48 protein-coding genes and 1 pseudogene (1 of these 49 running past the window's edge) are annotated in these 57,671 nt (G+C 62.2%); 26 read left to right on the top strand and 23 right to left on the bottom strand.

All coding sequences use genetic code 11. The annotated features are described in order from the left end of the window. The 4 genes from CXR00_RS14715 to CXR00_RS14700 form a co-directional block, all read left to right on the top strand. On the top strand, positions 1 to 253 hold the 3' portion of the coding sequence (locus CXR00_RS14715) for an acyl-CoA carboxylase subunit epsilon (protein WP_258060504.1). The gene continues 8 nt to the left of window position 1, outside the view; 253 of the gene's 261 nt are visible here — the last part of the coding sequence; its start codon lies beyond the left edge, outside the window; the stop codon is at positions 251 to 253. 112 nt (positions 254 to 365) lie between these two features. Beyond that, a complete protein-coding gene (locus CXR00_RS14710) occupies positions 366 to 2,060 on the top strand; it encodes a DUF885 domain-containing protein (protein ID WP_104055550.1) in 1,695 nt (564 codons plus the stop codon). A gap of 182 nt (positions 2,061 to 2,242) precedes the next feature. Next, positions 2,243 to 3,670, top strand: coding sequence for a dicarboxylate/amino acid:cation symporter (locus CXR00_RS14705; protein WP_258060503.1), 1,428 nt, complete (start codon positions 2,243 to 2,245; stop codon positions 3,668 to 3,670). 95 nt (positions 3,671 to 3,765) lie between these two features. After that, complete coding sequence (locus tag CXR00_RS14700) at positions 3,766 to 4,401, top strand: nucleoside triphosphate pyrophosphatase (RefSeq protein WP_104055276.1); 636 nt, start codon at positions 3,766 to 3,768, stop codon at positions 4,399 to 4,401. Between the two features lie 469 nt (positions 4,402 to 4,870). On the opposite strand, the gene CXR00_RS14695 is transcribed toward CXR00_RS14700, so the two are convergent. Beyond that, the gene (locus CXR00_RS14695; RefSeq protein ID WP_258060502.1) at positions 4,871 to 5,659 is read right to left on the bottom strand and encodes an endonuclease domain-containing protein; all 789 of its coding nucleotides are present in this window, start codon (positions 5,657 to 5,659) and stop codon (positions 4,871 to 4,873) included. 403 nt (positions 5,660 to 6,062) lie between these two features. On the opposite strand from CXR00_RS14695, the gene CXR00_RS14690 reads away from it, so the two are divergent. After that, positions 6,063 to 7,952 carry an acetyl/propionyl/methylcrotonyl-CoA carboxylase subunit alpha gene (locus CXR00_RS14690; protein WP_104055275.1) on the top strand — a complete coding sequence of 630 codons (1,890 nt, stop codon included), beginning with the start codon at positions 6,063 to 6,065 and terminating at the stop codon, positions 7,950 to 7,952. A gap of 79 nt (positions 7,953 to 8,031) precedes the next feature. Here the strand turns inward: CXR00_RS14690 and CXR00_RS14685 are convergent, their stop codons facing one another. After that, positions 8,032 to 9,444, bottom strand: coding sequence for an MFS transporter (locus CXR00_RS14685; RefSeq protein WP_104055274.1), 1,413 nt, complete (start codon positions 9,442 to 9,444; stop codon positions 8,032 to 8,034). A 492-nt stretch (positions 9,445 to 9,936) separates the two neighbouring features. Further along, entirely contained in the window at positions 9,937 to 11,340 is a 1,404-nt protein-coding gene (locus CXR00_RS14680) for an NAD(P)H-quinone dehydrogenase (RefSeq protein WP_104055273.1), read from the bottom strand. Between the two features lie 105 nt (positions 11,341 to 11,445). On the opposite strand from CXR00_RS14680, the gene CXR00_RS14675 reads away from it, so the two are divergent. Together CXR00_RS14675 and CXR00_RS14670 are read left to right on the top strand one after the other, a co-directional pair. After that, positions 11,446 to 12,246 carry a purine-nucleoside phosphorylase gene (locus CXR00_RS14675; RefSeq protein WP_104055272.1) on the top strand — a complete coding sequence of 267 codons (801 nt, stop codon included), beginning with the start codon at positions 11,446 to 11,448 and terminating at the stop codon, positions 12,244 to 12,246. 43 nt (positions 12,247 to 12,289) lie between these two features. Then, the gene (locus tag CXR00_RS14670; RefSeq protein ID WP_104055271.1) at positions 12,290 to 14,050 is read left to right on the top strand and encodes a phospho-sugar mutase; all 1,761 of its coding nucleotides are present in this window, start codon (positions 12,290 to 12,292) and stop codon (positions 14,048 to 14,050) included. 12 nt (positions 14,051 to 14,062) lie between these two features. Here CXR00_RS14670 and CXR00_RS14665 read toward each other — a convergent pair whose 3' ends face one another. From CXR00_RS14665 to CXR00_RS14655, 3 genes are all read right to left on the bottom strand, one after another. After that, entirely contained in the window at positions 14,063 to 15,685 is a 1,623-nt protein-coding gene (locus CXR00_RS14665; RefSeq protein ID WP_308470504.1) for an EAL domain-containing protein, read from the bottom strand. Then, on the bottom strand, positions 15,678 to 16,157 hold the full coding sequence (locus CXR00_RS14660) for an STAS/SEC14 domain-containing protein (protein ID WP_146068524.1): 480 nt from the start codon (positions 16,155 to 16,157) through the stop codon (positions 15,678 to 15,680). Before CXR00_RS14660 ends, CXR00_RS14665 begins: the two co-directional genes overlap by 8 nt. Positions 16,158 to 16,266: 109 nt before the next feature. Next, positions 16,267 to 17,310: a hypothetical protein gene (locus CXR00_RS14655; protein ID WP_146068523.1), complete on the bottom strand. Its 1,044-nt coding sequence runs from the start codon at positions 17,308 to 17,310 to the stop codon at positions 16,267 to 16,269. Positions 17,311 to 17,755: 445 nt separating this feature from the next. Here CXR00_RS14655 and deoC point away from each other — a divergent pair, with 445 nt between their 5' ends. The 3 genes from deoC (at position 17,756) to CXR00_RS18325 (ending at position 19,052) form a co-directional block, all read left to right on the top strand. Beyond that, the gene (deoC, locus tag CXR00_RS14650; RefSeq protein ID WP_258060500.1) at positions 17,756 to 18,430 is read left to right on the top strand and encodes a deoxyribose-phosphate aldolase; all 675 of its coding nucleotides are present in this window, start codon (positions 17,756 to 17,758) and stop codon (positions 18,428 to 18,430) included. Positions 18,431 to 18,469: 39 nt separating this feature from the next. Continuing rightward, positions 18,470 to 18,721, top strand: a complete 252-nt coding sequence (locus CXR00_RS14645; RefSeq protein ID WP_104055267.1) for a hypothetical protein — start codon at positions 18,470 to 18,472, stop codon at positions 18,719 to 18,721. Between the two features lie 187 nt (positions 18,722 to 18,908). Then, positions 18,909 to 19,052 (top strand): hypothetical protein, encoded by a 144-nt coding sequence (locus CXR00_RS18325; protein WP_181032373.1) that lies wholly within the window; start codon positions 18,909 to 18,911, stop codon positions 19,050 to 19,052. Positions 19,053 to 19,097: 45 nt separating this feature from the next. On the opposite strand, the gene mfd is transcribed toward CXR00_RS18325, so the two are convergent. Further along, positions 19,098 to 22,715 carry a transcription-repair coupling factor gene (gene mfd / locus CXR00_RS14640; RefSeq protein ID WP_104055266.1) on the bottom strand — a complete coding sequence of 1,206 codons (3,618 nt, stop codon included), beginning with the start codon at positions 22,713 to 22,715 and terminating at the stop codon, positions 19,098 to 19,100. 211 nt (positions 22,716 to 22,926) lie between these two features. Beyond that, positions 22,927 to 24,606, bottom strand: a complete 1,680-nt coding sequence (locus CXR00_RS14635; RefSeq protein ID WP_104055265.1) for a M20/M25/M40 family metallo-hydrolase — start codon at positions 24,604 to 24,606, stop codon at positions 22,927 to 22,929. A gap of 368 nt (positions 24,607 to 24,974) precedes the next feature. Between CXR00_RS14635 and CXR00_RS14630 the strand changes: the two genes are divergently transcribed. The 4 genes from CXR00_RS14630 to nhaA all read left to right on the top strand — a co-directional run bounded on the left by CXR00_RS14630 (position 24,975) and on the right by nhaA (position 28,023). Then, positions 24,975 to 25,682, top strand: a complete 708-nt coding sequence (locus CXR00_RS14630; protein WP_104055264.1) for a hypothetical protein — start codon at positions 24,975 to 24,977, stop codon at positions 25,680 to 25,682. Between the two features lie 121 nt (positions 25,683 to 25,803). Beyond that, positions 25,804 to 26,301: a DUF2505 domain-containing protein gene (locus tag CXR00_RS14625; RefSeq protein ID WP_104055263.1), complete on the top strand. Its 498-nt coding sequence runs from the start codon at positions 25,804 to 25,806 to the stop codon at positions 26,299 to 26,301. 12 nt (positions 26,302 to 26,313) lie between these two features. Next, the gene (locus tag CXR00_RS14620; RefSeq protein WP_307859344.1) at positions 26,314 to 26,547 is read left to right on the top strand and encodes an SCO4848 family membrane protein; all 234 of its coding nucleotides are present in this window, start codon (positions 26,314 to 26,316) and stop codon (positions 26,545 to 26,547) included. 84 nt (positions 26,548 to 26,631) lie between these two features. Further along, positions 26,632 to 28,023 (top strand): Na+/H+ antiporter NhaA, encoded by a 1,392-nt coding sequence (gene nhaA, locus CXR00_RS14615; RefSeq protein ID WP_104055262.1) that lies wholly within the window; start codon positions 26,632 to 26,634, stop codon positions 28,021 to 28,023. 12 nt (positions 28,024 to 28,035) lie between these two features. Here the strand turns inward: nhaA and CXR00_RS14610 are convergent, their stop codons facing one another. From CXR00_RS14610 to CXR00_RS14595, 4 genes are all read right to left on the bottom strand, one after another. After that, positions 28,036 to 28,647 carry a hypothetical protein gene (locus CXR00_RS14610; RefSeq protein ID WP_104055261.1) on the bottom strand — a complete coding sequence of 204 codons (612 nt, stop codon included), beginning with the start codon at positions 28,645 to 28,647 and terminating at the stop codon, positions 28,036 to 28,038. Between the two features lie 909 nt (positions 28,648 to 29,556). Continuing rightward, the gene (locus CXR00_RS14605; RefSeq protein ID WP_104055260.1) at positions 29,557 to 30,309 is read right to left on the bottom strand and encodes a signal peptidase I; all 753 of its coding nucleotides are present in this window, start codon (positions 30,307 to 30,309) and stop codon (positions 29,557 to 29,559) included. 20 nt (positions 30,310 to 30,329) lie between these two features. Next, positions 30,330 to 30,845: a hypothetical protein gene (locus CXR00_RS14600; RefSeq protein WP_104055259.1), complete on the bottom strand. Its 516-nt coding sequence runs from the start codon at positions 30,843 to 30,845 to the stop codon at positions 30,330 to 30,332. Positions 30,846 to 30,930: 85 nt separating this feature from the next. Next, positions 30,931 to 31,473, bottom strand: coding sequence for an alternate-type signal peptide domain-containing protein (locus CXR00_RS14595; RefSeq protein ID WP_258060499.1), 543 nt, complete (start codon positions 31,471 to 31,473; stop codon positions 30,931 to 30,933). Between the two features lie 285 nt (positions 31,474 to 31,758). On the opposite strand from CXR00_RS14595, the gene CXR00_RS14590 reads away from it, so the two are divergent. The 6 genes from CXR00_RS14590 to CXR00_RS14570 all read left to right on the top strand — a co-directional run bounded on the left by CXR00_RS14590 (position 31,759) and on the right by CXR00_RS14570 (position 37,064). Continuing rightward, on the top strand, positions 31,759 to 32,334 hold the full coding sequence (locus CXR00_RS14590) for a low molecular weight phosphatase family protein (protein WP_104055257.1): 576 nt from the start codon (positions 31,759 to 31,761) through the stop codon (positions 32,332 to 32,334). Between the two features lie 65 nt (positions 32,335 to 32,399). Beyond that, positions 32,400 to 32,855 carry a VanZ family protein gene (locus CXR00_RS14585; RefSeq protein WP_104055256.1) on the top strand — a complete coding sequence of 152 codons (456 nt, stop codon included), beginning with the start codon at positions 32,400 to 32,402 and terminating at the stop codon, positions 32,853 to 32,855. Positions 32,856 to 33,096: 241 nt separating this feature from the next. After that, the gene (locus tag CXR00_RS18320) at positions 33,097 to 33,459 is read left to right on the top strand and encodes a hypothetical protein (RefSeq protein WP_181032369.1); all 363 of its coding nucleotides are present in this window, start codon (positions 33,097 to 33,099) and stop codon (positions 33,457 to 33,459) included. An 86-nt stretch (positions 33,460 to 33,545) separates the two neighbouring features. Then, positions 33,546 to 35,303 (top strand): cell wall metabolism sensor histidine kinase WalK, encoded by a 1,758-nt coding sequence (locus CXR00_RS14580; protein WP_181032578.1) that lies wholly within the window; start codon positions 33,546 to 33,548, stop codon positions 35,301 to 35,303. Positions 35,304 to 35,363: 60 nt separating this feature from the next. Continuing rightward, positions 35,364 to 35,771 carry a YciI family protein gene (locus CXR00_RS14575; protein WP_104055254.1) on the top strand — a complete coding sequence of 136 codons (408 nt, stop codon included), beginning with the start codon at positions 35,364 to 35,366 and terminating at the stop codon, positions 35,769 to 35,771. A gap of 114 nt (positions 35,772 to 35,885) precedes the next feature. Then, positions 35,886 to 37,064, top strand: coding sequence for a DUF6596 domain-containing protein (locus tag CXR00_RS14570; protein WP_258060497.1), 1,179 nt, complete (start codon positions 35,886 to 35,888; stop codon positions 37,062 to 37,064). Here CXR00_RS14570 and CXR00_RS14565 read toward each other — a convergent pair. The 8 genes from CXR00_RS14565 to CXR00_RS18105 form a co-directional block, all read right to left on the bottom strand. Then, positions 37,047 to 37,580, bottom strand: coding sequence for a hypothetical protein (locus CXR00_RS14565; protein ID WP_219816026.1), 534 nt, complete (start codon positions 37,578 to 37,580; stop codon positions 37,047 to 37,049). The two genes, CXR00_RS14570 and CXR00_RS14565, sit on opposite strands and share 18 nt — an antisense overlap. A 615-nt stretch (positions 37,581 to 38,195) precedes the next feature. Beyond that, entirely contained in the window at positions 38,196 to 40,364 is a 2,169-nt protein-coding gene (locus CXR00_RS14560; protein WP_181032577.1) for an acyltransferase family protein, read from the bottom strand. Between the two features lie 291 nt (positions 40,365 to 40,655). Continuing rightward, entirely contained in the window at positions 40,656 to 41,474 is an 819-nt protein-coding gene (locus tag CXR00_RS14555) for a response regulator transcription factor (protein ID WP_104055252.1), read from the bottom strand. Between the two features lie 522 nt (positions 41,475 to 41,996). Continuing rightward, positions 41,997 to 43,043 (bottom strand): acyltransferase family protein, encoded by a 1,047-nt coding sequence (locus tag CXR00_RS14550; RefSeq protein WP_104055251.1) that lies wholly within the window; start codon positions 43,041 to 43,043, stop codon positions 41,997 to 41,999. An 85-nt stretch (positions 43,044 to 43,128) separates the two neighbouring features. Beyond that, positions 43,129 to 44,355 (bottom strand): hypothetical protein, encoded by a 1,227-nt coding sequence (locus CXR00_RS18110; RefSeq protein WP_146068522.1) that lies wholly within the window; start codon positions 44,353 to 44,355, stop codon positions 43,129 to 43,131. 16 nt (positions 44,356 to 44,371) lie between these two features. Beyond that, positions 44,372 to 45,463: a glycosyltransferase gene (locus tag CXR00_RS14540; protein WP_258060538.1), complete on the bottom strand. Its 1,092-nt coding sequence runs from the start codon at positions 45,461 to 45,463 to the stop codon at positions 44,372 to 44,374. Positions 45,464 to 45,505: 42 nt separating this feature from the next. Further along, on the bottom strand, positions 45,506 to 46,549 hold the full coding sequence (locus CXR00_RS14535; protein WP_104055248.1) for a glycosyltransferase: 1,044 nt from the start codon (positions 46,547 to 46,549) through the stop codon (positions 45,506 to 45,508). After that, complete coding sequence (locus CXR00_RS18105; protein WP_146068520.1) at positions 46,533 to 47,663, bottom strand: hypothetical protein; 1,131 nt, start codon at positions 47,661 to 47,663, stop codon at positions 46,533 to 46,535. Before CXR00_RS18105 ends, CXR00_RS14535 begins: the two co-directional genes overlap by 17 nt. A 425-nt stretch (positions 47,664 to 48,088) precedes the next feature. On the opposite strand from CXR00_RS18105, the gene CXR00_RS14530 reads away from it, so the two are divergent. From CXR00_RS14530 to CXR00_RS14510, 5 genes are all read left to right on the top strand, one after another. Next, on the top strand, positions 48,089 to 49,564 hold the full coding sequence (locus CXR00_RS14530; protein ID WP_104055247.1) for a polysaccharide biosynthesis tyrosine autokinase: 1,476 nt from the start codon (positions 48,089 to 48,091) through the stop codon (positions 49,562 to 49,564). Positions 49,565 to 49,598: 34 nt separating this feature from the next. Continuing rightward, positions 49,599 to 51,044, top strand: coding sequence for a sugar transferase (locus CXR00_RS14525; protein WP_104055246.1), 1,446 nt, complete (start codon positions 49,599 to 49,601; stop codon positions 51,042 to 51,044). Between the two features lie 39 nt (positions 51,045 to 51,083). Next, on the top strand, positions 51,084 to 52,973 hold the full coding sequence (locus CXR00_RS18670) for a DUF4012 domain-containing protein (protein ID WP_258060495.1): 1,890 nt from the start codon (positions 51,084 to 51,086) through the stop codon (positions 52,971 to 52,973). Between the two features lie 232 nt (positions 52,974 to 53,205). Further along, the gene (locus CXR00_RS14515; protein ID WP_104055245.1) at positions 53,206 to 53,766 is read left to right on the top strand and encodes a peptidase; all 561 of its coding nucleotides are present in this window, start codon (positions 53,206 to 53,208) and stop codon (positions 53,764 to 53,766) included. A gap of 355 nt (positions 53,767 to 54,121) precedes the next feature. Continuing rightward, entirely contained in the window at positions 54,122 to 54,433 is a 312-nt protein-coding gene (locus CXR00_RS14510; protein ID WP_104055244.1) for a hypothetical protein, read from the top strand. A gap of 300 nt (positions 54,434 to 54,733) precedes the next feature. Here the strand turns inward: CXR00_RS14510 and CXR00_RS14500 are convergent, their stop codons facing one another. Further along, positions 54,734 to 55,192, bottom strand: a complete 459-nt coding sequence (locus CXR00_RS14500) for a hypothetical protein (RefSeq protein WP_104055242.1) — start codon at positions 55,190 to 55,192, stop codon at positions 54,734 to 54,736. 412 nt (positions 55,193 to 55,604) lie between these two features. Between CXR00_RS14500 and CXR00_RS14495 the strand changes: the two are divergent. After that, positions 55,605 to 56,815, top strand: a pseudogene (locus tag CXR00_RS14495) (IS110 family transposase). Between the two features lie 154 nt (positions 56,816 to 56,969). Here the strand turns inward: CXR00_RS14495 and CXR00_RS18315 are convergent. Then, positions 56,970 to 57,107 (bottom strand): hypothetical protein, encoded by a 138-nt coding sequence (locus CXR00_RS18315; RefSeq protein WP_181032576.1) that lies wholly within the window; start codon positions 57,105 to 57,107, stop codon positions 56,970 to 56,972. Between the two features lie 78 nt (positions 57,108 to 57,185). Next, positions 57,186 to 57,659, bottom strand: a complete 474-nt coding sequence (sufU, locus tag CXR00_RS14490) for a Fe-S cluster assembly sulfur transfer protein SufU (protein WP_104055241.1) — start codon at positions 57,657 to 57,659, stop codon at positions 57,186 to 57,188. Positions 57,660 to 57,671 lie beyond the last annotated feature (12 nt).

The following is a 57,671-nucleotide window of genomic DNA, read 5'->3' as shown; positions in this document are numbered from 1 at the left end:
CTGGGATATGCCGGACACCTGGGGCCGGGAACCGCAGAGCGCACCGCCGCAGCCTCCCCTGTTCTCCGTGCTGTCGGGAAACCCGTCCGAGGAGGAACTCGCGGCGCTGGCCGCCGTCGTGATGGGCCTGAGCGCAGACGACGGCGCGGCGCGCCCCGCGCCGGAGTCCGCCCGCCGCACGTGGCACCGGCGGCGGATGCTCAGCCTGGCACCCAAGCCCGGCCCCGGCTCCTGGCGGCGCAGCTTCCGCTAACCGGCGGCCCGGGGCAACTGTTTGCGTTACGTTGTGATTTCATTCATCCGGGGATGTCCGAGGGACCGGTTAGGCTTCACCTGTGACCCAACAGACTCCTTCATCAGATCCCCTGTCCTTCGCTGGCTCGCGCACCCGCCAGCCGACCGCCATCGACGCCGTTGCCGATGCCTTCACCGAGACGCTGCTGCAGCTGGATCCGTCCCTGGCCACGTCGCTGGGAATCCCCGGCCGCGAAACCGAATACGCGGACTATTCCCCTGCCGGCCTGGAATCCGTGGCCGAAGCCATCCGGGAGACGCTGGAACGCCTCGACGGCCTGCAGCCCAGCGACGACGTTGACCGGGTAACCCTCGACGCCATGCATGAGCGCCTGGGCCTGGAACTGGAAATCCATGAGTCCGGATGGAACCTCTCGGACCTGAACAACATCGCGTCCCCGGCCCAGGAAATCCGGTCGATCTTCGACCTCATGCCCGCTGCCACCGTTGAGGACTGGCAGCACATTGCCGGCCGCCTGCACAACGTTGCCGACGCTGTCTCCGGCTACATCACCTCCCTGCGTGCCGGGAGCGAGCGCGGCCTGCTGCCGGCCCGCCGCCAGGTGCTGATTGTCATGGAACAGACCACCAAGTACGCCGAAGACGGCGGCTTCTTTGACAGTTACGTCACCGGTGCCGCACTGGCCGACGGCGGCGACCTTCCCGAGAGCCTCACCGCTGCTCTGCGCACCGGTGCCGACTCCGCCCGCGCCGCCTACCGCAACCTGGCCGCGTTCCTGGAAAACGAACTGCTGCCCAAGGCTCCGGAAAAGGACGCCGTCGGCCGGGAGCGCTACGCGCTGATGTCCCGCCGCTTCCTGGGCTCCGCCGTTGATTTGGAAGAAACCTACGCGTGGGGCGTGGCCGAACTGGACCGCATCATTGCCGAGCAGGAAGCCGTGGCCGAGCAGATTAAACCCGGCGCCACCGTCGAAGAAGCCATGCGCCTGCTGGACGAGGATCCCGAGCGGCAGCTGCACGGCACCGATGAACTGCAGGCCTGGATGCAGGGCCTGGCGGACCGCGCCGTACAGGACCTCGCCGGCACCCACTTCCAGATTGACGGACCCATGCGCGAGATCGAGTGCATGATTGCCCCCACCCAGGAAGGCGGCATCTACTACACCGGTCCCAGCGACGACTTTTCCCGCCCGGGCCGCATGTGGTGGTCCGTCCCCGCCGGTGAAGACACCTTCACCACGTGGAAGGAAACCACCACGGTCTACCACGAGGGTGTGCCGGGCCATCACCTCCAGATCGCGACGGCGACGGCGGCCCGCGGCCTGCTGAACAACTGGCGCCGGAACATCTGCTGGGTCTCCGGACACGGTGAGGGCTGGGCCCTGTACGCCGAACGGCTCATGGACGAGCTGGGCTACCTCAGCGATCCCGGCGACAAGATGGGCATGTTGGACGCCCAGCGCATGCGGGCCGCCCGCGTGGTCTTCGACATCGGCGTGCACCTGGAACTGGAAATCCCCGAACGCTGGGGCTCCGGAACCTGGACCTCCGAAAAGGGATACGAGTTCCTGAAGCAGAACATCGCCATCTCCGAGGGACAGCTGAACTTCGAGTTCACCCGCTACCTCGGCTGGCCCGGACAGGCCCCCGCCTACAAGCTGGGCCAGCGGCTCTGGGAGCAAATCCGCGACGAGGTGCGCAGCCGGGAAGGCGAGGACTTCGACCAGAAGCGCTTCCACACCCGCGCCCTGGAGCTCGGGTCGGTGGGACTGGACACGCTGCGCCGGGCACTGCTGGAGGCGTAATCCCCGCCTCTTTCAGAGCGACATTCATCACACCAAGAGCCGGAATATCCCCCGGGATGGGCAGTACACCGCCACGTCCCGGGGGTTTTCCCTTTATCCGCCGCGGAGCGTTCCGATTCTGTGGCGTAACATTTCGCAACGAGCAATCTCCTCTGATAAAGACTGCCTACTAGCATCTTTAGGTGACCACACAGACCCCCTCCCCCAAGACTTCCTCCGGCCGCAGGCTGCCCCGCTGGATGACTGCGTTCGGACCGCAGATCATCATCGCCCTCATTGCGGGCCTGCTGCTGGGCCTGCTGGCCAAGAACATGGGCACCGTCGGCGACGGCGAGCCCAACTGGCTGACGACCACGCTGACCACCATCGGCACGAGTTACGTCTCGCTGCTGAAGGCCGCCGTCGTCCCCCTGATCTTCACCGCCGTCGTCAGTTCCATTGCGAACCTGCGCGAGGTGTCCAACGCCGCCCGCCTGGCCTGGCAGACGCTGCTCTGGTTCGCCATCACGGCACTTATCGCCGTGGTGATCGGCATCCTGCTGGGCGTGATCATGCAGCCCGGCGCCAACGCCGACGCCGAGCCGCCCGCCGAATACCAGGGCGGCACCGGAAGCTGGATGGGCTTCCTGACCGGCCTGATTCCGGCCAACTTCCTGGGCCTGACCGCCAGCACCTCGATCGCCGAGTCCGGTGCTGCGTCCACCGCCATGAACTTCAACGTGCTGCAGGTGCTGGTCATCGCGATCGCCGTCGGCATTGCCGCGCTGAAGGTCGGCAAGCCCGCTGCCCCGTTCCTGGCACTGAACGCCTCGGCGCTGGCCGTCATCCAGAAGGTCCTGTGGTGGATCATCCGATTGGCTCCGCTGGGCACCGTGGGTCTGATCGGCCGCGCCGTGGCCACCTACGGCTGGGACACCATCGGTTCACTGGGCATGTTCGCCATTGCCATCTACGTTGGCCTGGCCATCGTGCTGTTCGTGGTTTACCCCGTGCTCATCAAGGCCCACGGCCTGTCCATCCGCCAGTGGTTCTCCGGCGCCTGGCCCGCTATCCAGCTGGCCTTCGTTTCCCGCTCCTCCGTGGGCACCCTGCCGCTGACCCAGCGTGTCACCGAGCGGAACCTCGGCGTACCCCGGGCCTACGCATCCTTCGCCGTGCCGCTGGGCGCCACCACCAAGATGGACGGCTGCGCCTCGATCTACCCGGCCATCTCCGCGATCTTCGTGGCGCAGTTCTTCGGCATTGATCTGGGCTTCACCGACTACCTGCTGATCGCCCTGGTGTCCGTGCTGGGTTCTGCCGCGACCGCCGGAACCACCGGCGCCGTCGTCATGCTGACCCTGACCCTGTCCACCCTGGGCCTGCCGCTGGCCGGCGTTGGCCTGCTGCTGGCCATCGACCCGATCCTGGACATGGGCCGCACCGCCGTGAACGTGGCCGGGCAGACCGTGGTTCCCGCGATCGTCGCCAAGCGCAACGGCCTGCTGGACCTTCCGATGTACAACGCCAAGCGCAACGGTGATCCGTTTGCCGACGACTCCGAAGAGGTTGCCGCCGAGGTGACCGACGCCGTCGAGGCCACGGTGCCCGCCAGCGCCCAGGTGCGTTGATGTACTGATTGTTGTCGCCGTGAGGGCCGTCCCGGATTTCCGGGGCGGCCTTCTTGCGTTCCGGCCGCCGGCACCGACCCCGTTAGGCTTGAGGGGTGACTGACCTGAACCTGATCCTCGCTTCCGCCTCTCCCGCCCGCACCAAGCTGCTGACCAACGCAGGAATTGCCCATTCCGTGCTCGTGTCCGACGTCGACGAAGACGCCGTCACCGCCCGCTACGGCACACCGGACCCGCACGACACCGCGCTGCTGCTCGCCCGCGCCAAAGCCGAAGCCGTTGCTGCCCTGCCCGAGGCCGAGGGATCCCTGGTGATCGGCTGCGACTCGGTCTTCGAGTTCGAGGGCGAAGCGCACGGCAAGCCCTGGGAACCCGAAGTGGCCCGCGAGCGCATCCGCCGGATGAGCGGCAAAGTCGGCGTGCTGCACACCGGACACTGGCTCGTGGATTGCCGCGACACGGACGACGACGACGGCTCCGGTGCTACGCTCGGCGGCGTCAGCTCCGCCTCGGTGTACTTCGCCAAGCTCACCGACGAGGAGATCGACGCCTACGTCGCCACGGGCGAGCCCCTGCAGGTGGCCGGGTCCTTCACGATCGACTCCCTGGGCGGAGCGTTCATCGAGAAGGTCGACGGCGATCCGCATGCCGTCGTCGGCCTTTCCGTCTCGATGCTGCGCGAGCTGCTCGCCAGCGCCGGCGTGAAGATCACGGACCTCTGGGACCGGTAGGGTTCTTTCCCTGCTTCGGCGGGTTCCTGACTGTCCGTTGTACAGGGTCCCTGGAATCCTTCGTGCAGATCACGGGCTCATTCCGGGTTCCCGCCCGCCCGTAGAACAGATAACGGTCTCATCCCGGGTCCCCGCCCGTCCGTAGAACAGATAACGGTCTCATCCCGGGTTCCCGCCCGCCCGTAGAGCAGATAACGGTCTCATTCCGGGTCCGGAAGCCCGTTACCTGTTCTACGGATGACCCGTGATGGATGACCGGTTCACGAAGGGCGCCAACAGGCCGGGGATATCCGAGGCCCTGCCCGTCGGTAGAGCAGATAACGGGCTCATCCTCAGTTCCGACCCATCCCTAGAACACATAACGGTCTCCTCCCGGGTCCTGAGCCCGTCGGTAGAACAGATAACGGGCTCATTCCGGGTCCGGAAGCCCGTTACCTGTTCTACGAATGACCCGTGACGGATGACCGGTTCACGAAGGGCGCCAACCGGCCAAGGCCAATCCGCGGCGCACCTTTGCCCAGACGTAGCGCTGGCCCCGGGCTAGATCCGTTTTGCTGATTTTGACCTGCACCCAACCGAGTTCAGCCGTCTTTAGGTCGCGGTAATGGTCGCGGGCTTGCTGCTCAGGGGCGAGGTGGTGCGCGCCGTCGTACTCGAGACAGGTCCGGAATTCCCGGCAGCCGAGGTCGGCCCAAACGTGCGGCTCACCGCTGTCATCGCAGATAGCCACGTTGGGTACAAACTCGGGCATTTGTGGATCGTTCGACAGCATGAGCCGCAGCACGGTTTCGGGCGGTGAATCCACACCAACACGAAGTCGTTCCAGCGCGGAGCGGCACTTGCGAACGTGCGCAACACGGTGCTTGGCCTCAATAAACGCCCGCAGTTCTTGCAAGGGAACGAGCGGCAGCCGTGGCGGACCAAAGTTCCGATGATGCTCGCTCACAATCTGGTCCCCCATCACAATGAGCTCTTCCAACGAAAGCAGCCCCGCAACGTCCAACCAGGTTCGGGCTATGCCGGTCACAGCCAAGCCCGAAATGATGCTCTTTTCCTCGGGGCTCAGCTCCAGACGGTGTCCCACAACATTTCGCCGCCGTGATTGTCCCTTGCCGAAGCCGCGGCTCAGGTGCAGCACATGTTCTTCCGCCAGCCGCCGCGGCAGCACCAGACCGTGAAGCCTTGCAGCCGTGGCATGGCTGATAACGGCATCGGGCAACAGATCAAGGTACGGCCTGCAGCTGTTGACCAGATTCATCGCCGAGCCTCGCGGAACCCGAATGGAGCGGCTGGGAGTGCGGAGGTCAGCGGCACGCAGCCGTTCGGTTCCCACCCCCAGCAATTTGGCTTCGACGACGGTAAAAGGCTGACCCTCCAGCGGTCGAGGGAGCGGCTTCGGCAGTCTCATATAATCCATCAATCATGCCGGGCCGGACTTGCGGCATCTGGTGGACGGCACTGGGTACAGCCGCGGGGCTGCTTCCCGCTGTGCAGGGAAACAGGCAGCAGTTAGCCCTGCCCCGCCCGCCCGACGAACGGCACTGGATTGTAGGGTCCCCACAACGAAACCCGGTGTCCCACGCAGAAACAGCACGCAATATGGCTGGAAACCACAAAATCGCGCTAGGCTCCGAACAGATCAAAAGGAGCCAGTGCATTCAATGAGCCAGTTCAACCCCGCACCCGCCGGCAGCCTGCAGGAAACCCCGCAGGGCACCCTGCAGGACCCGCAGGACGCCACCCAGACCACGCAGATCAGCACCCGCAGCATCACCAAGATCCTGATCGCCAACCGCGGCGAAATCGCCGTCCGGGTCATCCGGGCCGCCCGCGATGAAGGCCTGGCTTCGGTTGCCGTCTACGCCGACCCCGACCGGGACGCCCTGCATGTCCGCCTCGCCGATGAGGCCTACTCCCTGGGCGGCAGCACCGCCGCGGAGTCCTACCTGGATATGGGCAAGATCCTCGACGCCGCCCGCAAGTCGGGTGCCGACGCCATCCACCCCGGGTACGGCTTCCTCTCCGAAAACGCCGAGTTTGCCCAGCGCGTCATCGACGCCGGACTGACCTGGATCGGTCCCTCCCCGCACGCCATCTCCCAGCTCGGCGACAAGGTCCAGGCCCGCCACATCGCGGCCAAGGTTGGCGCCCCGCTCGTGCCGGGCACCGCCGATCCGGTGAAGAACGCACAGGAAGTCCTGGACTTCGCCGACGAACACGGACTGCCGCTGGCCATCAAGGCAGCCTTTGGCGGCGGCGGCCGCGGCATCAAGGTGGCCCGCACCCGCGAAGAAATCCCCGAAATGTTCGACTCCGCCGTCCGTGAAGCCACCGCAGCGTTCGGCCGCGGCGAGTGCTTCATCGAGCGCTTCCTGGACGCCCCGCGCCACGTGGAAACCCAGTGCCTGGCCGATGCGCACGGCAACGTCGTCGTCGTCTCCACGCGCGACTGCTCGCTGCAGCGCCGCAACCAGAAACTGGTCGAGGAAGCACCCGCCCCGTTCCTGACCGAAGAGCAGAACCAGCGACTGTACAACGCTTCCAAGGCCATCCTGCGCGAGGCCGGCTACCAGGGCGCCGGCACCTGCGAGTTCCTGGTCGGCACCGACGGCACCATTTCCTTCCTCGAGGTCAACACGCGCCTGCAGGTGGAGCACCCGGTGTCCGAGGAAGTCACCGGCCTGGACCTGGTCCGCGAGCAGTTCCGGCTGGCCCGCGGCGAGGAGCTCGGCTACGGCGATCCCGAGATCCGTGGCCACGCCTTCGAATTCCGCATCAACGGCGAAGATCCGGGCCGCAGCTTCATGCCGGCTCCGGGCACCGTGGACACGCTCAAGCTGCCCACCGGCCCCGGCGTGCGCGTGGATTCGGGCATCGAAGCCGGCGAAACCGTGAGCGGCAACTTCGACTCCATGCTCGCCAAGCTGGTCATCACCGGCGCCACCCGCGAGCAGGCCCTCCAGCGCGCCCGCCGTGCCCTGGCGGAAATGGAAATCACCGGCATGCCCACCGTGCTGCCGTTCCACGCCGCCGTGGTTGCACATCCGGATTTCGCCCCGGCGGCCGGCCCGTTCAAGGTCCACACCCGCTGGATCGAGACGGACTTCGTCAACAACATCCCCTCGTGGTCCGGTGAGCAAAATTCACGGAACGACGACGGCGGCCGGCAGCGCGTCACGGTGGAGGTCGGCGGCAAGCGGCTCGACGTCGTGCTCCCGGCAGGACTCGGCGGCAACGGCAGCGCTTCCAACGGCACGGGCAACCGCGGAGCCGGCGCCAACGGCAAGGCCCGCAAGTCCTCGCGCAGCCGCGGCGGAGCCAACCCGGCCGCCACCGGCGACGACCTGACGTCCCCCATGCAGGGCACCATCGTGAAGGTGGCCGTCGAGGACGGTACGGTGGTCGCTGAAGGTGATCTCGTCGTCGTACTCGAAGCCATGAAGATGGAGCAGCCGCTCACCGCGCACAAGTCCGGCACCGTGTCGGGGCTGAGCGCACTGCCCGGTGCGACGGTGTCCGCCGGTGCTGTGATCGCGTCGATCCTGGACTAACCCCCGGCAACAACGGCAACAACAAAACGGCTCGGCCCCCTTCACCGGGGACCGAGCCGTTGTCGTTAACGCTGCGGGGTTAGCTGGAGTGGTTCGTGTAGTCCACGTCCTTGGTGTCCTTGGTGACGAACAGCGCGATCAGCGTCAGCACGGCCATCGAGGACAGGTAGACACCTACCAGCCACGGACTGCCGTCGGCTGCCTGCCACAGTGCCACCGCGATGAACGGAGCCACTGCCGCGCCCAGGATGGAGGAGACGTTGTACGCGATCGCCGACCCGGTGTACCGCACGTTTGTGGGGAACAGTTCGGGCAGCATGGCGCCCATCGGCCCGAACGTCAGACCCATCAGCGTGAAGCCGATGATCAGCAGGGCCATGACACCGACGGTTCCGCCGCCCAGCAGCGGGGAGAAGGTGAACCCGAAGAGCAGGATTCCCGTGGTCACCACCAACAGCGTCTTGCGGCGGCCGAACTTCTCGGCCAGCGGACCGGAGACGAGCGTGAAGATTCCAAAGAACACGACGCCGATGATCAGCATGATCAGGAAGTCATTGCGGGCGTAGCCCAGGCCGGCGGCGAAGGTGTCCGGATCGAAGGCCTTACCTGCCTTCTCAGCGGTGGCGCGGGCAGCCTCCTCGCTCTTGGCGGCGGTGCCGTAGGAGAGCGTGAAGGTGGTCATCAGGTAGAACAGCACGTACGTGGCCAGCATGATGAACGTGCCGGCAATCATCTCGCGCCAGCTGTACTTGAACGCGCGGCTCAGCGGCATCTTGCTCACTTCACCGGAGTCGACAACCTTCTGGAAGGCCGGGGTCTCCACCAGTTTCAGCCGGACATACAGGCCGATGATCACCATGACGGCGCTGGCGAGGAAGGGAACGCGCCAGCCCCAGTCGTCGAACTGGTCGCTGGTCAGCTGGAAGCTCAGCAGCAGGAACAGGCCGTTGGCCAGGATGAAGCCGATCGGAGCGCCGAGCTGCGGGAAGGTTCCCCACACGGCACGCTTGTCGGCCGGTGCGTTCTCCGTAGCCAGCAGTGCGGCTCCGGACCATTCGCCGCCGAGGGCCAGGCCCTGGGCGAAACGCAGGACCACCAGCAGTGCCGGGCCCAAGATGGTCCAGCCCGGCGTGAGGGCCGTGGGCAGGCAGCCGATCAGGAAAGTGGCGATACCCATGGTCAGCAGCGAGGCCACCAGGGTTCCCTTGCGTCCCACCTTGTCGCCGAAGTGGCCGAAAACAATGGATCCCAACGGGCGGGCGATGAAGGCCACGCCGAAGACCGCGAACGAACTCAGCAGGGCCGTCACGCCCTCCGCATTCGGAAAGAACAGGCGCGGGAAGACGAGGACCGCAGCGGTCGCGTAGACGTAGAAGTCATAAAACTCGATGGACGTTCCGACGAGGCTGGCGACAATCACCCGGCCCTTGGTGTTGGCCTTTGCCGGCGCCGGTGCCGGCGTAGGTGTCGCGGAGGGATCGGTAGTAGACATTGGAGGTCTTTCTCAGTGGGAGTGAGGTTATTTGCATAATGCTATGAGCCACATCCCAGCATTCGGACATCGTGTCCACTATATGGACACGGTGCGTCATTCGTGGACATCTTCCAAGGCCGACGACGACGTCAGCCCCGTCTGCGCGGCCGGCATCCTCTGCCGCTCGGGGAGAATCTTCGTACCGGGTCATTCATAGAACGGATAACGGGCTTCTGGAACCGACATGGCCCCGTTATCTGTTCAACGGATGAGAGGGGCCCCGGGATGGCCCCGTTATCTGTTCAGCGGACGGGCGAAGCGGCTCCACCCAGCAGGGCATGCACACTCGAAGGACAGAGGACGAACGCCAGAGCCAGACAGCAGCCGATCCGCCCGGGCAGCAAAAAGCCCGCCTCCGCAGCGGAACAAATCCACCGCGGACGCGGGCTTAGCAGGACGGGAAACCGCCCCAAACAGGAACCCTGACGGCCTTGCAGCCGAAAACAGAAACTACATGTGCACGTGCAGGCGACGGGCAGCCTCGGAGATGGAACCGGTCAGCGACGGGTACACCGTGAAGGTGTTGGCCAGGTCATCGACGTGCAGCTTCTGGGTGACCGCGATGGCGATCGGGAAGATCAGCTCCGAAGCGCGCGGGCCCACCACAACGCCGCCGATGACGGTGCCGGAGCCCTTGCGCGAAATGATCTTCACGAAGCCTTCCTTGACCTCCATCATCTTGGCCCGTGCGTTGGTGTGCAGGGAGAGCTTGATGACGTCGCCCTGGTAGCGGCCTTCGGCAATGTCCTGTTCGGACACGCCCACGGAGGCAATCTCCGGGGAGGTGAAGATGTTCGAGGCGACGTTCTTGAGCTTCAGCGGCTTCACGCCGTCGCCCATCAGGTGCGCAATGGCGATCCGGCCCTGCATCGCGGCCACGGAGGCAAGGTTGAACACGCCGGTGCAGTCGCCGGCGGCGTAGACGTTGGAAGCGGTCGTGCGGGAAACGCCGTCCACCTTGATCTGTCCGCGGTCATCGAGCTGCACGCCGGCCTCTTCCAGACCGATCCCTGCCGTGTTGGGGATGGCGCCCACGGCCACCAGGCAGTGGCTGCCTTCCACAGTGCGGCCGTCGTCGAGCGTGACCAGTACGCCGTTGCCGGTGTTCTTCACGGACTCGGCGCGCGAGCGGTTCAGCACGGTCATGCCGCGGGCCTGGAACACGTCCTCGAGCACGACGGCGGCATCCGCATCTTCGCCGGGCAGGACCCTGTCGCGGCTGGAGATCAGCGTGACCTTGGTGCCCAGGCCGTTGTAGGCGGATGCGAATTCCGCGCCGGTGACGCCCGAGCCAATGACGATCAGGTGCTCGGGGATCTCGGTGAGGTTGTAGACCTGCTTCCAGGTGAAGATGCGTTCGCCGTCGGGCATGGAGGATTCCAGCTCGCGCGGGCTGGCGCCAACCGAAATCAGCAGCGCCTCAGCCTCAACAGTCTGCGTGCCGTCTTTCGTGACAACCTCGAGGGTCTTGTTGTCCAGCAGCCGGCCCTTGCCGGTGATGACCTTCACGCCCACCCGCTCAAGGGTGCGGTGAATGTCATTGGACTGTTCCTTGGCCAGGGCCAGGAGCCGGTTGTTGACCATCTTCAGGTCCGCCACCGCGGGCTGCCCGGTGGAGCCAAAGTCCACGCCCAGGGATGAGGCCGAAGCGAAGCGGGTCATCACGTCGGCGGTGGCAATCAGGGTTTTGGAAGGCACGACGTCGGTCAGCACGGCTGAGCCGCCCAATCCGTCCTGCTCCACAATGGTGACGTCCGCCCCGAGGGACGCGGCTACCATGGCGGCTTCATATCCTCCCGGGCCGCCGCCGAGGATCGCAATTTTTCGGGCAGTAAAATCAAGTTGGGTCGTCACAGTTGTCCATTCTGTCCCATCCCCGCCGCCCGCTCAAACGCCGGAAGGTCCGCCCCAAGCTCAGCCACCATGCGGCGCACGCATAAGTCACGGTAGGTTGGACCAGTGAGCAACGATCCTTTTGAACTAGCCCAGCAGGCCGCCAAGTACATTGCCGAGGAAACCGGCGTGCCCAACCATGACATTGCCCTGGTCCTCGGCAGCGGCTGGGGTGAGGCCGCCGAACTCATCGGCGAGACCACTGCCACCCTCAACGCTACGGATATCCCGGGCTTTTCCGCCCCCGCTGTGCAGGGGCACGTGGGGACCATTCGGTCCGTGCTGACGCCGTCGGGCAAGCGCGCGCTGGTTCTCGGCGCACGCACCCATTACTACGAGGGCAAGGGCGTCCGCGCCGTCGTCCACGGAGTCCGCACCGCAGCCGCGGCCGGCGCCAAGGTGATGGTTCTCACCAACGGCTGCGGCGGTCTGAACCCCGATTGGAAGCCCGGTACCCCGGTTCTGATCAGCGACCACATCAATCTCACCGCCACCTCGCCGCTGGAAGGCGCCACCTTCGTGGACCTGACGGACCTCTACTCCTCCCGCCTGCGCGAGCTGGCCCGCACCGTGGACCCGTCGCTGGATGAAGGCGTCTACGCCCAGTTCACCGGTCCGCATTACGAGACGCCCGCCGAAGTCCGGTACGCCAAGACCATCGGTGCAGACCTGGTGGGCATGTCCACCGCGCTCGAGGCCATCGCCGCCCGGCACGCCGGCATGGAGGTATTCGGCATCTCGCTGGTCACCAACCTGGCCGCCGGCATCAGCCCGGAGCCGCTCAGCCACACCGAGGTCCTGGAAGCCGGAGCCGCTGCAGGCCCCCGGATTTCCCGGCTGCTGGCTGACATCATCGGCAAGCTCTAACGGCCGCCGCTTCATTCCTATCCCCGATCCGCAGGTACATCCCATGACGTTGAATCCCACCGAGCTGAACGAGCTCGTGACCGCCGCCAAGAGCTGGGCGGATGAAGACCCCGATTCCGGAACAGCGGCCGAGCTGCGGGGGCTGCTCGCGGAGCTGTCCGCCGATGCTTCCGCAGCAGCAGCTGCCGCGGAAGAGCTGGCGGACCGGTTTGCCGGCACGCTGGAATTCGGCACGGCCGGCCTGCGCGCTGCATTGGGCGCCGGACCCCGCCGGATGAACCGGGCGGTGGTGCGCCGCACGGCCGCCGGCATCGCCTCATTCCTGCAGGACACGGCCGGTGACAAGTACACCCCCAGTGCCGTGATCGGCTACGACGCCCGGCACAAGTCACGCGCCTTCGCGCTGGAGACGGCGGCCGTGTTCAGTGCCGCCGGCATCGAAACCTTCCTGCTCCCCTGCACGCTTCCGACGCCGGTACTCGCCTACGCCGTCCGCGCCCTGGACACCGACGCCGGCGTGATGGTCACCGCCAGCCACAATCCGGCGGCGGACAACGGCTACAAGGTGTACCTCGGCGGGCGGACGGTGAAGGGCCCGGGCAAGGGTGCGCAGATTGTCTCGCCGTACGACGCCGAAATTGCCGCCCGCATCGACTACAGCGTGCCGCTGAAGAGCATTGAGATTGCCCCGGAAGGCTGGACCGACGTGTCCGAGTCCATCGTGGCGGACTACATCAACGCCGTGGACCGGCTGGCATCGCGCGAACGGTTCCCGGAACGGGATCTGAAGATTGTCCTGACCTCGCTGCACGGCGTGGGCGGGGAAACCATGAAGTCCGTGCTGAAGGACGCAGGTTTCCGCAAGGTCATTCCAGTGGCTGCCCAGGCCCAGCCGGACCCGGACTTCCCCACCGTGGCCTTCCCCAACCCGGAGGAACCCGGCGCGCTGGACCTGGCACTGGAAACCGCCGTCGAGCACAACGCCGATCTGGTCATCGCCAATGATCCCGACGCCGACCGCGTTGCCGTGGCGGCTCTCAACCCGGCCGACGGCGAGTGGCGGATGCTGCGCGGCGATGAAGTGGGCGCCCTGCTGGGCCGGCATCTGACCCGCCGCATCACCTCCGGGCACTGGAAAGTCCGCGGGGAGAAGACGCGCAAGGGCGTCGTTTTCGCGAACTCGATTGTCTCCTCACGCCTGCTGGCGCGCGTTGCCGAAGCTGCCGGCTTTGCCCACGTTGAGACCCTCACCGGCTTCAAATGGATCTCCCGTGTGCCCCACCTGACCTACGGCTATGAGGAAGCCCTGGGCTACTGCGTGGCGCCGGGCCTGGTCCGCGACAAGGACGGCATTTCCGCCGGACTCCTGGTGGCCGAAATGGCTGCTGCCCTGAAGATGCAGGGGCGGACGTTCTTCGATGAACTCGATGACCTGGCCCTGGAGCACGGGCTGCACCTGACCGACCAGCTCTCCGTCCGGGTGTCCGATCTGGGCCTGCTGGGCGAGATGATGGCGCGGCTGCGTGCCCAGGCTCCTGTGTCCCTGGGCGGCTCCCCCGTGGAATCCGCCGTGGACCTGGCCGAGGGAAGCGCCGAGCTGCCGCCCACCGACGGATTGAAGTACCTCACGGCTGACGGCACCCGGGTGATCATCCGCCCCTCCGGCACCGAGCCCAAGCTCAAGTGCTACCTCGAGGTGATTGTTCCGGTGGAATCCGCAGCGGACCTTCCGGCGGCCCGCGAACAGGGCCGCGCCCGGCTTGATGCGGTGCTCGCCGACGTGAATGCCGCTCTGGGACTGTAACGCCGGCAGGAGTTACCCGGGAAGAACGACGACGGCCTGCGGGAGGGTGCGCCCCTCCCGCAGCAGGTCGGTGACCTGGACCGCGGGAAGCGGCCTGCTGAAGTAGTAGCCCTGCCCGCAGCAGCAACCCATCTCCTGCAGCTGCCGTGCCTGCTTGGCGGTTTCAATGCCTTCAAAGACGGCATCCATGCCGGCGGCACGGATCAGGTTGTGGACCGCCGCCACAAACCTCAGCTGGCCGTCGTCGTCGGCCATGTCCGAAATCAGTGACCGGTCCACCTTGACCGTGTCCACCGGCAGCCGGTGCAGGTAGCTGATGGAGGAATAGCCGGTGCCGAAGTCGTCGATTTCCAGGCCAACCCCCAGCGCCTGCAGGGAGCGCAGCGAGTAGGTCTCCACGTCACCGCCCAAGAGAAGAGCGCTTTCGGTAATCTCGAGGACCAGTTCCCCGGGTTCCGCTCCCGTTGTGCGCAGGGAGCCGCGCACGAAGTCCACCAGATCCATGCTCTGCAGTTCCGACGCCGCCAGATTGACCCGGAGCAGGAATTTCCCATCGGCAGGCAGCAGCTGGCGCCACTGTGCAAGCTGCTGCAGCGCGGTGTGCAGCACCCAGCGGCCGATCCCGACAATCAGCCCCGTCTCTTCCGCCAGCGGGATGAAGTCATCCGGCATCACCAAACCGCGGCTGGGATGGTTCCACCGTACCAGCGCTTCAACGCCCTGCAGCCGGCCCCCCTGCAACTCCACCACGGGCTGGTATTCAAGGAACAGCTCACCATTCGAAGCGGCCTGGCGAAGCTCGCGCGCTGTTTGGCGGCGCAGCTGCCTGCGGTACAGCATCACCGGCTCAAACACTTTAATGCGCCGGTGAACGTCCTCCTTGGCCGCGTACATGGCGGTGTCCGCACGCAGCATGATTGCACTGGCGTCTTCACGGGGCTCCGCCAGATGAATCCCGATGCTGGCCCCGGTCCAGGCGTCAATGTCCTCCAACGGGATGCGCTGCTTGAGGGAGTCCACGATTTTCAGCGCTGTGCCGCGTGCCTGCTGGACGGTGGAGACCGGCAGCAGCACGGCAAACTCATCCCCGCCCAGGCGTGCCACAACGCTGCCGGGGCCGGCCGCCGCCACCAGCCGTGCGGCAATCTCGATCAGCACCAGGTCCCCGGAATCATGCCCCAGACTGTCATTGACTTCCTTGAAACCGTCCAGGTCAAGCAGGAGGACGGCCGGCCCCGGCTGGCCGTCCCTGCGGTTGGCGACCGCAGCAGTCAGCGCCTCGTGCAGGGATGAGCGATTGCCGATGCCTGTGAGCGGATCGGTCATAGCCATCTTCTGCATGGTCAGGTGTGCCTCGCGCAGCTCGCGGGTGCGTGTTTCCACCCGCTCTTCAAAGGCGGCGTAGACCTCGTTGAGTTCATCGGCCAGCAGATTGATGCCCGTGATGACGGCGTCCACCTGGTCCCGGGCCTTGGAGACGGGGATGTGCGTGCTGAGATCGCCTGACGCTATTCGGATGATGCCTTCGACAACTTGGCTCAGACGGCCGTCTTCTTCGGGCGGACGGCGGGCGTCTTGCGGCGTTTCCGGTGCGATGTCCGGCGCAGCCGGTTTCCCGGGCCGGGCATCAGGCAACGCTTTTCCGCCTCAGCCAGCCCAGGGCTTCCTGTTCAGACGAGAAGTAGCGGGTGGGACAGGGCTGGACGGTTCCACCCAGGAGGAAGTTTGCGATGACACGGTCCACGGGTGTCATGCCAAGAACCGCGACGGCGGCCAGGGACTGAGCACTGCTGAACACGGTGCGCGCACTCCTGGTGACAGCTTCAACGCCGGTCAGAACCAGCAGCATCGGCATCTTCCTGATGCCGGCCAGCCGCCCCACTTCGTCATTCGCCGCTGCGGCCATGGTTCCGGTGACTACTTCGCCGGGCGGGAGGATCAACAGGATATGTCCTTCGGGCGCCAGGGACACGTCCACTTTAGGCCCTTTGTCCGGCGCCGGAGCAGATCCGTACCCGTAAACCCCCGTGCCCGTGCCCGTGCCTGAAGAACGCTCATCCGGACAGTCATTCCAGACTGTTCTTTCGACCGATCGTTGCTGTGTCATGCTTCCCCCCAGAAGCGCCGGAAAGTCGCTGCGCGATGCCGCTGCAGTGTCGTGCTCCGCGCCTACTCCCGAAATTGATGCTTATTAGCCCCGCACGTGCTTTTTCCGATCAGTGACTGCCGGCATTAATGCTGTCAATGACGCTGCGGACCTCCAGCGCCCGGCGTCGGCCGCCGTGCGCAATGAAGACTTTTTCGGAATGAACCGCTGCAGCCAAGGCTTCATCATTCCGCCCGAGGTCATGCAAAGCAAGGGCTGCAACGTATTCCACGTCCGCAAGCAAATGTTCGGGAAGAAGTTCCCGCTGGTCAAGTATTTGCTGAACGCAGGCCACGGCTTCCTCAGCACCGTTGTTGGACACGAGCCACTGTGCACGGGCAGTGGAAAGTTCCAGTTCCATGAGTGGGCTTCCGCCGGTAACTGAGTTGGCCAGCTCGGCCCGTTCAATGCATTCGAGGGTTTCTTGGTCCGCTATACCTGCGGAGAGGCGCGCCAGGGCGGAGGCTTTGTTGAAAAACGCCCACGTATTCACGTCATTATCCGGGGCAAGATTTTCAGCGGCCAGTTTATGGAATCGAATCCCGTTCTCGGCGTCGCCGTTCAGGAACGCAACGTTGCCGACTGCCCAGTAGGCCTTGCCGGCGATATGTTGGTCGTCCTGCTGCCCGGCCAGGGATGCCAGTCTCAGTGCGTGTGTCCATGCCTCGGCACCTTGATCGCTTTCAGCGAGAGCAGCGACGAGACCATGCAGCATCTCGATTTCGTCCACCGTGTCCGATGGTTCATTGAGTTCTATCGCCGCTGCTTCTTGAGCGACGACAAGGGACTCGCCTATGTGCCCCAGACTCTCCAACGCCCTCGAATACAGGACTTTGGCCCGCGCAACCATTGCCTGATCCCCTTGCAGCGCCGAGCTCTCGGACAATTTCTTGGTGCTAGCAGCGAATTCCTGAATCAGACCCAGCTCCATTTGGCATTCCGCCAGCAGGAGTGTCATGCGCCAGTACCCGGTGATGTCCTCTTTAGTGAGGGCTTCATCGGCTGCCGCAGTTGCATGGCCTAAGGCCGCCTTATACTCCCGGCGGTCCCAGTGCAGGCGTGCCCGGTACTCATTCAGCATTTGATCGACAGAGTTGTCCAATTCCCACTGCACCTAACTCGCTTATTTCAAGACCTGTTCCGCTTACAGTACTCCAGGCTCGCCGTCCCGAGCGTCCCCGTCATGGAACCGAAGTGCATCGAATCTTACACTCTGGAAACTGACAAAAAATGGACCCTAGATTTTACCTCCAACCTATCGATTTATTGACCCACTTCAGCGAGACTTTACTTTGTCGTTATTTACTACTTGGAGGACTCAATGAAAAAACTGGCATCCGCTCTGCTTCTTGCCACCACAATCGCCGTCGCTGGTGTAGCAGCACCCGCATCGGCAGCAACACTCAGCGTGGGAGCGTCGGTAGTAAATCCGCTGTCGACGATTTTTCCCATCATTTTCCCGTAGGTAACAAAATGGCCGGGTTAGCGTCGAAAGACGTTTACCCGGCCATAGTCTTTCCAGGGCCCAACGGCACCCCTCCTGTGGCAAGATGGTTGGCATGTCTACAGCCATTGCCTCGTACATTGACCACACGCTCCTCAAACCCGAGGCGAGCCGTGAGGACATCCTTAAAGTCTGCGCCGAAGCAGCCGAATACGGTTTCAAGTCCGTCTGCGTCAACCCGCTGTGGGTCGGCACCGTACGCAACGCGCTCAAGGGCAGCGGCGTCCTGACCTGCTCGGTCATCGGCTTCCCGCTGGGCGCCACCACCACCGAAGTGAAGGTGTTCGAAGCCCGGGGCGCACTGCAGGACGGCGCTGACGAGATTGACATGGTCATCGACATCGCCGCCGCCCGCCGCGGAGACCGGGACGCCCTGGTCCGCGACATTGCCGCCGTGGCCGACGTGGTTCACACCGGCAACGGCATCCTGAAGGTCATCATTGAAACGGCGCTGCTCACCGACGAGCAGAAGGTCCTGGCCTGCGAGGCAGCAGTGGAAGCCGGAGCGGATTTCGTGAAAACGTCCACCGGATTCAACGGCGGCGGAGCCACCGTGGAGGACGTTGCCCTCATGCGCAAGACCGTAGGACCGGACCTCGGGGTCAAGGCTTCGGGAGGTGTCCGTTCGCGCGAAGATGCGCAGGCAATGATCGACGCCGGTGCCACGCGTATCGGAGCGAGCTCCGGTATCGCTATTGTTAAGGGTGGGAACGCCGCGTCGGACTACTGATCCGCCGGCTACTGAAATCTTTTTGAAACGGAGAACACCATGGCAGGAACACGGTCCAAGCAGCCCACGCACTCGGGTGAAGGGCACCTTGTCAGCAACCTCGTCACCTTTATCATCTTCCTGGCGATCTTTGCCGTTGGCCTTTACTCGCTGAGCTGGCTGAGCCTGGACAACGTCTGGCCGATGGTGATCTGCCTGGCTCTGGGTACGCTGGCGTACTTCGTGCCGTTCGTGACGGGCCGTTCGGATACGGCCAAGGAACTGGCCGAAGGCCGGGTTGCCGGCAAGTAGCAGCAACCTCTTCAAAAAACGTTTGCACGCAGCCGGTCCGGCTGCGTGCAAACGTCTTTAACGGGCAGTACACCAGCCCCGGGCCATCATTAGGCCCCGTTCCAAGTGATTAACGCGTACTTCCGGCAGGCATCCACGTACTCACTACGCTAAGAAACCGGTAAGCCGGTCTCCTATATTCGATTCCATGAGCACCACTATGACGCGCCGGGAATGGCGCCAGGACCGTGCCCGTCAGCAGCGCACCATGCGCATCGGCTACGGGATTGTCATTGCCACCGCAGTAATGTGCGTGGCCGTTTTCATTGTGGCGCTTACCCAGCCGGTCTAACCGGGCGGTGGCCGGGACGCCCCGTCCGACGCCCCGGCCACCGGTTCACTCCTTGAAAACCGCGTCCACCACCTGCTGCGCCCAGGCTAGGATTTCGGCATCCACCAGGTCCCGTCCGCCAATCCGGGCGGTCTTGGGCTTGGGCACCAGCACCGCATTCAGGGCCGGCTTCACCGAGGCCCCGGGGTACATCCGCTGCAGCCTCATCACGCGGGACTCGGGCAGGTCCGCCGGAGCAAACTTGATGAAGTTGCCCTGCAGCGCCACATCGGTCAGCCCGGCCTCGCGGGCGCCCACCCGGAAGCGGGCCACGTCGATGAGGTTCTGCACGGCCTGCGGCGGCTCGCCGTAGCGGTCCACCAGCTCGGCCAGCACCTCGTCGATCGCCTCGTACGTCACCGCTGAGGCCAGCTTGCGGTAAGCCTCCAGCCGCAGCCGCTCCCCCGGCACATACTCGTGCGGCAGGTGCGCGTTCACCGGCAGCTCGATCTTCATTTCCGCGGCCTTCTCCTCGGCCTCGCCGCGGTAATCGGCCACGGCCTCGCCCACCAGCCGGATGTACAGGTCAAAGCCCACCCCGGCGATGTGGCCGGACTGTTCCCCGCCGAGCAGGTTGCCGGCGCCGCGGATTTCCAGGTCCTTCATGGCCAGCTGCATGCCGGCGCCGAGCTCGTTGTGCGTGGCCACGGCCTTGAGCCGCTCCAGCGCCACCTCGCCCAGCGGCTTCTCCGAGGGATACAGGAAGTACGCGTACGCGCGTTCCCGGCCGCGGCCCACACGCCCGCGCAGCTGGTGCAGCTGGGACAGGCCAAAGTGGTCCGCACGGTCCACAATCAGCGTGTTCGCATTGGAGATGTCCAGGCCTGTTTCAATGATCGTGGTGCACACCAGCACGTCAAAACGCTTCTCCCAGAAGTCCACGATGATCTGCTCGAGCTTGGATTCGCTCATCTGTCCGTGCGCGACGGCGATGCGCGCCTCCGGGACCAGCTCCTGCAGGTGCGCGGCGGTCCGGTCGATGGAGGACACCCGGTTGTGCACAAAGAACACCTGGCCTTCGCGCATCAGCTCGCGGCGGATGGCCGCTGAGGCCTGCCGGTCCGTGTACGGGCCCACATAGGTCAGCACCGGATGCCGTTCCTCCGGCGGGGTGGCCAGGGTGGAAGTTTCCCGGATGCCGGTCAGCGACATTTCCAGGGTGCGCGGAATCGGCGTCGCACTCATCGCCAGGACGTCCACGTTGGTGCGCATCTTCTTCAGCGCTTCCTTATGCTCCACGCCGAAACGCTGCTCCTCGTCCACGATCACCAGCCCGAGGTCCTTGAACTGGACCTCCTGGGACAGCAGCCGGTGCGTGCCGATCACCACGTCCACCGAGCCGTTCTTCACGCCCTCGATGGTTTCCTTGGCCTGCTTGGCCGTCTGGAACCGGGACAGGGATTCCACCCGCACGGGGAAGCCGGAGAAGCGTTCACCGAAGGTTTCCATGTGCTGCTGGGCCAGCAGCGTGGTCGGCACCAGCACCGCCACCTGCTTGCCGTCCTGCACGGCCTTGAACGCGGCGCGCACCGCAATCTCGGTTTTGCCGTAGCCGACGTCGCCGGAGACCAGGCGGTCCATCGGGACTTCCTTCTCCATGTCCGCCTTGACCTCGTTGATGGTGGTCAGCTGGTCCGGGGTTTCCACGTACGGGAACGCCTCTTCCAGCTCGCGCTGCCACGGGGTGTCCTTGGCGAACGCGTGTCCCTTGGACGCCATCCGGGCGGAGTAGAGCCGGATCAGTTCCCCGGCGATCTCCTTGACCGCCTTGCGCGCCCGGGACTTGGTCTTGGCCCAGTCCGAACCGCCCATCTTGGACAGCACCGGGGTTTCCCCGCCCACGTAGCGGGTGATCTGGTCCAGCTGGTCCGTGGGCACAAACAGCCGGTCGCCGGGGCCGCCGCGCTTCGCCGGCGCGTATTCGAGCACCAGGTACTCGCGCACGGTCTTGTTCTGCCCGGCGCCGGTGGCCCGCTGGATCAGCTCCACAAACTTGCCCACACCGTGCTGCTCGTGCACCACAAAGTCGCCCTCGTGCAGCTGCAGGGGGTCGACGGCGTTGCGCCGCTTGGAGGGCATCTTGCGCATGTCGCGGGTGGAGTAGGCGCTGGCCCGGCCCAGCAGATCAGCCTCGGTCAGCAGCCCGGTCTTCAGCCCGTCAAAGACGTAGCCGCGCCCGGCGCTGGCGGTGGTGATGGAGATGATGCCCGGCACCGGTTCGGTGTCCAGGGATTCGGTCAGGGAGGCCGGAATGTCATTGTCACGGAACAGTTCGGCCAGACGCGAGGCGGGGCCGGGGCCTTCGGTGACGACGACAACGCGCCAGGCGTCCCGCACGCGGGAGCCGATGAATTCCATCATCTCCGCCACGTCGCCCTGGTAGCCGCGGGGTTCGCGGGCGTTGATGGTGAGGGTGTCGATGTCCAGGACGGTTTCATCGTCCGGGTTGAAGGAGGTGATGGACCACCAGCCCACCGAGTTGGCCAGGGCGGCGGAGCGGGTGTCGGCCAGGGAGCGGAAGCTCGCGGCCTCCAGATCCGCGCTGATGCCGGCGGACAGATCCAAAGGTGCGGCGCCGCCGTCGGACGCTGTGGCCCACGCGGCGGCGAGGAATTCCTCATTGGTGGCAGCCAGGTCATGGGCGCGGGCGCGGACCTTCTCGGGCTCGATCACCACGGACAGCGACCCGGCGGGCAGCTGGCCCATCAGCGGCACCATTTCATCGACCAGCACCGGGGCCAGGGATTCCATGCCCTCGACGGCGATGCCGCCGGCGATCTTCTCCAGCATGTCCGCGGCGGCGGGCATCTGGGACTGCAGCTTCGCGGCGCGGCGCATCACCGACGGGGTGATCAGGATTTCGCGGCAGGGCGGGGCGTACAGCTCGGTGGGGTGGGTAATGTGCGGGCCGGTGAGGGTGCGCTGGTCGGCGACGGCGAACCAGCGCATCGAGTCCACCTCGTCGCCGAAGAAATCGATGCGGATCGGATGGTCCTCGGTGGGCGGGAAGACATCCAGGATGCCGCCGCGGACGGCAAACTCGCCGCGGTGCGAGACCATGTCCACCCGGGCGTAGGCGGCTTCGGAGAGCGCCTTGACGACGTCGTTGAAGGGTCGCTCCTCCCCCACCTTCAGCGCCACCGGCTGCAGGTCGCCGAGCCCGCCGACCAGCGGCTGGACGACGGCGCGCACCGGTGCCACGATCACCTGAATGGGATGGCCCTCGGGATGGGCAAGCCGGCGCAGCACTGACAGCCGCCGGCCCACGGTGTCCGAGCGCGGCGACAGGCGTTCATGCGGCAGGGTCTCCCAGGACGGAAACTCCTCGATGCCGGCCAGCGGCAGGTAGGAGCGCAGCGCTGCGGCCAGGTCCTCGGCTTCGCGGCCGGTGGCCGTCACGGCGAGCACCACCGGAGGCGCGGAAGCAGCGTTGGCGGTTCCGGCGTCGTTGGCTGCTTCGGCAAGCCCGTCCACCATTTCCGCCAGCAGCGCCGCACGCATGCCCTGCGGCGCGCCGATCTGCAGGTCATCGCTGCGGCGCTCGGGGGTGCGCGAGGCGAGGGTTCGCACCCGTGCGTAGGACGGGTCTTCGGCCAGGGCGGCGCGCAGTCCGTTCAGGCTCATGGGGAGGGGCTCCTTGACGTGAGGCAACGCAAATAACCCGAAGTTCGCTGAGGAACCCCGGGGCTTTTCTTCCAGCCTACCCGCATGGAAGGGCCGGGGCGGGCCCGTCCGCTTCCGGCGGATAGGCGGGGCGGCCGCTGTGAAAACACACAACCGCCGCCCGTCACATGACGGGCGGCGGTTGTGTGCGGATGTGCGGGTCAGCGCCTGATTACTTCAGCGCCTCATCACCCCGGAACTGCAGGTCAACCTCCGCCGGTGCCAGCCGCTTCGACCGGACGTCGCCGCCGCCGCGCAGGTCCGCGTCCGTCCGGGCGAAGGTCAGCACGGCATGGGCCACGGCGTCGGACATCTGGTCCAGTCCGCGGCGGTTGATGTTGCCGAGGTCATCGCATTTCTGGTGGTAGCAGGGGTCGTACGCTTCCCCCGCCGTGCCGCCAAACACGGCCGCTTCCTCCTCGGTCTTGACGCCTTCGGCACCGCTGAACAGCCCGCCGGCCGGAATATCGTTGAGGATGAACGCCGAGTAGTCGGAGCGTCCGCTGAACTCAGTGGGAGCCGAGGCCAGCTTCTGCCCGGCAAAGTACTCCTCGAAGATCCTCTCGATCTCGTCGGATCCCGTCGGCCGCGGAGCGTCACTCTCCGGGAACGCAGAGCCGTCGCCGTCGTACACAAAACGGACCAGGTTCGGCGACCCCAGCATGTCGAAGTTCAGGTTCGCGAGGGTGCCGTCCAGCCCGTCCTGATCCAGCTGCTCGACGTAGTGGTTGGAGCCCTGCAGACCGTCCTCTTCTCCGCCCCAGAAGGCAAAGCGGACCCGGTTCTGCAGCGGGTGCTTTTTGGTGGTCTCGGCGAGCTGGATGGCGGTTTCCAGGATCGCCGCGCTGCCGCTGCCGTTGTCATTGATTCCCGGTCCCACCGGCACGGAGTCCAGATGGGCGCCGACGACGACGGTACGGTCCGCGTTTCCGCGGGGTGTGTCAGCCAGAATGTTAAACGAGTTGGTGGTCTGCACTCCGGCGTCAATGTTGAGCCGCAGTTCCACTCCGTCAGTGCCGGCCAGCGCTTCGCCAATGGCAAAGGTGGTGCCAACCACGGGGATGGTTGACGGCTCACCCAGGGTGCCGTTGACCAGCCCAAAGCGGTCATCGTTGGCCACCTCGTCCCCCTGGTTGAAGATGACGACGCCGGAGGCACCCGCCGCTGCCGCATTCGCCGCTTTGATCCCGAAGGAGCATTCGCCGCGCTGCATCAGCGCAATGCTGCCGGCGGCGAATCCGCTAAAGTCCTCAGCCTCGCAGCCGGAGGTGGTAACCCGGTCCCCGGAAAGGTTGATGTCCACAGCACTGACGGGTGCCGTGACGTCCCCCGCGCCGGAGTAGGTCATGGTGGTGAAATCGGTTCCGGCTGTGTAGACCGTGGCCGTTGGTGCGGTCTGTTCCAGGGCTTCGCTGGTCACCGCAAACTGGTCGTAGGAGAAATCCTGGCGCACGGGCTTGTAGCCGGCCCGGCGCAGCTGGTCCTCGATGTACTGCCCGGACGCCTCGTAGCCTGGAGTGCCGGAAGCCCGGTTGCCGTCATTGGCATCGGCGGCGTCCTGCAGCCCCTCCAGATGGTCGAAGACGTTGTGGAGGGTGACGGCGGCACGCAGCTTGGCGCTCTCATCCTTCACGGGCTTGACTGGTTTCCCCGGCTTTCCCGGCTTTCCCGGCTTCCCCGGTTTGCCCGGATGGTGTCCCTTGCCGCCGCTGTCCGTGACGGCGGCGGTGCCGTCATCGGTGACGGTGGCGCGGGCTCCGCCGGATTCGGCGAACACCGGGCCTGCGGTTCCGGCGGTAAGTACAACAGCGGCTGCGAGCGCAGTTCCGCGGAGGATACGTGGTGTTTTCATGCTTCCCCTCATAGGTGCGAGTGATGTCAGATCCGGCGGCGCGATGGCACCGGCCGGACTTCGGGCGCCTCCCCCCGGGGTGCCGTGCGGCTGACGGTAGGACACCTGCAGCCCGGCGGGACAGTGAAGACCGCCAATTAGGTGAAGTTGCAGCGAAAAGCCCCGTGCCGCCGTCGTCTCTGTTTCGCCCCATCCGGCCACACGCTAGGTTGAAGGGTTTTACCCAAGCCGGAAACCCGGCCCGGAAGCCCTGAGCCGGGCAGCCGGGACCCCAATCCAGCCAGGTGTTCTGGATTTTCGTTCCGCCCACTGCCACGCTGGGATGGCACGGGCATACGCCAGATCCCTCCGCACGTAAGGATTGCCCCATGGCACGCAAAGCCCAGCTCCTTTTCGGCGCACTGCTCCTGTCCCTCTTAGCTCTGGCCGGCTGCAGCAATGCCGGCGAGGACTCGGAGTCGCCGGCCACCGCCACGGAAACCACGCTGAGTTCGGAATCGGCGTCGGCCGCCGCGTGCGACAGCCAGTCCCCCGGCAGCGAAGCCCAGGCCAGCTGCGAGGCGCAGGGCGTCCCGGGCGTCACCGAGAGCCCGGACCGCTGCGGAAGCACCACCCCCAGCCCCATTGCCAGCGGCATCATCCAGGGAACGTTCGGCTCCTACTGCGAGAACGCCATCGCCACCACCTACGACACGTCTGCGGTGCCGGACGGCGCGGACACCACCATCACCATCGATGAGACGGATGCGGCCACCACGCTGGAGATGATCGCCCGCGGCTTCGCGCCCAACACCGAGTTCAGTGCCACGCTGCATGAGAGGCTGTGCGGCGCGTCCCCCTCGGACGCCGGAGAGGAATACGACGACACCCGGAACGAGGACTCCGACGATCTGGACCTGGACTTCACCACCGATGAGAACGGCGGCTCCACCGCCAGCGTCACGGTGCCATGGGTCCTGCCCGACGACGGCCTCGGCCGCTCGCTGCTGATCACCCTCGACGACGACGAGACGCAGAGCCCGAGCGCGACCGACGATGACGACCGGGCCGTGGCCTGTGTGAGCCTGGAGCGGTAGCCGGAGCGACCGGCACGTTTCGGAGCTGAAGGCCCGCGCGGATTAGGATGATTCCGGGCCGGTTGTACTGTGCGAACGCGCACGGAGCGCCGGCAAACCGACATCCCTATCTGGAGGACCCATGGCTTTGAACGCCTCGACCACCCTGCCCTACGACGCCCGGACAGTCACCGACACGTTCACCAACGAGGACTTCCTGCGCAGCGTCAGCGAACACGTGGGCGGATCCCTGGTCTCCGCCACCGTGGAGGGCGACACCGCCGGAGCGTTTGTCCTGACCGCCGTGCGCACCCTGCCCACGGACCGGCTGCCGGACATCGCCAAGAAGTTTGTCGGCGCCACGCTGACCGTCACCCAGAAGGAGCACTGGGCGGCACCGGGGCCCGACGGTTCCCGCGAAGCCTCCGTGGACCTCTCCGTGGGCGGCGTGCCGCTGAAGGTCAATGCCGTCCAGCGCCTGGTCCCGGTGGCCGAGGGCACCCGGGTGGACGTGGACGGCAAGGTCAGTTCCTCCATCCCGTTCCTGGGCGACAAGATCGCCAAGCAGGCTGAGCCGATGATCGGCAAGGCACTGACCATCCAGGCCGGCCAGGCCGGCAAATGGATCGAAAGCCGCTAGGGCCGGGCAACCGTGGATAACAGCATTACCCTGCCCACCGCGCTGGCGGTCATCCTCATCATTGCCGGACTGTGGTCCCTGATTGTCTGGCCGCCGTACCTGATCGAGGCGTACAAGAGTCCCAAGGCCCGCGACGAAAAGGGTGCGCCCACCCGGTACCTGACGGTGAACCTGATGAAGGTCACCACCTCCATGGTCTTCGGCCTGGTCACCATCATCGTGGGCTTCCGCGCCCTCATGGGCTGACAGCGGTGGGTTAACACCCCCGGTTGGTGCCAGAATGCGGATACCCCGTCTTTTCTGACGGAGGATTCTCTGCTGAGGAGTTCCATGGCACCGGATTCACAGAACCACCCCGCCGGCCGCCCTGTGCCGCCCGCCCGTCCGGGCGGCACGGTGCTGGCCCGCTCCAGCTATCCGGAGTTCCTGCGCATCGCGGCGGTCCTGCGCAAGGAAACCGTGGGCGGCGTGCTGCTGCTGATCGCCACGGTGGCCGCACTGATCTGGGCCAACTCCCCGGCGTCGGACTCCTACTTTGCGCTCCGCGACTTCGAGTTCGGCTACGAACCGTGGCACCTGAAACTGAGCGTGGGCGCCTGGGCCGCGGACGGCCTGCTGGCCGTGTTCTTCTTCCTGGTGGGGCTGGAACTCAAGTACGAATTCGTGGCCGGAGACCTGCGCCAGATCAGCAAGGCCATTGTGCCCGTGGCAGCCGCGGCAGGCGGCGTCATCGTTCCCGCCCTGATCTACGCCGGAATCAACTTTGCCACCGACTCCGGCGGGATGCGCGGCTGGGCGATTCCCACCGCCACCGACATTGCGTTTGCGCTGGCCGTGCTGGCCGTGATCAGCTCGCACCTGCCCTCGGCGCTGCGGATCTTCCTGCTCACCCTGGCCGTGGTGGATGACCTGATTGCCATCACCATCATTGCGTTCTTCTACTCCGAAGACGTGCACCTGCTCTATCTGCTGATCATGCTCGCCCCGCTGGCGCTGTTCCTGTACCTGGCGCAGACCAAACGGCGGTTCTTCGGCACCCATCCGGTGGCCGCCTGGCTGGTCCTGCTGCCCATCGGAGTGGCCGTGTGGGCGCTGATGCACGCGTCCGGCGTACACGCCACCGTGGCCGGCGTGCTGCTGGGCTTCTGCATTCCGGTGCTGCGCCGCGGCCCGGACGGCACACAGGTGCAGCCGCAGCCGGGCAAACCGGGCCTGGCAGAGATCTTCGAGCACCGCTTCCGTCCGGTTTCCACCGGTTTTGCGGTGCCCGTGTTTGCGTTCTTCTCCGCGGGCGTGGCGATCGGCGGGTTCAGCGGCCTGGGCTCGGCACTGACCGACCCGGTGGCGCTGGGCATCCTGGCCGGTCTGGTGCTGGGCAAACCTCTGGGCATCCTGCTCACCACGTGGGTGGTCACCGCCGCCACCCGTGCCCGACTGGATTCCAGCGTCCGCTGGATTGACCTCACCGGGATCGGCATCCTGGCCGGCATCGGCTTCACCGTGTCCCTGCTGGTCAATGACCTGAGCTTCGATCCGGGGACTGAGCACAATGACCATGCGAAGGTCGCCATCCTGGCGGCATCCGTCACCGCCGCGGTGCTGGCGTCCATCCTGCTGCGCCTCCGCAACCGGCACTACCGGAAGGTGGAGGAAGAAGAGACTGCAGATGCGGACAAGGACGGGATTCCTGATGTTTACGACGACGACGGCGGTGGGCGTTAACGTCCGCGGCACCTATTTGCAGGGGTAGTTACCCTTCAAAAGAATGGTGTAGTACCTCATCGAGGGACTCACTTCGGCGAAGGTATCGGAGCGCTGAACTATTTGCGTGTCTGTGATCGGGACCGTTGCCGTGTTGGGATTGGCAACAATCGCTGTCTCCACCTTCACCGTCAGTTTGGCGGGATTCAAGCTACTCCTCGTACCGAGGGCATCGTCAAGCCCGGGGAGAGTGTAAGGAACTACCTCTGGTGATCCAGTTTGCGGAACTGCATAAGCAGCAGTTTTCTTAGGATCAATCTGGAAGGTGACGATGTACCGGGCATCAGGATCGAGCCCGGCTACGGGCGTCCAGACAACCCGGTTGCGGAATTCTTCCTTGCATACAACTTCCGTTGGCGGGGGGAGCGCATAACCTAGTACCCCCGCAATCGACCCCGGCTTTGACTGGCTCCAATAGGCGTACGCGACGGTGCTGCCGACGCCAAGGACCACGGTCAAGACGAACGCCACCGCGGCCGCACGGAAACCAGGCAACGCGCGAAACCGGACAAACCATCCCGCCCGCTTGGCGTCTTCGAGCTCGCTTCCGTGGCCCTGCGCAGCCCCCAGCTGCTTCTTACTCATTTGCTGACCTATTCCGTAACCGTAGAACCACTGCGGCGGTGAAAAGAACCGACATTGCTATCAGGAGCGTACCCGAGAGCGATCGGATGATCGGTTCCACCGTGCTCTGGAAGCCTGCCTGGATGATGTTGGCCCCGGGCTGTTGTTCTGTTGGAACGGCAGATTGTGGCGAACGCCTGTCCGCGGTGCGTTCCGGCAGGGTCGCAGAATAAATGGGGTTGGACTCTGATAAAGGACGATCCCCCGGTATTCCGGACAAGGTCACGAATTGCGGCGAAGAATTAGCCACTGCCGTCGGGCCTGGTCTGCCGGGAGCTGGTGCCGATCCGGCAGGAGGCTGGCCCGACCCTGCCAGGGCGGCACAGGCTTGGCGAGGTGCAACGTCTTGGGATTCCAGGAGAAAGACCAAGTCGAAGTCCGCCGAGCGGTTCATCGCGTTGTTGGGTGCATCCATGGACAGGTCCAAGACAAAGCTCAATTCAAGTTCCTCCCCCGGGTCCAGGTCCCCAACCTCAGCAACATTGGTGCAGGTGCCCTCTGCACCTAAGAGCATCCGTGCCGACAGAGCGGGTTTTTGTCCTGCCGTCAGGCCTAGCTGTTTGTTGAGCTGGGGATCTGACCGGATCATGACGGCGGCGGTGGACAACCAGGCCGACTCACGACTGTTGTTGCGGATCCAAATAGTGGCCTCGGTTGAGTCACCGGGAACATATTGGAGTGATTCCTTGAAGATGGGGCCCGTTATGGACGGGGCATACTTTGTCCCGTCGAGGCTGAATTCCAGATAGTCGTTGGCCGCAAGGGCGCTGGGCACTCCTGCAAGGGAAAGCGCTGCAACTACAGCACCGACGGCGGAGGCACCGACTAAACGCCGACCCCATCCCGGCTTGGATGCTATGAATCGGTTCATTAGACGGTGGCGTGCTTACGGGTTTCGACGCGGTGCCGGCGGTTGCCCTGTCCGGCGCGGGGTTCGCTGTGGTCGCAGCCGTCACATTCGGTCAGGACGGGATCGTTGAACCCATCCTGGTCCGCCTCGCCATCAGCCGGGCCAAGGTCCGGTAAAACAAATGGATCGTCGTCGGCTGTACGGTTGTCGTCGCCGGCCTCGCCGTCGTTGCGCTTCTTGGCCAACGCGCCGCGAACCAGGGCGATAACCCCGTAACCCATCAGGGCAACGGCACCCCACTGGGCCATGGCTCCACGGTCGGAGTTGCCCAAGCCGTTGGCGATGAATCCGACGAACGGCACCGCGTAGAAGAGCTTTCCCTTGACTTGGACTTCACGGACCGGAAGTTCATCCTCAACGGAGTTGTTGTCGCCCTTGGTGGTGAAGACGGTTTCACCAGTTTGGTCTGCACCAACGGACGTGATGCGGTGGGTGATGACGGCGGGTGAGCCGGACTCGATCTGGTAAGTGATGATGTCGCCCACGGTGAGTTCTTCAAAGGGGACGGGCTTCACCACGAGGAAGGTGCCCGGCGCATACTTCGGGGCCATGGAGCTGGTGAGGACGCTGTAGGTCTGGGAACCGGTGACCATGGGAACAACCACCAAGGCCAGGGCTGCCAGAGCGACAAGGCAGAGAGCAAGGTAGCTGACACCGGTGCCGATAAGGCTTAGGGGGCTGGCTGGGGCTTCTGCTTTCCTGCGACCGCTCATGATGTTCCTATCCTCTGGGCTTACTTGGTTCCGGGCGCGACCTGCGCCACTGTGAGGGAAATTGGTATGTTGACTTTCTGGCCAAGCTGCGTTCGGTCTGCCTCCGTCGGCAACTGCACTTCGATGCACAGAACTTGCTGGTCACCTTGGCTGATGGTCCCGAACCCGTCGTACTGGCAGATGCCTTTATCCTCGAAGCCATGCTTTAGGATCAGTTGCCCCAGATCTCCTGGCAGAAAGTTCAGAATCGGCTGGACCTTCATACCGGAGGTTGCGTTGGACAGGTTGGAGACGGTTATCTTCCGCGTGACGGGAGACCCCGGCTTCAGATATCCGAAGTCCTGGAGGAGCGGCTTCCCCATGGTCGACATGTTCTCGCCGTTCACCACGATGTTGAAATCCGCAGACTGCACGGTGCCGGCGTTGGACGGCACTGCTGCGTTCCACAGTGCATAGCTTCCCTGGACCGTCATCAATCCGAGCACCACGGCGGCGAGAATCAGACCGGTCGCTTTCAGCGCTCGAAGACTCTTCACGGAATGCATCTCCAGGGGGAACAGGCTGTGCGCGGAGCGTGCGCACCGCGCACAGCCAGGGATTAGAACAAGATGGTGCTTGGGACTACGGTGCCTTGACCGTGGGGGCGTTCTGGACCAGCGAGTAGCCGACGGCGCCCAGGTTGTACTTCGCGTTGGTGTCGTCGCGGCCGGTGGTGGTGCCCAGGAACTCGAAGGTGACGGTGGCGTCGATGCCGGACACGCTTGTCTTGAGCGGGTTGGCAACGGCCTTGCTGTCCTTCGTGAGGACTACGTCGCTAACCGCAATGTTAGCGGTCTCGAAGGCTTCCAGGCCGGTGCCGTTGGTGCCCTTGCCGCCGGTAACGGCGAGGTTGGCGGAGAGGTTAGTACCGGTCAGAGTCACATTGACCTTCTGGGTGAAGGTCAGCTTCTCACCCGGGACCATCTTGTAGGTTGCGATCGCAGTCGGCTGGATCCCGCCAACGATGTTACTGGTCCAGGTTCCCGCTACGGCTTCCAGGTTCAGGTCACCGGAAGCGATGGTTCCCGCCGAGCTGTTCTGCTCCGCGTTCCAGACTGCCAGGGTTCCGCCGCCGCCGAGGAGGAGTGCTGCGCCTACGCCGATTGCCAGTGCGCCTTTAGCCATCTTGTTCATTGTGTTCCCCTTGTTTGTTTTGCTTGAGACTGCTTCGGCCCAGGAAGGTTTTCCTTGCCGCTGGGTATTACTTTGCCGCCCCGTCCTCAAGAAACAGCGCGTCCTTCCCGCAGGGTTGATGCAACGTTTGGCCAAAGCTCAAGGCCCGCACAAGGTAACCTCAACAACAGCGCAATGAACCGTGGATTTGTCCGCAAACGCCCGTTGTAGCGCTCCCAAGCATCCGCAAGATCCGCAACAGCAACCCCAAAGACGCGCAATTCGAAGCCCGAGGACATGAGCATTAACACCCCGTTCCGCATCCTGACCGTCTGCACCGGCAACATCTGCCGCTCCCCCATGGCCGAGCGCCTGCTCCAGGCCGGCTTCGACGCCATGGCCCCCGGCGAGTTCACCGTCACCAGCGCCGGCACCGGCGCCCTGGTGGGCTCGGGCATCGAACCGCACGTGGCCGGATTTGTGAACGTCTTCGGCGGGGACTCCACCAACTTCATTTCCCGCCAGCTCAGCGCCGACATCCTCGCCGGCCAGGACTTGGTGCTCGCCCTGAGCCGGGCGCACCGCAGCAAAATCGTGGAACTCGCCCCCGGGCTGCTGCGCCGCACGTTTACCCTGCGCGAGCTGGCACGGCTCCTGCCGCACATTGACGGAGAGGCCGACGTCGGCGCCTCCGAACGCTGGACCGCCGCCCTGGGCCGTGCGCTGCGTCTGCGCACCGCCAACCCGGGCGGGCCGGAGGAGGACGACGTCGTTGACCCGTACCGCCGCAGCGAGGAGACCTACCAGCAGATGGTGCACGAACTCACCCCCGCCGTGAACGCCCTGCTGGCCTGGGAACGCCGGTACCGGTGACGGACACCGGACCTGCCCGGCAGCCGCCGCCCCCGCCCGGGCCTCCGGCACCCCAGACACCGCCAATGCCCGTGGCACCGAAACCCGCGTCCCGGCGCGTCCGGCAGCGGCGGACGCTGGCCGTGCTTTTCCTCCTCTATATAGGGGTGCTAGCGCTGGTGGTGTTTTGGCCCTCCCCCGTGGATGAGGGTTCCGCCGGCACGCTCAAGATGATCCTGCGCAAACTGCACGGCGCCGGCGTGCCCGGCTGGATCAACTACGGCTTTGTGGAAACCATCGCAAACGTGGTGATGTTCATTCCCTTCGGCGTGATCGGCGCCGCCTGGCTGGACAGGGACCGCACCTGGCTGGCCGCCGCCGTCGGCATTGCCGCCTCCTGCACCATCGAGGCAGCGCAGGCCCTATTGCTGCCCAACCGTTACGCGACGATTTATGACGTCACCGCCAACTCACTGGGCGCGGCCCTGGGCTGCATTGCCGTATACGCCTGGCGCTCCCGCACCCGTCCGCCGCTACCCTAAATGCGGCCATAAAGGAACGGCACCCGGCGCCGGCGGTTGCCCCGCCCGGGAATCTTTCCCCGATCTTGCGCCTTCGCGGGGGACGTTCCTGAGCTAAGGCTGGCATTGTCATATAGATCAAGCAGCCTCATGAATCACCCAGACCCCCCGCACACCACAGCGGCCCCCAGAGCGGAGGAACACCCATGGCTCCGAAAGCATCGGATTCATCCTCCCCCTGGCCGCCGGCAGGAGTCTGTTCATGATGACCACCGCCGAGCATGCCCCGGATCTGCTGCACCGCGAGCAGCTGCTGGATCTCGCCGACCAGCTCGGCCCGGCGTCCTGCCGCGAGTTTGTCGGCAACTACGTGGCCATGTGGGAAGGCCGCTTCGACCGGCTGCGTACGGCCGTCATCGCCGCGGACGACGCCGCCGCCATGGACGTGGTGCTGAGCATCAAAATCGCCAGCGAAATGGCCGGCGCCCAGCGTCTGGCAGCTCTGGCCCGCTGCGCCCAGGAGCGCCTGAAGCAGGTCGGGGCGGCGGACCTGGCTTCCATGCTGGGCGTCATCGCCGTCTGCGGCCAGGAAACCATGCCCTGCCTGCTCGCGTCTCTGGACTAAGCCTCACGCAGCGGGCGAAACCCCACGTCGGAGCCGGGTACGCTGGAAGCCAAGCAGTTCGCTTACCAGGGGGAGAGTTCATCACCATGTCACGGCTCTCCGCACGCATGCTCTCCGCCTTGAGCGCCAACCGCGATTTCCACGAGATGACGCTGTCCCAGCGGGTTCGGATCAGCCACGCCCCGCTGGTCATCACCGTCGTCCTGCTCTGCATCATCTTCGCCACACTGCTGCCGGACATCCTGACCCGGCCGCTGTTCCAGACCGGGCTGGCGGTGCTCGCGGCAACCACGGTGCTCACCGCCGTCGTTCCCTGGGACCGGCTCTGGTATCCCTTCTACTGGATCCTGCCGATCCTGGACTTTATCGCCATCGGCTACCTGTACGCCGGCAGCCTTGGTTTGGCCATTGGCATCTACCTGCTGGCCATTTTTCCCGTTTTTTGGCTGTCCTGGTCCCGCGTTTCGACCTTCGGCGCCCGCATCCTGAGTTTCCTCGGCCCGCTGGCCATCGTCTGGAATCCGGTGTTCGCCTCCGCGGAGCCCATCACCGGGCAGCGGCTCGCCGCACCCATCCTCGGTCCGCTGGTCACCCTGGCCGTGGCGGTTACCGTCACCGTGATGCGCAAGGATATGGCGGCCCAGCAGGCTGCACTGCAGGCCAAGGACCAGCAGCTGGAAAACGCCCTGAACCTTAGCACCGAGCGCTCCGAGCTGCTGGACGTTGTGCTGAACGCTATCGACGTCGGCGTACTGGTGGTCAATGCCAACGGCACCGCCGTGCACAAGAACAACTCCATGGAAGCCCTGGACGGCCGGATCCGGCCTGACGGCATGAAGCACACCCAGGAACCGGACCTGCTGTTTTTCGGACTCGACCGCACCACCGCCCTGCCCGCCGACCAGCGGCCCGTGGCCCGCGCCATTAGGGGCGAATCCTTCGAGGACGTGCTTTTGTACGCCGGTCCGCCGGAGGACCAGCTGGCCCTGTCCTGTTCCGCGCGCGTCCTGCGCAACGAGCAGGGATTCAACGGCGCCGTCATCGCCTTCCACAACATCACCCCGCTGGTTGACGCGCTGCGGGCCAAGGATGATTTCGTCTCCAGCGTCTCCCATGAGCTGCGCACTCCCCTGACCTCCATCATGGGCTACCTGGACCTGGCCCAGGAGGAGGCCGAGGACACCGGGCTGACCGGAGCCATTCCGCACGCCGTCTCCGTGGCCCAGCGCAACAGCGAGCGGCTGCTGCGCCTGGTCTCGGACCTGCTCGCCACTGCGTCGGGCAGCGTGTCGGTGGATCCACGGCCGGTGCCCGTGGCCGAGCTGATCTCCACCTGCCTGCGCGCGGCCGCCCCGCGGGCCGCCGCCGCCGGAGTGGAGCTGGCCGCCAGCTGCGCACCCGCTTTGGCGGTGCAGGCGGACCCGGTGCGGCTGGCCCAGGTGCTGGACAACCTGCTCTCCAACGCCATCAAATACTCGCCCGACGGCGGCACCGTAACGGTAAGTGCCTGGGCCGACGATGCCTGCACCTGCCTGGAGGTCCGGGACACCGGCATGGGCATGAGCGAGAAGGACCAGAAGGACCTGTTCACCAAGTTCTTCCGCACCGGCGCCGTGCGCCAGGCGGGCATTCCCGGCGCCGGGCTCGGCCTGGCCATCTCCAAGAACATTGTGGAGGCCCACGGCGGCACCATCACCCTGGTCAGCCGCCCCGGCGTGGGATCCGCGTTTACGGTGTCTCTGCCCCATGCGTCGTCGCTGGCGGACCCCGCCGACCCCGCCGGCGGAACGGAAGCCTCCCCCGCGGATGTCGAAATTGCGGGAACTGCTTCGTCCCTGGAGTGAACGCAGCCACAATGGCTGTGTCGCAGGAAACTGTGTGGCAAAAATCCAGGGAGAACCGTCATGGCCAAGTACCTTTTGCTCAAGCACTACCGCGGCGCTCCGGCAGCCCTCAATGATGCGCCGATGGACCAGTGGACGCCGGAGGAAATCTCCGCCCATATGCAGTACATGCAGGACTTCGCGGACCGACTGACGGAAACCGGCGAGTACGTGGACGGGCAGGCGGTGTCCCACGAGGGAACCTTTGTGCGGTACGACGGCGAGGGCCGTCCGCCCGTCACTGACGGTCCGTTCGCGGAGACCAAGGATCTGATCGCCGGGTGGATGGTGCTCGACGTCGACAGCTACGACCACGCGCTCGAGCTCGCCGGGGAACTCTCCGCGGCTCCGGGCCGCGCCGGCAAGCCGATCTATGAGTGGATCGAGGTCCGGCCCTTCCTCACTCCGCCGCTGACCGTCACGGAGTAAGCGGAATAACGGAGTGAGGCGCTCATGGTCGACGAGGTGCTGCTGCGCACGCTGACCCGCAGGTGATCGCCGCCGTCGTCCGCCGCGGCCGACTTCGCGGCGGCCGAGGACGCGGTGCAGGAAGCCCTCATCGAGGCCCTGCGGACGTGGCCTAGGCAGCCGCCGCGGATTCCGAAGGCGTGGCTGGTCACCGTGGCCTGGCGTAGGTTCCTCGACGCCGTGCGTGCCGAGGACTCGCGCCGGCAGCGGGAGCTGCGGGTGCACACCGAACCCGCCGGCGGGCCCGCGGGGATCACTGATGACACCCTGCAGCTCTACTTCCTCTGCGCCTATCCCTCGCTCAGCCCGTCCTCGGCGGTGGCGCTAACGCTGCGGGCCGTGGGAGGGCTGACCACCCGGCAGATTGCTGTAGCGTATCTGGTGGGCGAGGCCACCATGGCGCAGCGGATCAGCCGGGCCAAGCGTCTGCTCGCCGGGCACCGCTTTGAAGCTCCCGGAGACGTGGCAACCGTGCTGCGGGTGCTGTATCTGGTCTTCAACGAGGGGTACTCCGGCGACGTGGATCTGGCCGCCGAGTTGATCCGGCTCACCCGCCAGCTGACCGCCGGTGGCGACCATCCCGAAGTGCAGGGGCTGCTGGCCCTGCTGCTCCACCATGCCCGGCGCGCCGCCCGCACCGGGATCAACGGGCAGCTGATTCCGCTGGCCGAACATGACCGCAGCCAATGGGACACCCGGCTGACCGCCGAGGGGTGGACATCCTGCAGCGGGCGCTGGCCAGGGACCGGCTCGGTGAGTTCCAGACGCAGGCGGCCATTGCCGCGCTGCACGCCGACGCCCCGGCGGCCGGCGAGACGAGTGGTACGACGAGCTGGTGCGCCTCACCGGCAGTCCGGTGGCCGGTCTGAACCGGGCGGTCGCGGTGGCCTACCTGACCGAGCGCGACGGCGATCCAGCGGCTGCGGCGCGGCTGTACGTCGAGGCGGCCCGTACCGCCACCAATGTGCAGGAGCGGGACCATCTGACACTGCAGGCGGCTCGGCTGAATGCTGCGCTGCGCGGCTGAAGGGGCAGGTGGTGCAGGTGGGTGCTGCACGGTTTGGCCTCAAGCGGTGCGGGCTTGCCACCCCTGCTCCTGAAGGGCTGCCGGGTTCCCGCCACGGGGTGCCGTGCCCGGGCAGCACCCAGACGGCGTCGACGCCGGCGAGCCCGCCCAGCGATTCCGAGCCAGGTCCGCGCGGCGGAACGGTGCCGACTGCCGGCCGGAGCGCCCGGTCAGCACGTGCCGCGTAGTGAGGGCATCACCCACAAAGACGGCATTGCCCGCCGGCACGTGCACAGCGATGCTGCCCGGTGAGTGTCCCGGCCGATGATCCGCGGGGCGCCCGGCAGCGGCAGCACGTCGCCGTCATTTACCGCGGTGACTTCGCCAAAGTAGCTGGTGCGCCAGCCGCGCTCGCCCAGTGAGTACAACAAGAAGCCGGCAACTGGTCGCCGCCGGGCCTGGCCCATGCTCACTTTGGGTTTGTCGCCACCGCGGGCGCGTTCCGCATTCGCGGTACACAAAGACCGGCGCGCCGTGTTCGCGCCGCAGCCGCTCCGCGAAGCCAATGTGGTCGCTGTCCCCGTGGATGAGGACAACCCGCGCACATCAGCGGTGCTGCGACCCATCACCTCGAGTTCGGCCAGGAGTTCCTTCCAGTGGCCGGGCAGCCCGGCGTCGATCACGGTGACGCAGCCCCCCGGTGTCCACGAGATAGGCGGCCACGATGTCATTGCCGATGCGGTGCAGGTGCGGCCGAGTTTCATGACGGGAGCCTTCTCAGTGAGACGGCGGGGATTTTGCGTGGTCTCGTCTAATCGGCGCCTGGTGCCGGCGGCAAGGTTTGCGGCCCGGAGCATGTCGATGGAGCGCTAGCTGTAATCCTCACGGGCGTTGTAACGGAGTGACGGCCTGACGGTTCAACTACTCCACCTGCATCATCCCGCGACCTTCTGCCCCAAACCAGATACCCGTGCTCAACGAACGGCGGATCGCGCCCGCATTTCTCCCGCATTCAGCACACAGGGATGTTGGCCCCCCAGCCGAAACCCCGCCGCTATGAGACAAGAACCCCGATCCTTGGTGCAGCCACCGACGAACGACAACACAGGCGGCCGGCGGCAGCATGGAGGGCTTTGCGCACGGGGCAGCAGCCCAAAGTGTTTTCACTGTACCGAGGCCGGTCGCTGCGGTCGAGCGCAGTGTCCACGCGTTCCTCAGCTTTCCCGTTGGTCCGCGGCTGGCAGGGAAGGGTGAATGTGGGTTTGATTCCGACCCAGGGTATGGATGAAGGCCCGGGAGCGGTAGACCGAAACTATGCTTTGCGATGTACGTGCTAGGTTTTAGGGCCCGCCTATTGCAGATGCACGTGATCATATCGTTTATGAGGACAGTATTTGGTCCAAAGCCTCCGCAAATTGAGCATGCATAGTCCGCGAGTACGTCTCAGTCAAATGGTTGCCGTCGCGGTATATCTGAACCCCACCGATGACAGCAGGACACATATCTCCGGGACATACGACATGCGTTAAGTCCAAAAGGTGGGCTCCGTCGACGCCATTCACTGCTTCAACTTCCGGTGTCGACTCAGCCAGAATGTCTTGCCTAGGCATTGCACATTTGGTTAGTGACGTTTCGTTCTCAGCTACACAGTCTGGAACTAGAACACCGGGCCGCGGCATGTCTCGAACAGAGACAACTGGAATTCCCGCATCGAGGAACGGTGACCATGCGTCCCGCATGCCTTGAGCCAAAGCAGCGTTACTAGCATCCCTGCCCTCAACGCCTGCAACCTGATAGTCACGGCTGGAACCAACAACGAGCGCTGTCGGGTTCCCGGCAAGAATGGACTCAGACACGGCCTTTCCCCAAGAATGGCAATTGTCATAGGGATGCCCATCGCCTAGTACGACCACCGCCGCCAGTGGACAAGAACCCTTTGTATACACATCCAACCGCCACCCTTTCTCCAGAGCTGCAGCTGCCATTCCCGGCACGTACATTGCGGCATGTGAATCGCCTACCACTGCCAGGACCGTGGTTGATTCAGGGTCGCCGAACATGCACCTGACTACGTCATCGCTCTTGCTCGACTGGAGGCATGTCTGCGGCACGTCTGTAGGGGCAGCAAGGGCGCTGGGTGTTATCGAATCAAAACTATCCTGAGGATCTCCTAGATTCATGTCCTTCAACAGCACCTCAGCGCCCATTGGAGTTGCTGCAATGGCATTACTCTGCAGGGGGTTAGCAGGCACGAAAGCGATGTTTGATGCTGGCGGAACCGGAGGCACGCTAACTGCAAGAAGTGCTCCGACCGTCAGAGTTACCAAGGACAACATGCCTCCAGCTTTGAGAGCGGGGGCCGAACCTTGTGCGGACTTAGACCACTTCAAAAAGGGCCGTTCTACATACTGCAAGCTGATCCAGGCAGGGACAAAGGAAAAAATTACTACCAGAAGACCAGAAGTCGTACTCAGATCTCCGAGTAAAGCAGTCGCTAGAACAAGCAAAGGCCAATGCCATAGATACAGGGAGTAGGACACTGCGCCCATGTCTACCATTGGACGGCGGGATAGAAGTGCAGCCGGACCGATATTGCCTGCCATAGGTCCTGCCCAAATTACAAGTGCGGCCCCAATCGTCGGCAGCGCGGCGGTGAAACTCGGGAAAGGTACCGCATCTGTGTAAATCACAGCTGCTGCTCCAATTGCACCCAAACCAGTCCAGCCAATGATAGCCGCCGGCACCTTCGGAATAGATGACCCGAGCCCAGCGAAAATCGCTAGTCCTGCGCCTATTGCCAGTTCCCACATCCTCGTAGTGGTAGCGAAGTATGCCGGCCCCGGATTAGTCGCTGTCAGATAGACCGACCAAAGAAGCGACGAGACGCCTACGACTACCACAGCTATTCCGAACCCGACGACCCGCCTAGCACCAACGCGGATGGCCACCCATCCTGCCACAACAAGGATGAGCGGCCACACCAGGTAGAACTGCTCCTCGACGGCCAATGACCAGAAATGCTGAAATGGACTCGGCGCTTGATCCCGAGCCAAGTAATCGAGGGAGCTATCAGCGAAGACCCAGTTGATCATGTAGGTTCCGCTGGCAATAACATCCTTGCCAACTTGCAACCAGCGAGTGATCGGCATAATCAGGTAGCTCAGCACGGTCACAACGATGAGCGTGAGCGTTGCTGCTGGCAGAATTCTTGCTGCGCGTCGGCCCCAGAAACCAATCATCGACAGACGTCCTGTGCGGTTGATCTCACGCACGATGCCACTGCTGATCAGGAACCCAGAAATAACGAAGAACACATCGACGCCGACGTATCCTCCCGGTATCCATGTAAAACCTGCGTGATAGAGAAGGACGACTCCGACAGCTACTGCCCGGAGGCCTTGGATGTCAAGGCGCAGGTCCTTCCTCTCCTGTCGTTGAGACTTATTTGAACCCGACGCATGCACAGCGGCACTTAGTGACATATTTATTTCCCCATAGCATTGAACCTCAAGAGAGTATACGCCGTAGATAAGGCCCTGTTTGACCATATGGCTTGCTGGCCTTATAAAGCCTTCGGCTGGAGCGGATCGCTGGTCTAGCAATATCCAGCGTACCTTCCGGCTCCCCATAGGTTGCTCGCGAATTCGATCCCGTGCGCTGCAACGACCCCGTGCAGCTGGTTTGTCCGAATGGCTCTGAGGTCGGGTTAGATTCTAGGCGGCGCCTCCTGCTCAGCTAGCCTTATGAGCGACCAGTACCAACCCTCCACTTCCCAGACCACCGCGACCACAAGCGTCAAGCTACGCGTTGTTGCCCATCCTGCTGGGCAGTGAATCTCATTAGCGCGGCGGAGCCAGCCGGTAGCCAACGCCGCGGACCGTTTCCAGCCAGCGCGGGGACCTGGAATCGTCACCGAGCTTACGGCGGACGTTGCCCACGTGTACTTCGACGGTGCGTTCGTCGGCTTCGCTGATGAATCCGCCGGCGTCGTATTCATCGCCGCGCAGCCGGCGCACCAAATCGGTCTTGGTGCGGACCCGGCGTCCGCTTTCCAGTACGGCGTGCAACAGTTCAAATTCGGTGCGGGTCAGTTCGACCGGCGCACCGTCCACCTTCGTGATCCGGGTGCCGAAGTCCAGGCTCAGGCCGTTGTGGAGGAACTGGCCGTCCTCTTCGGCACCAGCTTCAACCGGAGCGGCAGGAGCCGCCGTGGTCGTTGACCGTGAGGAGGTGGCGGCAGCATCGGGCACGGCGGGCTGGGGAGCCGTTGTCGCGGTTTCCTCGCTCGCGCGGGGGCGGCGAAGCATCGCGGAGATCCGGGCGCGCAGTTCACGCGGGCGGAAGGGTTTGGTGATGTAGTCGTCGGCGCCGGCTTCCAGACCCATGAGGGTGTCGAGTTCCTCGGCGCGGGCGGTCAGCATTACGATATAGGCATCGGAGAACAGACGCAGCTGGCGGATCACTTCAAAGCCGTCAATGTCCGGCAGCCCGAGGTCCAGGGTAACCACGGTGGGATTGTGCGCGCGGACCGCTTCCACACCCTCCGCCCCGTTGGGACTGGTGAAAACCCTAAAGCCGGACTGCTGCAATACCGCATTCAATAGATCGCGGGTATCCCTGTCGTCCTCAATGATGACTGCAACACGCTGTGTTTCCATACGGCTGTAATTTTTCCGTCCTGCGAGACCTTCTGATAACCCGCTCCCCTAAGCAGTGATACTACAGCCTCCCCCTATAATCGCTGCTATAGCCGTAAGGATCCAGGGGTCCATTTTTCTCGAATTTTGAGCGCCGCGCCCTGGAACAGCTTGGCACCCAACACGATTTGTCCCCTGCTCACGATCATCCCGTACCTCAACTTGCACTCAACGACGCCGCGAAGCAGAATCCGGAAGGCCCGGACCAAGCCGGGCTCCTAGTGGCGCAGCGCGATGCCGAGTGACTCCTTACCCTGCTCTCGCATCTGCAGACCACGCCTCCAGTTCGACGCCCCTTAGCAAGCCAGGTCAAGCGGCTATTTGTGGATCCTACAACGGCCACAGCCTAGTGATCACCAAGTCCATCGTGGAAGCACGACGGTAGATTTGGCTTCCGTCCAAGCACCAGTTGAATCCTACCGAGTGGCGTCCCCGCCGTCCGTCCGCGCCGGCAGCGACACCGGCGCCAACGACTCATAGAGACTAGTAAGTGGCCCTGCCTCGGCCTGGACTCGCGTCAATGTCTTCTGGGAACTGCCTACGCCGCGGAAACTCAAATAAAAACCCAAAAGGCCCCCCAGGCCTACAACATACAACAGCAAGAAAACAAACTATAAAAGCAGAAACACAACAGATAAAAACAAGAAGTAGCGAATCTAATGTCTTCGGCATTACCCCAAAAGCGTGCACCAATACAAGAATTACTGGCCAATGAACCAGATAATACACTAACGAATTTCTCCCCATATACTTAAGCCACTCAAAACGCTCGTCAAGACACATGCTAAATCGGAGAACTAAAACGGCAAAACCCGCAACTGCCGGTAAAAATATTACACTATATCGAACATCACCAAAATGTAAAACAATTGGAGGCAAGACACAAGACAAGGCTAAGCAGATTCCCAATATAACCCTACTCCGCACCACAGACTCGAATTGATCTCGCTTATGCGCTATAGCCCATCCCGAGCAGAAGAATAAATAGAGGTATGTGAACCGAATAAGCTGCATATTGCCGATCAACTCCGCCGCCACTAACAGCACCCCAACCAAAATTAACAAAATACTTCGTGGGAGGGACTTCAACACAAGCGACAAAAGATAAAAAATAAAAAGATCACGAAGAAACCACATATGATCGACGGGCATGTAAGTCAAACCAGCCAATACGGAGTCCATAGAAAACGCGGTAGGATCAGAACCCACGAAGACAATCAACATTAGGATGATGGACCAAAGAAAGTAGGGCCAAAGAATCCGGGCCGCCTTCCCCCCGAAATAAACAGTGAAAGACCTTTGGATAGACTTGCCCATCAGCAACCCGGACAAAAACACCATCAGCGGCATTCTTGCTGGCGCGATTACGTTATTTATGTCGACGACAATTTCTGGAAGGCCGAACTGCTTATCAACCTCTGAAACAGAGTGAAAAATAATGACCAGTACAATGGCCAGTCCACGCGATATATCCATCCAGGCTATCCTCTTTGTACTAGATTGAGGACGCACTATTTTGCCTACCGTCATATTTTTCCTTAGAGACCAAGACTGTACTACGAGACCGTACTACCAAGGACCGACAAAGCGGTCCATATTACCAAACTATATTTTCCTAGAGTCCAACAAGATTCGCGGCCCGTCTCTGCTGCCTACTGGCACGATACAGACCAAAGCCGCCGAAGAGTATGGAAAGCGAGTACATAAAGCATAGGCATAACAGAACTGCAGTCATTCCCAGTTCCTGACCGGCAAACAACAAGATGGGAATACCCACAATGAGCGCAGCAGACATACCCACGAGAGATAAGTTCAAACTATTTATGGGGGCGAGAACGGCTATGGGGAGACACTGAGCTACGAACGCTAAACCCACAACTAAAGCTAGTGCAAACATCTGAGAAAGTGTGACGTCTGTTGTGCCGGCCGACATCATTTCTACTGCCAACGGACCCAGTGGGATCATAAAACAAGCTAACGCAGCCCCCGACACGATGATGCTTCGAAAGGTTCTTTGCGCGGTAACGACGGGCTCCCCACCACGTCCTAAATCGCCGGCCATCTTCCCGGTAATCAACTGAGTTAGAGGTAATGCGACCGTAGTCAGTTGTTTTTGAACCTTGTCCAGCACAGCAAAGGCGACAAAGATTGGACCCCCGATCAGCGCCATAAGCGGCAGAGCAACAGAGGATAGCGCAACAAACAGGATGTTGGCGCCAAGCCCTTTCCCTTGAACTCGAATTGATCGTATAACCTCTCCTGCTCTTATAGCAGGAAGCGAAGAAGTCCGTCGAGATCTTACCTTTGTCAGTGTCAGAACCATCGACAATACTAGGCCGAGGAATAAGCCTAGAGCAAACAACTCACCCACTCCTGTAAAGCCTACGGCAACAATACCTAATGAGGTCCCCAAAGCCCGGGCAAAAGCGTCCTGCCAAAATAGTCCCCGTGGATCATCGATACCAAGAAAATACCAACTCGAAGCGCAGCCCAAAAGCGAACTTGCTATGGCGGTCCACAGAAGAAGTGTGCTTTCTGAGGGTATGAAAATGAAGACGGAGACAACCGCTCCGGAAAATATTAGGGCAACGCCCACGCGTGCCCACAAGGAGAGGACATACTGTCTATACTGTTCATCAGGAGTGCAATTCGCCATTAGAGCAGGCCCGACTACTGGCCATCCCAGACCCACGAGAACAGAACCGAAAAGTCCTATCGCCTGACCCAAAGCAATCTCTGCCCAGCCCTGAGACCCCATAAAAAGTATCAATAGTGGGACTGAAGCGATTGAGACGACTCCGTTCAACACGGTAGGCGCGAGATACCAAGCCTTGCTACTCATCGAGGGCCTGTCAGAACTAATTCCGTTCATGTCCGATTCCGGAGTAGTCAACACGGCCAGTGGGAAATTCCAGGTAAAGCGCCTCATATTTTGCAGCTACCTCAGAAAGATCGAAGTCGCTTAGCGCGCGCCTACGACTCTTCTCGGACAGTTCTGCACGCTCCTGAACGCTGACTTCTGCAAAGTTATTCATAGCGTTTTCCAGCAATGCGACTGAACCAGGCTGCACAACCCACCGTTCGTCCATGGCGAAGGCTTTAGCACCACCTACGTCTGTCGTAATAACGGGGACACCGTGCATGCACGCTTCGGAACCCACCATAGGAAATGTTTCCGTTCCGACGCTAGAAATAACTAGTGCACTCGCCCGAGAGAACAGCGAGCGGATATCAGTTTCTGGGCCTAAGAAGCTAGCCTTACCCGCATCACTCAGCTCTTGTGAAGATTTTCCAACTGACGCCACGAACTCGGGATTCTCAAGCGTGACCCCCGCACCTGCGCAAATCAAGCGTGAGGAAGGGTGTCGCTGAACATGTCTTGCAAAGGCAGCTACCAGGACTGCATGGCCTTTGACACCGTGAAAACGAGCCAGAGAGAGAAATGTGCATTGGGCCGGCTTGTAATCAATCGGGTCAACGCGCGGTGTTCCGTTGTTTATTACGACTGCCTTACATCGGTAGCCCACGCTCTCCATGTAATCAATAGACCTATCACTCGTGGCGATAGCGCCGGTAAATTTTTTCGAGAGCAATGCAACGATCTTAGCTACTATCCGGCTCTTCAATGGGTCTAGAGGGCCCATACTTGAAATATGAATTGATGTGTAACGTCTTACGCCTGGCATAGGACACAACAGTGACACCAGGTCTGATTGCACCAAGTGTGAGTGCACGGCATCAGGGCGGAGCCGTCGTACTGTTGCTCGCAGTCCGCGTAGCATTTTACCCAAGGACTTGATGGACTTTTTGCACCCAAGGTGTGTAACGCTGCTCGCTACTTCTTCAACCGCATCAGAGAAAACGCCCCGGTCCTCGAGCACGAGCACATGATGTTCATCGTCTTTCCACTCGCGTAGTAATCCTCTTAGAAGGGTTTCAGCACCGCCGATTTCGAGGCTATTAATTACATGAAGGATACGGATTTTTTTCTCCTAAGAGGTCGGAGCGTACATGGACATAAGACGTTCGTACTGTACGTCTACCGTGTTCTCTGCTAAGTATTCGTCCCACAAGTGAACTGAGGATTCTCGTTGACCTTTATCTCGCAAAGCCAGGACCTGATGTGCCATCTCTTCGGGTGTGCTGCTGCGTAAAGTGACTGGAACAGATGAGAAAGGGGCGATGTTCCGCACCAAGCTGGGGATTCTACAGGTGTTCGCTTCCAGCAAGACCATCGGAAATCCGTCCCATGAGGCCGTGTGCGTATGCACATTTGCCTGTTGAAGGATAGCCCTTGCCTCGTCTCTAGCTAGCCACCCCGTAACGTGAACGCCCGCAAGTTCGAGTGCACGGACATAGACGGCGTCGCCACCGCCGACCCATGCGAACCTGACCTCTGGGTCAATGGCTTGCACGCGCTCAACCATTTTCACAAAAAAGAAAGGATCTCTTGCCGGCGTCAGTCGCCCGACGCTGACTACTGATAGCGGTCCCACCGGAACACTGCTATTTGTTGCCTCCAACGCCGCAACAACGTTGGGAACATATGTGACTTGGCCTTTGTAGCCCTTGAATCTGCTGAGTTCAACTTCTCTAGGTGAGCAGGCAGCATACGCCGTTGTGTTGCGTGCTAAGACGGTCTCGATGGCACGATATATAGAACGAGCGGCGAAAGATATGTCGCCCCGTTCGAAGGAATAACCGTGCGGGGTGTAAATAATTTTCATGTTCTTCGTCGCTCTAACTGACGAGCGAACGTAGGCACCCGCGAAACTTGAATGGGCGTGAACAACCGAGGGATCCAGGCTCTTTACTTTTCCTCGGATGATTCGACGTGCAACTAGTGGGTTTCGTGGGAGGACGCTGACCGACGCGAACACCTTCAGCTCACCGCCGTCTATGTAGTCGCCTTCGCGTTCCGCTTTCAAAAGGTGGTGCTCGATTGTTGGTGTCGCGGTCGCATACTGAGCTAGAGCAGTTGCGACACCCCCACCGAAGCTCTCCACGACGTGGAGCACCCTAACGATTGAACTCAACAGTTTTAATTCCTTTCTTGCTTAAGTTCTCGGAATGCGCATAAAGTGCACCCAGTTGCATCATAAAGAACAATGGCAGAAACGGGGTCAAATGCTTCAGGGCTGAACCATAATCAGGCTCAAAAAACGCCTGTGTAACAGCGAATGATAGGATGATAAGCATAAGCCGATTAAAGTGTCTTTTGAACTCTTCTTGTGGGATATATGGTATTTGTCCGGCGCATTTGAACACCCTTATCCAAAGAAACGTAAATACAGCAAATAGTATTAGATAGTAGGGTGAAGCCTTAGCTAGAAGTGGCAGAGGAAACTGCAGGAATATAAAACTCAAAGTATTATTAATCGGACCATCCAGGAAGGTCCCCAGTTCGACGAAGGGCGGAATTATAGTATTTACGTCTCCAAGCGCAGCTCTTTGAACATTAACCGCCAGCCGAAAGTGGTCCGATGGCACGCCCATGACGAGACTAAAGACAAATGACCCAACAAGAGTGGTAGCAGCCCCGAGACAGACCATCCGCCAAGCGGAGAGGCCTAGTGGGATCAGTATCGAGAAGGCTGCGAATAGTATAAGAACCAGGAACCAATAACTACGAAAGTTTCCTGCATATAAAGCTATGAGTGCGCATATTGCAAGTGATCCGGAAAGACCTGTGCGAATAAGGATGACAGCGATAACAACGGGTACAATGAAGACCTCCTTGGAATAGCTGCCCATATAAACTGAACTAAGCAATATGCCAGCGACCATTGTCATAATTATATAGGCGTTACTTCCGTTCGCCCTATACCTCAAACTTACTAGGATGTAGGGGATGCAGGAGACAATAAAGCCGAAGAGCCCAGCAGATAGGGGGCTGTCAGCCATTCCCAATGTTCGGTAAATTGTTGATACTTGTGTGTATGAACTGTCACCGTCGGAAGACCATAGACCTTGAGCGAGCTCCTGAATCGTCCCTTCGTCTCCCGTGAATCGCTCTGGCAGAATTTCGGTCCGGAAAATTACAAGAACCATTCCAGCAGCTATCGCGATTAACAGGCAACAGTCCTGCATCATGAGCTGCTGCCTTATTACGGGTGTGCGCTGGCGAGCACCACTCTCCGGACTTCCCACCCGCACTCCAATCACACGTGCCCACCTTGAAGCGCTTTGCTCCCCGGGGTTCTTCGGCGCTCAGTCTATCGTTACTTCCGCCCGCTATATAAACGAGAATCGGACCCGCAAATACATTGGCGAAACGTCCCTAGACCACATTGCCCTCCAGCGGCTCGTAGCAGCGTTAGAGCTGTTCATCATCGTGTCGCACTCTTCAGGGGCCAGCGCAGGGCTCACCTCGGGTAACTGCGCACCTAGTTTGATAATCGCTCCAGTTTCCTGGCTCCTCGTACCCGTCGGAAGCCCTCAGCGGCAAGTGGCGCTGCCCCCCAGAATTCAGGCGATGCAAGCGATGTGGCTATAGTTGTACAGCCAACACTAAGTAGTTGCAGCGATTTAGGTCCACGCGGAATCGATGCTCTGCTGCGACGAAGGGTAGGAACTTGAATTTGAAGGAATACGGGCGGGTGCTCCGGCGGAACTGGGTAGTAATTACCGCCTGCACCCTGCTCGGCCTGCTGGCCGCAGCTGCGTTTTCCATGCTGGCTAAGCCAACCTACTCAGCTCAGACGCAGCTCTTCGTAGCAATCCAGAGTGCAGGAAGCGTAGCTGAACTTCAGCAAGGTAACAGTTTCACTCAAGCGCGTGTCTTGTCGTACGTGGAGACGGCGAGGACCCCTTTGGTACTCCAACCCGTTATAGACAGCCTCGGTTTGCAGGAAACCCCAGCGGAGCTGGCTTCTAGCGTGAGTGCTGGGGCCGACCTGAACACCGTGCTGATTACTATTGCTGCCGTTAATTCTTCACCGGTTCAAGCTGCAGCTGTCGCACAAGCCGTCGCTGACAGCCTAATAACGGTTGTTGGTGATCTGGAACGGCCAGATTCGGGTGCTCCTTCCCCTATCAAATTGTCGATGGTGACGCCGGCGGTTGCGCCGACATCCCCTGTTTCGCCTAACATAGAACTCAACTTGTTGATAGGTCTGCTGGGCGGACTTATTGGAGGAATCGTTTTTGCAGTGCTTCGAGAAGCACTCGATACCAAAATCCGCGGTGAAGCTGATTTCGTTGAGTATTCCAAAGCACCAGTGCTTGGCGGCATCGCTTACGATCCACATGCCGCCAAGAAACCGCTCCTAACGCAAACGGCTCCCCAAAGCCCCCGGGCAGAATCTTTTCGACAGATCCGTACTAATTTTCAGTTCGCAAATATCAGTAGTAAATCCAAGACCGTACTTGTGACCTCCTCGCTTCCCGGAGAAGGGAAAAGTACAACAGCCACCAACCTTGCGATGGCCATGGCACAAGCGGGGCAACGCGTTGTTCTTGTTGAAGCGGATCTTCGGCGTCCCATGGTTGCGAGTTATCTAGGGCTCGAGGGCATGGCTGGACTAACGACAGCTCTGATCGGGGATGCAAGGGTGGTCGATCTACTCCAGCCTTGGGGGGAAGATGAACTCTTTGTACTTACATCGGGGCGAATCCCTCCGAACCCGAGTGAGCTACTCGCGTCTGAAGCGATGTCCCGCTTGATCCTAGAGTTGGAAAATACTTTTGATGCCGTGATAATTGATGCTCCCCCTCTTCTCCCCGTAACCGACGCCGCTGTACTTGCTCAGAAGGTCGGTGGAGTAGTTTTGGTTGTTGGAGCTGGGAAGATAAAGACCCAGGACCTAGAAAAGTCAATTGCATCTTTGGGCTTGGTAGAAGCGAATCTGCTCGGAGTCGTACTTAATCTGCTTCCCACAAAGGGCCCAGATGCCTACGCCTACAGCCATTACAGCTACAATTCAAACACCATCGCGAAGCGTCCGTCAGAGCGGACGGCCAAATCAATAACCGGCAGCCATATGCGAACTGCTCGACGTTCAGCAAAAGCAGAATCGGACTATGACACCATCATTGGCAGCCAACCCTAATGCCGCAAGCTATTTGGAAGACATTCGCTGAACTATGAGGGAATCTTCAGGGACTGCATGGCGTCTTCAACATAGACATATTCAAGAACTAGTCGATGCCATCGTAGTATTGTGGGCCATGTCGGGAGCGTTGATTCTCAGATTCGGCAATAATAGTGGACATGAACTCATTAGAGTCGACAGTCAGCACTACATCTTGGTTACGGTAGTTCTTTCAATCGTATGGTGGGTCATGCTCGGTTTATGGGGCAGCCGCGATACCACCATCATGGGTTATGGGACTGAGGAGTATAAACGTGTTCTCAGTGCGTCTTTCTGGCTTTTCGGCCTAATCGCAACGATCTCCTATCTGTTCCAGTTGGACACGGCTCGAGGCTACGTTGGTCTCGCACTACCCGCTGGCGTCGTCTCGCTTCTAACGGCTCGGATGTTGATCCGCAGTTATCTGCGAGGTCAGCGAAGGGTTGGTAAAAGCGTCTCCACGGTCCTCCTCATTGGAGGTGAACAGGGAGTAGCGCATCTCGCCAGGGCCCTCCGTAGCCAGCCTATGGCTGGCTACCTTCCGCTAGCTACCTATTTGCCTGGAGCTCCAGCCTCCACCTTCCTAGAGCCAGGTCTGAACCTTCCGGTGCTCGGGCAGAACCCGTCGGCCGAGTCTATTGTTGCAGCCATCCGTAGGACCCGCCCAGATGCAGTAGCACTCTCCACCGGGGTTCCTCTGCCCCCTCAAGTTGTGCGGGAGTTGGGCTGGGCTCTGGCTGAGATGAACGTGAAGATGATTATGGCTCCAGCCTTGACCGACATCGCGGGTCCCCGGATTCACACCCAACCGGTTGCTGGCTTACCCCTTATCCATGTTTCTACACCAAATCTCGGTCTTGGCCGGCGCCTGCTTAAGAGACTCTTCGACCTCGTTGGGGCATCGCTGCTCATAGCATTTCTGTCTCCCGTTCTAATGATCGTCGCTGTCGTCGTTCGGTTGGATTCGCCAGGACCTGTTCTCTTCAAACAGGAACGCGTCGGAGCCGGCGGTCAGCACTTCCGGATGTACAAGTTCCGCTCGATGGTGGTAGACGCTGAGGCACGGCTTGACTTGCTACGAGACCAGAGCGAAGGCAATGGAGTTTTGTTCAAGCTGAAGGCTGACCCGAGGATCACCAAAGCTGGCGGTTTCCTGCGCCGCTACAGCCTGGATGAACTGCCACAGCTGTTCAACGTTCTCAATGGCTCCATGAGTCTTGTAGGGCCACGGCCTCCTCTACCATCTGAGGTGGAGCTGTATCAGAGCCACGTTCACCGACGCCTGATGGTGCGCCCCGGGCTCACCGGTCTCTGGCAGGTCAGCGGCCGGTCTCTGCTGTCTTGGGATGACACCGTACGTCTGGACCTCTATTACGTAGAGAACTGGTCTTTAGCCGGCGACGTCGCCATTCTGCTCAAAACGTTCCGTGCTGTTCTCGCCCGTCAAGGCGCATTCTGAACCAAGATCCTGATTTTCCCTGCTCGCAAAGGCTGAACCATGACCGCTATCAATGACGCCGGTGCATCCGATCATATTCCTCCTTCCAAAGTGCCATACGCGGAAATCCAGGTTCCTCGAAGCCAACAACGCAGGGTACTCGTCAGGGTGGGCATCGGCTTCTCAGTCCTCATGGCTCTGACTGTTATCTGTGGCGGTCTGTTGGGGCTCCAGGTAGCTTCTGTTCGGAGCAAACTGGAGCAAACGGTTCAACTCGTGCCGCAACTCCAATCGCAGCTGGAGGGTCGGAAGGTCGAGCAGTCACGCGCAACTTTCGAAGTGATGCGTGGGGAGACTGCAGCAGCAAAGGTCACCGCAACAGGTCCCCTCTGGAGGGCCGCTTCCATTGTCCCCTTCCTGGGTTCCAACTTTCGTGCAGTAACGAAAGTTGCAGTCTCCGCCGACGACGTAGTTTCAAGTGCTGTGGGTCCGTTGCTCAACGAATACAATTCTTTGGATTGGCAGGCGCTCTCCCCAGTCGATGGCAGCATTAACGTCACCCAATTGCGAGAAGCAGCACCAGCTCTTTCGACCGCCAGAAACACGGTAAGGATTTCGCATGAGCGGCTCACCTCCGTTGACCTTTCCACGCTGTTGCCACAGGTGGCTGATCCGATTCGCTCTGCCACGCAACAACTCGAGGAAGCCAGCACTGTCCTAGCAACGGCTTCCTCAGCCGCCCAGCTCTTGCCATCGATGCTCGGAACTGACGAACCTAGGACTTATCTGGTTCTGATCCAGAACAGTGCAGAGACGAGGGCCACTGGCGGCATCCCCGGAGCATTGGCCATCTTAAATGTAGATAACGGATTGATCACTTTAGGTGAACAAAGCAGCGCAAGTGGACTTGGAGCTTTCACTCCATCCATTGATGTGGAGCCCGAGCAGGAAGCGCTCTACACAAGTCGCCTTGGAACTCAAATGCAAAACGTGAACCTCACACCTGACTTCCCCACGGCCGCCGCGACGGCGAAAGGCATGTGGGAGGAACGACATGCCGGTCAAACAATAGACGGCGTGCTCGCACTTGACGCCGTTGTGCTTGGGTACCTTTTGGAGGCCACAGGACCGGTAGACGTCACAGACCCAGATGTTCTCCGACTCATCGAAGAAAGCTCACTTCCTTCCTTATTGACAAAAGATAATGTTGTCGCGACGCTTCTTTCGGACGTCTACCGTGAGGTTAGGGAACCACTTGCCCAAGATGCCTACTTTGCTGCGGTTGCCAATAGCGTTTTCACTGCCTTCACGAACGGTGATGGTGACAGCCGACCTGTGCTGGAAGCCCTCCTCACCAGCGCTCGCGAAAATCGACTGTATGTGTGGTCCAGTCGGCCAGCAGAGCAGAAGACGATTATGTCCACGGCTTTGGCGGGTTCTGTTCAAGGTCCTAAATCAGGGGGTGCGACCTTCGGCGTCTACTACAATGACGGAACCGGTGCCAAAATGGACTACTACGCCACCCGCACGGTTCAGCTCTTGCAGAGGTGCCAGTCTCCCGCCGGCTACGGCAGCTACACAGTGCGCACAAGAGTGACCAACACTGCACCTCTTGATGCCGCGACCACGTTGCCCTCCTACGTAACCGGCGGAGGTTTATTTGGTGTCGACCCGGGTCGCATCCGAACCAACTATGTTTTCTACGGTCCTGCACAGTCGTTCGTGCAGACAGCTACCCTGGACGGCAGTTCCGTACCTATCGGATCTGGAAAGCATGGTCAACGACCGGTTGGAATTGTGACAATCGAGTTAGGCCCGAGGGAATCAAAGGAGCTGGATATAGTTTTTTCTCATGTTGTCCAAGATTCGGAGCCGAAACTCCAAGTGACGCCAACGCTTGAATCACCCGAAGAGACAATCCTGCCGTCCGAGAGAGTCGCATGCGGCTAAGGGTGTAACCACTGGATTACGTATCATACGCGGCTTGGAACTGGCTCTGCTTCCTGTTACCGTAAGGAGAGTTTCCAGTCATCAGGAGGAGTGGGGCGTTTTGCGTCCGGTGGAGCTGGGGAGGGCGCCGGACGATTTAGGGTTTGAAAACTTTGGCAGGTTCCACGGCACATCGGGAACCAGACCATCCATACTTAGTCAGTCTTTTTATCAATTGCATGGGGAGTCTCATATGAAAAAAACCGCATCCGCTCTTGTTTTGGCCGGGTCGCTGGCCTTCTTTGGCGCCGGCGCCGCCAATGCCGTCGAAAGCTACCCGGCACCCGTCCCCGGCGGCGTCAGCGATGCCACGGTTGCACCCGGGGCCACTGTGACGTTCAGCGGATCCGGTTTCACCCCGGGCGAAGCCATCAGCGTGACGGTTGATTACTCCAATGACCCGGTTGTAGTTCCGGGCACCGGTCTCAACGGAGTAATTGTCTTGGCGGAAGTAGTGAACAGCTTCACCACGAATGCTGACGCCAGCGGCAACTTCAGCACGAATATCACGCTGGGCGAGGCAGGCACCTACACGCTGACCGCCACCGGCCTGGAGTCAGGACGCACTGTCACTGTAGTCGTTTCGGTCGATCCGGCCTTCGCTGACGGCGCCGGCACCAATGACGGTTCAGAAGATAGCGACCTTGCTGATACCGGAGCTGACTCTGCAATGCTGCTCTGGGGAGCGGCGGGCGTTCTGGCACTCGGCGCCGGAGTTGCATCCGTTGCCGTTGCGCGCCGCAAGAATGCCTAAACGCTAGTCTTTTTGCTAGCAATATCGATTTCTCCGGTAGGAGGGGTGGAACCTTCAGGTTCCACCCCTCCTACTTTGTTTTCGCTCCGCAGTGGCAAAGCGTCAACGACCGAGCGCAGCTATGACGACCGCTGCCGTTATCACAGCAGGCATTGCTACAACGGCAAACAGGTCCTTCTTTTTGAGAGGTGTGGGTCTACGTGGGTCTACGGCGCCGTACCCTCTTCGGGTGGACTGTGTCCATTTCGGGTGGACTGTATCCATAGCGTGAGGCCATGACTAGGCCGGCGAGCTGAAACCAGTAGTTACCGAGGTTTATATCTGAAGGACCAAGCGTATAACTTCTGCTATTATCATGACGCACGCCGACAATCTGGGCGATGCGGTCTCGTTTTACTCACAATTCCTGGGGGAATTCTTGCTTTCAGCAGCATCAGTCTCTGCACTTCCTTTTATCGGGGTTTTCGCCAGCACCGGCATGATCATTTGGGCCGCCGTCGGTCTGGCGGGTCTGGTCAGCGGCATGGTGACCGTCCGGGTGGCCCGCCGCAAAAACCGGCCCGCTGAACCTACGCTCAACAATTCACGGCTCGACACCGCAGCACAGCCTGCCATCTTGACGAACGCTGGCTCGGTCTCCGCCGACGACGTCACGCAGGCTGCCTAACCCCTTCCAGAGGGAACCGTTCGGCCGGCACCCTCGCCGGCTCCAGCTTTACGGGGTACAAAGCGCCGATGCCGGGTTACCGGATCTGATAGCTTCCCCAATTCGCCCGGTTTCCTCTTTGTTCCACGTACCGGCGTCCCGTTCCAGGACCAGGAGCCGCGGCTCGAATCCTGGTGCCAGCGACTGGATCTCGACCGCATAGCCGGGGCGCAGGTCCAGACTGGCCGCGGTGTCCAAATCTTCCAGGCTTCCGTTCCAAGCAGTGACCGCCAGCCGGATCTGTTCCCGTTTATCAGCTGCCTACGGCGGCTCCGCGGGCTGTTCCAGTTCCACGCCGTCGACGTCGAACGCACCCGACGGATCCACGGTGTAGGTGATTTCCGGGTTGTCGCAGACCGCGCCGATCTCCAGCGACAGTCCGGACAGCGGCGCGTGCCCTGTCTCGGCCATCTGCTGCTCCTCCCACCAGGAAATCAGCAGCCGGGCGGTGGGCAGGGCATCCTCCCGGGCCACTTCCAGCACGGTGCACCGGCCGTTGAGCCCGCCCAGCAGGACGGACTGGTCCGGCATGCGGGTGGCCAGGGCATCGTGGGCGCGCGCCAGAAACTGCAGCCATTCCCGGTCCCGCTTCTCCCCGGAGACCGTCAGGCGGGAATGCACTGCACCCGGTGCGTCCGACTCGGCGACCTGCAGGTTCAGGGTGTCGTTTTGCCCCAGCGCATCGATCTGCGGCGACAGTCGGCGCAGGACGGTGGACAAGTGGGAGCGGCTGCCCAGAGCACTGTGTAGGTATTGGCTGTCAGTCAGCGCATGAAAAAGGGCCCGTCCAGTTGTCCCCCGAAACCCGAGCACTGGGCAAAGCGGCGGTTGCGCCCGCAACTCAGGAATCCACTTCAGCGGCGGCTTTGGCTTTGGCCGCGCGTTTGCCCGGTACCTTTTTCGTAGCCCATTCCTGATGCAGGATATGGGTGTGTTGGGCGGTCGGTTCCGGCATGGTCTTTGCCCCCAGTCACCCATGATCCGGGGGGGGGTGTTGCCACCGGAACCGGCTTGGCGGCAGGTTGATCGCTGATAGAGGCACGACAACGGGTCCTTCGTAACGTGGATGCGACTGTCTGCCGCCCCTGACCAGTCAACGCGTCAGTCTCAGCACGAGCCACCGGGGGTAATCATGATCTTGGAGCAAGAGAGCATCGACGTTTTCCTTGGCCTGGACGTCGGCAAGACCGGCCACCACGCCGTGGCCCTGAACCGGGCCGGTAAGAAGCTCTACGACAAAGCCCTGCCGCAGGACGAACCCAAGATCCGCGACGTCCTCACAAGCTCACCGGCCACGGGAAAGTCCTAGTCGTCGTGGACCAGCCCGCGACCATCGGCGCCCTGCCCGTCGCAGTCGCCCAATCCGCCGGAGCAGCAGTGGGCTACCTGCCGGGCCTAGCCATGCGCCGCATCGCTGACCTGCACCCGGGCCAAGCCAAAACCGACGCCCGGAACGCGGCAATCATCGCCGAAGCCGCCCGATCCATGCCGCATACGCTGCCCTCGGTGGAACTGGACGATGAAACCCTGACCGAACTCGGAGTGCTCTGCGGATTCGATGATGATCTCGCCGGACAAATCACCGCGACCTCGAACCGTATCCGCGGGCTGCTCACCCAGATCCATCCCGCATTGGAGCGGGCGCTGGGACCACATCTGGACCATCCGGCCGTGGCTGACCTGCTCACCCGCTATCCGACCCCGCAAGCGTTGAGAACCGCAGGCCGCGGACACGTGAAAGCACGGTTAAAGAAGCACGCACCTCGGGCTGCCGAACGCCTGACCAAGGCCGTGTTCACCGCCCTGGACCAGCAGAAGGTCGTGGTGGTGGGCACCGGAGCAGCCGGAATCGTGATGCCGAAACTGGCCGAGCAGCTCCTGGCCCTGCGCCGGCAACGCGACGAGATTACCACCCAGGCCGATGCTCTTGTGGAGGCCCACCCTCTTTACGAGGTCCTGACCTCGATGCCCCGCATCGGCGTCAGGACCTGCGCACGAATCCTCATCGAAGTCACCGGCAAGCACTTCGCATCAGCCGCCCATCTGGCCTCCTACGCCGGAATCGCCCCGGTCACACCCCGCTCCGGTACCTCCATCCGGGGTGAGCATCCGAGCCGGCGGGGCAACAAGAAACTCAAACGGGCTTTGTTCCTCTCGGCCTTCGCCGCACTACATCACCCACCGCCCAGGGCGTATTACGACCGCAAACGCGCAGAAGGTAAACGTCATAACCAGGCCATCATTGCCTTGGCCCGGCGTCGTTCAGATGTCCTCTTCGCCATGCTCCGCGATGAAACCCGTTACGAGAATCCCGCCCCGAAGAACCTCCCCTCCGCCGCTTGACGAAAACCATAGAGGCACCCCCCGAAGAGGCCCATCAGATCAGATCCCGGCTGGGTGGAATTTCCATCCCGCAAGCTTACGGGCCGCGCCGCTGTGACCTGCGATGAAACACGGCGGCGAGCTTCCTTTGGCCAGGCTCGCCCGTTGCTCACTGTCATCTGGCGAAAGCCGCTGCCACGACCACGGCCGTAACCAGCGCCAAAAGGGCCAATCCAAGGTAGGTAATCCAATCGCGGCGGGTACGACGGTAGCGCTTCCGGCGCCATTCCTTAGTGGGAGCAGGTGTGTCCATACACTCGAACATATGCTCGCGGCATGGTTCCGCGGAACCATGGCCGATACTCGTTTGCGCCCCGGCATTACCTACGCGCTAGTTCGCGGCGAGCAACGCTTCCTCCAGCGCCACCCAGGCGAGCATGGCGCACTTAACCCGCGCTGGATAGCGGGAAACGCCGGAGAACGCGGCGGCGTCGCCGAGCACCTCTTCATCGGCCTCCACGGTACCGCGGGAGCGCATGACCTCGCGGAAGTTCTCCACCAGGTCCATCACTTCATCCCGGGGCATACCGGCGGCCAGTTCGGTCAGGACCGAGGCCGACGCCATGGAAATGGAGCACCCCTGCCCTTCCCAGCTGATGCCCTGAACTGCGGAGCCGCCGTCGTTCTCCGCTGCGTCTGCACCCATCACGGCGCGCAGCGTGATCTCATCACCGCAGGTGGGATTGAGCTGGTGGCTCTCCCCCGATTTCAGCCCCGCCGGCACCTCCGCCAGCCCGGCACCGTGCCGGGCCTTGGCATGGTCCAGGATGATCTGCTGGTACAGCTGCTGCAGCTCGGCGCTCATTTACTTCACTCC

Origin of the sequence: Arthrobacter sp. 9E16 (assembly GCF_002929435.1) — a bacterium.
Taxonomy (GTDB): domain Bacteria; phylum Actinomycetota; class Actinomycetes; order Actinomycetales; family Micrococcaceae; genus Arthrobacter_B; species Arthrobacter_B sunyaminii.
This window is presented reverse-complemented; position numbering and strand designations above follow the sequence as displayed.

What these genes read in the sequence shown, in the direction of transcription:
- CXR00_RS14605 (WP_104055260.1), bottom strand. Translation starts at nt 30,309, where the DNA reads ATGAGCGGTCGCAGGAAAGCAGAAGCCCCAGCCAGCCCCCTAAGCCTT.
- CXR00_RS14635 (WP_104055265.1), bottom strand. Translation starts at nt 24,606, where the DNA reads ATGAAAACACCACGTATCCTCCGCGGAACTGCGCTCGCAGCCGCTGTT.
- CXR00_RS14685 (WP_104055274.1), bottom strand. Translation starts at nt 9,444, where the DNA reads ATGTCTACTACCGATCCCTCCGCGACACCTACGCCGGCACCGGCGCCG.
- CXR00_RS14630 (WP_104055264.1), top strand. Translation starts at nt 24,975, where the DNA reads ATGGCACGCAAAGCCCAGCTCCTTTTCGGCGCACTGCTCCTGTCCCTC.
- CXR00_RS14565 (WP_219816026.1), bottom strand. Translation starts at nt 37,580, where the DNA reads ATGAAACTCGGCCGCACCTGCACCGCATCGGCAATGACATCGTGGCCG.
- CXR00_RS14670 (WP_104055271.1), top strand. Translation starts at nt 12,290, where the DNA reads ATGACGTTGAATCCCACCGAGCTGAACGAGCTCGTGACCGCCGCCAAG.
- CXR00_RS18670 (WP_258060495.1), top strand. Translation starts at nt 51,084, where the DNA reads ATGACCGCTATCAATGACGCCGGTGCATCCGATCATATTCCTCCTTCC.
- CXR00_RS14690 (WP_104055275.1), top strand. Translation starts at nt 6,063, where the DNA reads ATGAGCCAGTTCAACCCCGCACCCGCCGGCAGCCTGCAGGAAACCCCG.
- CXR00_RS14625 (WP_104055263.1), top strand. Translation starts at nt 25,804, where the DNA reads ATGGCTTTGAACGCCTCGACCACCCTGCCCTACGACGCCCGGACAGTC.
- CXR00_RS14555 (WP_104055252.1), bottom strand. Translation starts at nt 41,474, where the DNA reads ATGGAAACACAGCGTGTTGCAGTCATCATTGAGGACGACAGGGATACC.
- deoC (WP_258060500.1), top strand. Translation starts at nt 17,756, where the DNA reads ATGTCTACAGCCATTGCCTCGTACATTGACCACACGCTCCTCAAACCC.
- CXR00_RS18110 (WP_146068522.1), bottom strand. Translation starts at nt 44,355, where the DNA reads ATGAGTAGCAAGGCTTGGTATCTCGCGCCTACCGTGTTGAACGGAGTC.
- CXR00_RS14550 (WP_104055251.1), bottom strand. Translation starts at nt 43,043, where the DNA reads ATGACGGTAGGCAAAATAGTGCGTCCTCAATCTAGTACAAAGAGGATA.
- CXR00_RS14595 (WP_258060499.1), bottom strand. Translation starts at nt 31,473, where the DNA reads ATGGCTAAAGGCGCACTGGCAATCGGCGTAGGCGCAGCACTCCTCCTC.
- CXR00_RS14575 (WP_104055254.1), top strand. Translation starts at nt 35,364, where the DNA reads ATGGCCAAGTACCTTTTGCTCAAGCACTACCGCGGCGCTCCGGCAGCC.
- CXR00_RS14580 (WP_181032578.1), top strand. Translation starts at nt 33,546, where the DNA reads ATGTCACGGCTCTCCGCACGCATGCTCTCCGCCTTGAGCGCCAACCGC.
- sufU (WP_104055241.1), bottom strand. Translation starts at nt 57,659, where the DNA reads ATGAGCGCCGAGCTGCAGCAGCTGTACCAGCAGATCATCCTGGACCAT.
- CXR00_RS18315 (WP_181032576.1), bottom strand. Translation starts at nt 57,107, where the DNA reads ATGGACACACCTGCTCCCACTAAGGAATGGCGCCGGAAGCGCTACCGT.
- CXR00_RS18320 (WP_181032369.1), top strand. Translation starts at nt 33,097, where the DNA reads ATGATGACCACCGCCGAGCATGCCCCGGATCTGCTGCACCGCGAGCAG.
- CXR00_RS14645 (WP_104055267.1), top strand. Translation starts at nt 18,470, where the DNA reads ATGGCAGGAACACGGTCCAAGCAGCCCACGCACTCGGGTGAAGGGCAC.
- CXR00_RS14560 (WP_181032577.1), bottom strand. Translation starts at nt 40,364, where the DNA reads ATGGTCAAACAGGGCCTTATCTACGGCGTATACTCTCTTGAGGTTCAA.
- CXR00_RS14585 (WP_104055256.1), top strand. Translation starts at nt 32,400, where the DNA reads ATGCCCGTGGCACCGAAACCCGCGTCCCGGCGCGTCCGGCAGCGGCGG.
- CXR00_RS14695 (WP_258060502.1), bottom strand. Translation starts at nt 5,659, where the DNA reads ATGAATCTGGTCAACAGCTGCAGGCCGTACCTTGATCTGTTGCCCGAT.
- CXR00_RS14660 (WP_146068524.1), bottom strand. Translation starts at nt 16,157, where the DNA reads ATGACACAGCAACGATCGGTCGAAAGAACAGTCTGGAATGACTGTCCG.
- CXR00_RS14510 (WP_104055244.1), top strand. Translation starts at nt 54,122, where the DNA reads ATGACGCACGCCGACAATCTGGGCGATGCGGTCTCGTTTTACTCACAA.
- CXR00_RS14590 (WP_104055257.1), top strand. Translation starts at nt 31,759, where the DNA reads ATGAGCATTAACACCCCGTTCCGCATCCTGACCGTCTGCACCGGCAAC.
- CXR00_RS14610 (WP_104055261.1), bottom strand. Translation starts at nt 28,647, where the DNA reads ATGAGTAAGAAGCAGCTGGGGGCTGCGCAGGGCCACGGAAGCGAGCTC.
- CXR00_RS18325 (WP_181032373.1), top strand. Translation starts at nt 18,909, where the DNA reads ATGAGCACCACTATGACGCGCCGGGAATGGCGCCAGGACCGTGCCCGT.
- CXR00_RS14515 (WP_104055245.1), top strand. Translation starts at nt 53,206, where the DNA reads ATGAAAAAAACCGCATCCGCTCTTGTTTTGGCCGGGTCGCTGGCCTTC.
- nhaA (WP_104055262.1), top strand. Translation starts at nt 26,632, where the DNA reads ATGGCACCGGATTCACAGAACCACCCCGCCGGCCGCCCTGTGCCGCCC.
- CXR00_RS14525 (WP_104055246.1), top strand. Translation starts at nt 49,599, where the DNA reads ATGAGGGAATCTTCAGGGACTGCATGGCGTCTTCAACATAGACATATT.
- mfd (WP_104055266.1), bottom strand. Translation starts at nt 22,715, where the DNA reads ATGAGCCTGAACGGACTGCGCGCCGCCCTGGCCGAAGACCCGTCCTAC.